The organism is Affinirhizobium straminoryzae (assembly GCF_007004135.1).
Lineage (GTDB): Bacteria > Pseudomonadota > Alphaproteobacteria > Rhizobiales > Rhizobiaceae > Neorhizobium > Neorhizobium straminoryzae.
Genome location: NZ_VJMG01000020.1, coordinates 1 through 53,858, shown reverse-complemented (window position 1 = coordinate 53,858; position 53,858 = coordinate 1). Strand labels below are relative to the sequence as shown.

The following is a 53,858-nucleotide window of genomic DNA, read 5'->3' as shown; positions in this document are numbered from 1 at the left end:
GCATCAGCGACGGTTGGTATTAGCTGCCCGAAACTCAGCCTCCTTCCGCAGAGACTCGTTCAGGTTCTTCTCCGGATAAACGAAGCGAATGCCGAATACCTTTTTCCCTGCTTCCGGTGCATAGTCGTTGAGCTCAAGGAAGTAGATCCTCTTTGAGGTCACCACGTTCATATTTGTGGAAACGTCCTTGGCTATCGGCTTGACGAAAAGGATGTTGCCCTTTTCGGACGGGGCAACCTGCCAACTGTCGGTGTCACCAAGCGAGATCGTCTCAAACTTCTCATCTTCGTCAAAGATGATCATCGTTGAGATGCCGTAGGTCGCAGATACCTTCACGACGTTGTTCGGCTGATAGACGACACTGGTCACACGCGCATCCAGACTGCCAGGGCGGGGCTGTTGCGCCGCATAGGCTTGGACCATCGTGAGAGCGGCGATCGACGCCGCCAGTGGCAAGCCATATTTCACTGCTGGCCTCCCGAGGTCACCGTTTCCTGATCACGGCGATAGTCATACACCTGGAAGCCCAACGGGTTTTCGAAGCGCCATTCGTTGCGCTCAGGCGTATCGGTGTAGCGATAGCGAACGATCGAGATGAAGTGGCGCGTGATGACGTCTGAATCAGAGCGCTCATGCGTCGAGAACCGGACGAGCGCCGTTGTCGTGTTGGGGAAGGTGACAGACTTTATGTCGACGGTGATCGACTTGTTTTTGCCGAGCCGGCGAGCTGGATTATCAGGGTTCGCGGCACTCCATTGGGCCTGGAGGTCGCGTGCTGCGTCGCCGGTGGAGAGCAAAGCTGCAATTCCAAAGTTCTGCTCGATGGCAAAAGGATCATAGCCCTCGCGGGATCGAATGTAACGGACGACGTTCGCCTGAGTTACCGCCTGCTGATCGGTGATGTTCGATGTTCGGGTCAGCCCTGTCTTGACCTCAATATAGCCAGTGTTCTTGTCGACCTCGACAATGTACGGCTCGAAGCTCTTGAGGGGCACGAGCATCACCAATGCGGAGAGCGACAGGATCGTGATGCCGCCGAAGATCAGCGTAATCAGCCAAGCGAACGCCTTGGACCGTTTGGCCTTTTTGACGATCTCTTGTTCCCAACGGTCTCCATCCTGAAAATAGCTCCGGAGAGCATCGTTATTCTCTGCCATGTATCCTAGCCCTTAATTCCCGCCACCAGCTGCCTAGTTGGGCAGACTGTTGTTGGTAATTCTGTTTTGCATCGCTTCTGCTGCACCGGCGTTTTGGATGTTTTCCCTCATGCCGGCATGGGTTCTGGCGCGTGCGGCCATTCCTAATTCTCCAGCCCTCCCGGCTACAGAACGTGTCGCGGTCAAAGCTCGTGCTGGCAGCGCAACACCGGTAGCGTAGCCAACCGATCGAGCGATCTGCCCAACGCCCGTTGCGACGCCCCCGGTGATTCCCTGGGCGAGAGTTTGAATGTTGAAGAGGACAAAAGCGCCAGCCGCACAGATCAGGACGAAAGCCGAGATATCGTCTAGCTGGATCTCGTTCGCGGATGCTGCCGCTGCGACCTTCTGCAGTTCAGCGTCCATGGTCGTGATGAGAAAGGCGGCGACGACGTAAACGAAGAGCGGAATGATCGCGTACGTCAAAACCTGCTGGAACCAAGCCATCCCGTACTGGCGTGTGGAATCAAACAATAAGCAGGCGATAAAGATCGGTGCAGTGCCAAGCAGCACCCACATCATCACTTTTGCAAGCACGAGGATGGCAAGCGCAACGGCAATGAACAGCCCAACTGCCAGCATGATCAGGAACCCTACGAGGCCCGGTAGAATGGCGAAGTAGCCTGACTGCTCCGCGAATGCTGCTGCTGCCTCATTCGCCGTCTCCCAAATCATGGAGAGGCCGTCTGTCGGCTCAGTTATCCCGGTACTGCTAGCCGTCAGGAGCGCTCGCCCCACGTCTTCCGGCGTGTTGTTCAGCCAGTCGTAAAAGAAGAGTTGGAAGTTGCCCCACTGATCAATGAAGGCGACAATAAGCATCATCCGCACGACCCGGCCGACGATCTCGCCGACGCTCACTCGCGCGGTCCCCATGACGAGTTGAAGTCCGTAATAGGCGACGTAGGCAATAAGCATGATCGTCAGCAAGGGCATGATCTCGTCGCCAACGACCTCATAAGCCCGTTGGGAGAAATTCCGCCCTGCATCTTCAAGAGCCTCAAGCAGGCCGCCTAGAAAGTTCATGGGGTCATTGCTCTCCGCTTGCAGCGAAAGCGTCGATCGCCGCCAGCGCTTCCGATGGGTTGCCATTCACGCTGGTCATTGGGCCACATTCCTGTCGCGGATCCTCGGCGTAGGATGTGAGGTTTGCCGGCCTCTTGCATGGTGCAGTCTTCTCTTTCGGAGCACCGGCGCAGCCAGTTACTCCGGCAGCAACCAGAACGGAGAGGAGCACAAAACCTTTCACTCGAAATGTCTTAGTCACCGTAGGTCAGCGCCTTCTTGGTATTGGAGATGTCGACAAGGCGGCGCTGGTTTTGGGCCTGCAGGGAGCCGACCGCTCCGTTCATCACGCCAATCATTTCGTTGATCGTCAGGCCGGTTTGAACCTGCAGCTGCGTGTTCTGATCAATGGACCCTTTGATGTCTTGGGCTTGGCCGATCTGCTGACCTGCCTGCTGGAATGCCTGTGTTCGCGACTGAACGGCCTGTTGCGAGCCGGTGACTAGGGCAGCAACTCCAAGGACGGTCTTCATCATCTCTTCGTAGGACTTGTCGCCGGAGAACGTGCTGTCCGCCTTGCCAGACAAGTTCTTTACCAGCTGAAGACCGTTGATGAAGGTGGTGGCAATCTGGCCGATGTCACCGCCCATGCTGCCGAAGTTGGGGACTCCGCCCTGCATGAGGCTGTCGAGTGACGGCATCTGAGAAACGCTGAACCCTTGACCAACGGCGAGGTTCTGCATGGGATTTGAAACGCTCCCGCGATCCCCCGTGACGGCTTTAAGCGTCTCTTCTACCGTCGTCAGAACTTGCCTGTTCGTATCCAGGATCTGATCGGTCGTCTGAGAGGTTTCCGTTGCAATCTTCAGGTTGGCGCTGTCGATCACGGGAACCTGTGCATGCGCGGTAGACGCCATCGCTAGCGAAAACGCAGTCAGAAATGCTCTTTTCATGGCCGTTCTCCTTGTCATTCGGCGCTCAACATCAGCTTCATGTCAGCCTCTGGTTCGAGTTTTCGAACGCAGGCCTGTTCCTCCGGATTCCACTCAAGCTGCAGTTCCTTGTCGCAGAGGTCAGCTACCTCGCGATCGTCTTCCTTCTCGTCTCGCTTGTAGTCGCTGGACCGCGAAGACCCCGAGAGCCCGCCCAGATCGAGTGCATTTTGAGAATTCATAAGCTCGGTAAACGTTGTTCCGAGGCGGATGACCTGGTTCATCATCTCGAGGTTCGCATTGCGTGCGCCGGAATTGTGGTCCCAGCTGTCTTGGATCGTGCCGCTTTCCATCTGGCCGAGTTGCTGAAGCCATGACGCGACGTTCCCGCTGTTTTCGGTAATCGACTGGCTGGTTGCCATTGAGTTGATCGTTGCGTCTCTCGCACCTGAAAAGCCCGACGTACCTCCGCCGAAGTTTTCGGGGATGTTCGACACATCGGAGCCTCCAAACTGAGGCATCCACTTGCCTTTGATCGCGGCTACATAGCCCTGCGTCTCCTTGAACGGAGGAATGCCGCCATACTTGCGGACGTTGCCTGGTCCCGCGTTGTACGCGGCAAGCGCAAGGTTGGTATTGCCGTTGAAGGTGCGGAGCTGCTGCTTCAGGTAGCGTGCGCCGCCGCGAAGGTTATGCTCGATATCGTGAGGATTCACGCCAAGATCCCTGGCTGTGCCCGGCATCAGCTGTGACAAGCCCATGGCGCCGACAGGCGACTTTGCGCAGGGATTGAACCGGCTCTCCTGGTAGACGAGAGACATGAAGAGGGTTTCGTCTACCCCTTCCTCACGCGCCACTCGCTTCACGAGCCCGACAATCTCCGGATTGGCTTGTGCTGCCGAGGGGGCGTCACCTCCGCGCCCCGGCCGGTACATCGAGCAGGTGACGCTCTTGCTCACGGAGTGCCGGCGACTGTCCGTTTCCTCGATCTGCTTCGTCGTTTCATTGCGCGCTGCATCTGTTGAAGTGAGGGCGCCATCAGTAACAGGAACCTGAGAGGAGGCGGGGGGCGCTGTTCCCCAAGCCAAGGCTGCAACCAGCAGCGTTAGAGTCCGACTGTCCCTCATTCGGCCTTCTCCCATCCGCAGAATTTCGCCAACCAGTTTTCGGGTTCGTCTCCGTACTGCTCGCGAAGTGCCGCGCACTCCTCGATCGTCTCCTTGCGTCCTGAAAGCACCTTCACGAGATCCGGCATTGTCGACAGATCGAGACGCGCAATGACAGAGTCGTTGCCATGCTTAATCAGGAAGGTTCTCTTTTCAGGAGGCGTGTTCTTGATGAACTTGAACTCCTTCACCGTCAGGCCGAAGCGCTTGATGTAGCTCTCTTCGTCAGCCCGTGGGTTCGGGAAGTGGATGTTGGTCGCCGATTGCTCAATGAGCGTGTGCGACGCTTTGGATTTGGTAATGTCAGCGGCCGACTGCGTACCAAAGCCCACGATGCCGTTGAGCTTTCGGATCGTCTTCATCTTGTCGACGATGAAGGCGCTGAAAGTGTCATCCATCAGAAGCTGCCAGCCTTCATCCATGAAGAACATGACGGGGTTACCGTCCAGCAGCTCGTCCAGCCGATGGTAAAGATACATCAGCGCAGGGGTTCTTAGCTCCTCGTTTCCGAGGATGTTGGTCATATCAAAGCCAAAGACGCTGTGACCCGAGAAGGACAGGACGTCATGGGGCGCGTTGAACAGCCAGGCTCTTTCGCCTTCGATCCAAGGGCGAAGCCGCGAGTATAGATCGTTGGCATCGGCCTTGGACCGCCCCATCAAGAGGCCGGCAAGATTCGGGAGGTTCCGCTGAGCTGCCGGCTCCTGCATGATCCGGACGATTGCCTTTTCCAGCGTGTCCTCGTCCTCTTGCGTGAAGTCGGTGCGACGATCGCCGCGCAGCATGGCCTTGAGCAGACGGACCAGAAATTCCCGGTTCTCGCCGGTGTTTTCCAGTTGCAGCGGGTTAAAGCCCGTGGGTGTTCCTGGAGACAGAACCTCGTAGGCTCCGCCAATCGCCCTGACGAAGATCTCAGCCCCCCGGTCCTTGTCGAAGAACACGGCGCGAGGCGTGGGTGAAACCCGCATCGCCTGAGCCAGCAGGAAGGTCAAACCTACGGTTTTGCCGGATCCTGTCGGACCAGTCACCGTGAAGTGCCCGATATCGCGACGGTGGAAGTTGAACCAGTAGGGGGTTTGTGAGGTCGTTTCCAGAATGGTGATCGGCAGGCCCCAATGGGTGCGATCCGCCTGTCCAGTCGCGAAATTATGCATCGAGGAAAGGCCGGAGAAGTTGGCGCTCGACAGCATGGCGATGCGGGAGATGTAGGAGCGGTTTCCCGGCAGCTGCGCCCAGAACGCCGCTTCAAGATTAAGATCCTCCCGGAGCCAGTTGATGTTCATGTCGGTGAGGCAAGCACCAAGTTCCGACACGCAACGGCTCAATCCGTCGAGGTCCCGCGAAATGCACAGAAGCGAAAAATGATGGAAGCCGAATACAGCCTCCTGATTGAGGAGGCTGTTCAATGCATAGTCGATGTCGGATTCGACCGAGCTACCCGCTTCGTCGGAGGCCTTGATTTGGCGTTGAAGGCGGCTGATCCGCTCTTGTGCGATCGGCTTGTCTGCAAGGGTGAAAGACTGGGTCAGGATGAACTCGTGGTTCACCTGCAGCAACCCATCCAACATGCCGGGACCAGTGAATGGAGGATATTCTTTGATCGAGAGTAGAGCGGCATAGCGGCTATCTTCTTCCACCGCCGCTTGTGCCTGCATCGTCCGCTTTGAAAAGTGAAGCCGTGAAGTGCCGACGTAGTTGCGGATTCCCATGCGCGGAAGCCGCATCTTTCGCGGCACACCGCAGGTCAGGATCGTGTTGAAGAACTCGCAGGGCTCCGAATACGGATCGCCCTTAGCCTCTTCCCCATCGATGTCCTTCTTCGCGGTATCGTCCGATTTCTTGCGATGCGTGATGCCAAGCGGCTTTGCGCCGTACTTGTGCAACTCTTTCACGATGTTCCCAACCAGCTCTTCAAGGTCGGTCACGTCCTCACGGGTCGCTTGGGCCCTGGCCTCCTTGTTCGAGCGTTCAAAGATCCGCTTTAGCGAGTCGCCGAGGCCAAGCGCCCCTTTCATGCCCGAACGCACGATCGTCAGGTAGATTTCGTTCGTGAACATCCGCTTCTTGCGAAGTTGGTCCATATAGCGATCGTTCAGGATCTCGCAGAAAGAGGAATCGAACGAACCGCCGATTTCGGTCTCGACCTCACGACGGATTACGGTCGACCACAGAGAATAGCGGCTCGAACCTAGAGCTCGGATCATGGTGTTCTGCACAACAGAACGCATGTTCAATTCGGCCTGGTCCTCCGTCTGGAAGAACAGTCCATCGAGCTTGATGACGCTGATCAGGGTTCCATTCTCGAGCCCGATGACCGTGTCAGACACATGCCGCATGTAGGGGATGTGAACGGACATAGGCCGCTCGTTGCCGGCGACCTTCCCAAACCCAAGCTCTTCCTTGACGACTTTCAGCATCACTATGGTCCGTATGAGTTGGTGCCCCAAAAGCGCTTGTTGGGGGTCCTTGGCGTCTTGCGGGACGTGACCTGCAGGACGTCGAGAATCTTGCTGTCCCAGGCACAAAGCGAGAAAAGGACAAGGTAGGCGGCTGGCGCGATCAGCAGTGCCGCCAGATGGTTCGTCACCAGCCACCCAATGATTGTCACGCCGATGATCAGGACGATCGCCATGTAGGGCACGCCCCATAGCGTCGGAGAACGGGTCAAGCCGATCACCAACGGCGTCAAAGCTGGCTTCTCGTCCTGAAAATCGCTCATCAGCCGCCGCCTACCGACGAAATCATCTGGTCAACGATGGCAGGGGCGCCGAACACGAGACCGATGCCTATGACGACGGCTCCGGCCGTGAACCACGAAAGCCTGCCGGCAAAGGCAAGGAAGCCGAGGCCAATCACGGCGATGATTGCCATCAGACGTCCAAAGGGGCCGGTGATGAAGTCAACGATCATCTGCACGGCTGTCTGAAGGGGGGCGAATGCACCGCCGCCGCCACCGCTAGCCTGTGCAAGCGCTTGATCAGCGCCAGCAACTTGCAGGGCTGCCACCAAGCCAACGACGGCTACTGCCTTCAATGCCCCGGAATGCCGGGAAACGACGTTCTTCATAGTTCTCTCCTTAAAAATGCATCACGCCGCCGACGAACTTGCCGGTCTTCTCCACAGCGATGACTCCGGCATCGCTGGTGTTCTTTGCCGCCATGTCTCGGACGATCCCGCTCGCCTTCCGCTTGCCGGTTGGCATCGGTAGGCCAAGCTGGAAATTCACGACCTTTGCGACATAGCCGACGGTTTCTTGGAATGGCGGAACGCCGCCATATTCGTAGATGCGACCCTCCCCGCTGTTGTAAGCGGCTGCGACCAGAAGCGGGTTCTGAAACTCATCGAGCAGGAAGCGCAGGTACTTCATCCCGCCCTCGATGTTTTGAGCGGGATCGCAAATGTCCTGAACACCGAAGCGAGCCGCCGTTTCGGGGATAAGCTGCATCGGACCGCGTGCGCCTTTCGGTGAATTGCGGATCTCATCGAAGCGGCTTTCGGCCCAGGCAATCGCAACCGCGAAGCCCTCATCGACGCTGTATCGGCGCGCAGTGGATGCAACCAGAACTTTAATCTCGTCAGGTGATAGGGGCGGCGGCCCGCACTCTTCAACGGGAGTTCCTGCCGCTAGATTTTCGGGGGTATCACTAGATGTCGTATCTAGAGTGGGAGTTTGGACAGGCTCTATGCGGCCGGTGGCGCGCTCCGAGACATCAAAATATGCGCTGACAGACGCATCAATGTGATGCCATTTGGTGCCCGCGTCTTTCGACGCCGTTGCGCCCAATACTTCAGCTCCGCCCTTCGTGACAACACCGTTTGCACCAAGGACAAATTCCTTCTCTGATGTCTCGACACCGCTCCAGCGATCTTCGAAGTTCGTGACCAGAGATTCCTCGTTGATTGTCACAGAACCGTTGTAATCGCTGGAAATACGCCCTGTTGTGGCTAGGTCTTGTGACGCAGCAGTATTGGCCGCGAGCAGCACGGATAATGCTGTGCTAGTCAGGGTTCGCGGGCCTAGATACCCTGCATAGACAGTGTTTTTATCCATTGCACCCGCCCGTCAAACGGTGTTGTGATCGCCACGAAAACCGACTAGAGTTAATGCACGCATGATACCGATTTGATGCACTCTTACAAGTTTTCTGATCGGTGTTAAACCCTATTTTGCAGGGTCAACAATCGCACTACGGATGGTTAGGGCTAGAATATGAAACAGGCCATCATTCCCGCGCTTCTAAGTTGCGCATTGGCAACACAAGCGCTTGCCGCTCCTGCGGTGAACAAGGACTACATCAGGTCACTTGCGGCGCCGGGCAAGACGGTTCTTGTCGTCGAGTATTACGACGGGACCGGCAAAGTCGCTGATCGCAAGGGTTACGCCACGGCCAATGGCTTCAAGGCTATTTCGGCGACTGAGTTTCGCGTCGATGAATCGACAACGTTGCATCTGTATGGCGTTCAGCCCTGCAACGGCGATCTGGTCAATCGCGCGGAGGACTATTCCGGGACTTGCGAGGAGTTTGGTACGCAGCAGCTCCAAGCGATGCTGCAAAGCCCCAAGGTGCTGTTCTGCAGGGCGTTCATCAGCGAGCAGGCCGCCCCAGTCCAGGATGTCACTTGCTACGGCTACTATAACTATCCCGGCGCAATGGACACGGTTGATAATCTTGAGGAGCAGCTTCTGTCGTTGGGAGCGGTTCGCCTGACTAAGAAAGCCGACGGTTCATTTGAGCGTCCCGATCTCACAGAAGCTCAGGAAATCGGCCAGAAGGGTTCCTACGGCATGTGGGCAGATCCTCGGGTGAAGGCGCAATGAAGCTTGCTGCTGCACTCGTCGCGACCCTGTTGCCGTTCGCGGCCAATGCCGCACCTGAAGGGTATTTCGATCTTGCGCCCGGCATCACTCTGGAAACGGGCGATACCTGGATCTCGAACGGAGACAGGTTTCGTCTCTATGGCATCCAGTCCTGCTTGCGCGGCACTACCTACACGGATGGTCAGGGCAACAGACAAGATTGCGGCGAGGCATCGCTTGCGATGTTGGCTGCCTACATCAAGGACACTAAACCGATCTGTGCCCCCGTGGCGAAGCTTAACGGCATCTCATATGTCGTTTGTTACGCCACGGTTGGCAGTCAAAGGCTCGACCTCGCGCAGATCATGGTGACAAGCGGCTATGCATTCGCCGCCTTGAAGACCGATGGTCTCCCTTATCATGCCCCCTACGCCATAGCCGAGCAGCTTGCTCAGCAAAAGAAGGCCGGCCTTTGGCAATTCTCCGACGTTCAGCATCCTTCCATCCTGCTTAGTCGTGAGGCGAACCAGCGATCGAGGAGCGCCCAGCCATGAGAAGCCGCCTTTTCCTTTTTATCGCCGCAAGCTCTTTGGCCCAGCCGGCGTTTGCCGCCGATCCGATCTATCAGAACTGGCACGCCCTACGCGGTCAGGCTGCGCCTCCCGTTGCTGCCGCTGTTCGGTTGCCGACGTTCAAAGGCCCGGTAACCGTTCTTGACGGCCGCACGCTATGGTTCGGCACGCTTGGCAATGGCTATAAAGTGAGGTTGGCTGGCATCGACACCTGTGAGCTTCCTCAATGGGCTTTGAACCCAAAGTGGACCAACCGGGACAAGCAACCGGCCCCTACCCCCGTTCCATGCGGTCCCTTCGCCAAGGCCTGGCTGAAAAGGACTGTCGGAAACAGACCCACGACTTGCGTCGGTCTGGCCTACGCGAACGATGGGATACCTGTCGCACAATGCACGACTGACGGTGTGGATCTCGCCGCCGAAATGCTGCGCGTCGGTTGGGCTCGTCTCGATTCCCCTTACCTTAACTCCCAATATTACGCTTATCAGACCAACGCGATGGCCGCCCGGTATGGGATGTGGGGAACCTACGTGTTGGACATGAACGAATGGCGCCGGAAAGCCGTCGACAAGACGCTAGATCGGCATCCGATCGCCGACTTCAATCTATTGGCCGAGAGGAAAAGCGAGATCTCTCCTCCTTTTGCTGATGCGCGAAACAAGCCGAAGAGGACAGACCGATAGTTGCCAGACCTCGCACATATTGCGACCTCTCTCGCAACGGATCCCTTGGCTGGCTTGCTGCTTGCCATCTCCCTCTCGATCGCCCTCATAATCCCGGCGCAGAGACTCTGGTGGATCCACGCGCTACTAGCGGCCTTCCTTCTCATCCTGTCGCTGGCTTTCCACGACAAGCGTCACTTGTCCTTCGACAGCTACCTGGTCGGGCTCCTAGCCTTCGCCGCGGTTTCTCGGGACATTCCCAATCAGCCACTGCTCTATCGCATCGGCATTTCCTGGTTTGCGTGCTTCGCACTGATCTCGGCCGTCATCTCCGCTGCAGGCGAACGCATCAAGCACAGGACTCCGCTCGAAAGGTCTCTTTCCGAGCCGGCAATTTCAGCAGCATTGTTCAAGAGGGACACCTGATATGAAACCAGTGTTTTTTGCCACAGCCGGTCTCGCGGCTCTTGCCATCTCTCCAGCATCTGCCAAGGCCGAGGATGCCTCATGGGGTTGCCAGATCCTCTTGTGCGCAGCCTCACAAAGCCCGTCATGGCATGGCGTCCCCTACTGCGTTCCCCCGATGAAAAGGCTCATATCAGCTATGGCGAAGCCCGGCTTCTCCTGGCCGATCTGCCATGAAGCAAAAGCCGGAAAACCGGGCTATGAACCTTACGAGGAATGCCCTGCCGGCATGACCGCCGTTTCCTCCCGCACCGATGGGGATCGGCCGCTCTTGGGCCGTGACGACAAGGATCAGTGCACGAAGACCGTCAACCAGTGCAGCAACCGTGCCGCCTTCCGTACCCAATTTGGTGACGCCCGAGAAAACGAGCGCAAGGGTGTCACGATCCGGCAGATCAACCAGAACAACGACAATGATGTTTTCAACCGAGACAATGGCTGCATGGTGCAGATCACTCAGCCCCGCCCTCGCCGCGCGGAACCTTATTATTTCGACATTCCAAACGACAAGGGCGTCAAGCAGCGCGCTTGGTTCAACCTGAATGACTGAGTGGACGACATGAACAGCAACATTCTCATCGTAGCAGCCGCAGGTATCGGCGTTCTCGCCGGTGCTGGAGGCACTTATCTCATCATGCCGGAGCCAGAGCCGGTTGTTCGGCCCCCTACTGATGCGGAGATCGCGGCCCTTATCGCAGCCAATCCCTCCCTAATTCCCGAACCTCCCGCCCCTGTGCTTGAAATACCGACAGAAGAGGAAGCCCTAGCCGCATACCGCAAGGCTTATGCCCGCAATCCTCTGAGGACTGGTCGCGGTGACGCCGATGTAACCCTTGCCTTGGGAGAGTGTGACGAGAACGCCAGCGGTCCAGGCGTATCATGCGTTGCGGCCATCAAGAGGAATCCAAACGCAGCTCCTCTCGATCGTGTCATTGGATTTGCCAAGTCTGCATCCGGCAAGTGGGTTGCCACCAACTTCTGATCTCAGGGCCAGATGCCCGTTGATCATCAATGCCCCGATAGTGAGATGGAGCCTGAAAGAAGAAGCTCCATTTCCTCAGGGTTTAGTCTCCCCTTGCAGGCAATTAGATACCCCGATACGTAAAGTAGCTTCTGATCTCTCTCATCCTGATCTGACGGCGCGTGCCTGATGATTTCCATACGTGCATTCGCTCCCTGATCCATGTCAGCGCCGCCCTCGCCGTTGACGGCTGCCAGGTACACGGCCCGGTGACGTTCGACCTTCACGGACAATGGCTCGTTGGGTTGCAGATCAAGCTTTTCTGTCATCTTTCCCTCTCCACAAGCGCAAGCGATCACTCCTTGACCTCCCGAAATCGAAGGGAAGGCAGGAGCCCCGCTCCTGCTCCCGAGCTCGTGCGGAACAGCTGGAGAGAGGGGGACAAGCGCTAAACCGGAGGGGGATCACGCACCCGGAGGGCCGAGACGGATTTCATGAAAATGCGGCCGGTGCTGCAGGCCACAGGCCGAAGCATGGGGATACCGGTTTGGTGCTTGTGGGGGAGAGAGGGCAGAGCGCCTTTCTCCCCCCCCCTCAGTGAGTTGCATTAGGGCGCCGATCGTCAACACCGCAGCCAACAATAGACCCTGACGGGAGGGCGGACCGTTTTCCTCGTCGATTGAAAATTTTCTCGCGGATGGTGGTGTGGATAGAAAGGCGTCTTGTGCCATCAAATCAAAGCGGCTTAGATAAATCGATAACCCGGGCCGGAAACTCCAATCCTCAAGCGCCCGAAACGTCTCAAATAATTCGACGACGGACACGGCTATGCCCAGGATGTCCGGGATACATTCATCGGCGCTGGATAGGGGAAATTGAATTGTACGTGCCACCATGGACGATTTTCGCTGGACTCGGGGCGTTCGATCGTCGTGAGCTCTGCAATCTCATCGCCAGCTTCGAGGCAACGACCCTGCTCTCTATGTCTGTGGATCGAGTATCTGACATGGTTGCCCGATTCCAGAAAAACGCACGGGATACAGATACGAACGCATTCGCCCGCCGCCTGGGTGAGGCCGCTGACGCTTTGTTTCTTTCCACTTCGTCGGATCGAGCGCTTCGCGTCCGACTATGGACGAGAATCGCTGATGCCCTCGGTCTCGACACGGTCCTCCCATTATCCACTAGGAAGGCTAGCGCGATTGGCGCGGGTGCGGCTATTAAGACAGCGGCGATCATGGCCCTGCCTGTCGCAGACGATACAGAAATCGGCCAACAACCCACTCTCCACCGAGCGTGGAAAGTCTTCAAGGCGATCCGAGGCCGACGGCATAAGGATTTCTCGGCTCTCGTCACTGGCCAGGCGGAGACGGTTGCAAGGGCGCTTGCCGAGGCGGCAAAGTCTGGCGAGATGTCCGAGGGACTGCAAAGCGCACTCGACGAGCGCATCCGCGATTACATCAGGAGCCTACCACCAGAGCTTCGTGATGAAGCAATGCAGAAGGCCCTCACATCGGCGGACAAGGCGACACTTGCTCTGCTGGCGACAGGCACAACTGCGTTTTCCATTGGTGTCGGCGTGAATCTGGCGGGCTTCAGCGCCTACATCCTCGCCGCTCAGGCGTCGGCATTCATCCCTTTTGTGAGCGGGCATGCAGTCGTTTCGACGCTATTCATGCTCGCAAACCCGCTGTTCAGCATCCCCGCCGTCGCGGGCATCGGATATCTCGCCAACCGCCATGTGACCGGCGGGCAGGCCGCAAAGCTGGCGGCGGTCGTCGCGATCCAGTTGGCACTGCGCGGCCTTTCATCCGAGCGGGAAGGGCTCGCAACTGCCCTCAATGATTTCAGGACAGTGACAGCAGCCGACTTGGTTTCGCTTCCGTCCACTCTAGCGACGGCGGCTCTGTCGCGAAACCAAGCAGTGGCGAAGGCAATGGGTGGAGGCCTGCCCAATGCTTTTGGCGACCTCATGGTTTGCCATTTTGCGGCAGACCGTCGCGGCATCTTCCTCGACGGTGTTCTGTCCAGAAGTAAGGGTGACGTAGCGGAAGTCGCCACCGTTGCCGCTCTATCCGCTGGCGACATCATCTACAACGCCGCTTCTATTGATCCGATGGTAATTTCAGCCTCTGACTTCTCCCGCACGGAAGATATCGGGACAATCTTCCAGTTCGGAGCTTTTGCCGATCGTGTCAGCTCCATGTCGGCGACAGCGGCTTCAGGAGCTGAAAACAATCTCAGGGGATACGTGTCGGAGCAGATTGTCGCGTCTCGCCTCGTCGAAAGCGGTCACGTCGTCTCGTTTCCCGAGGCAGCGAATAATCCTGGGTTCGATCTCCTCGTGGACGGTATGCCGTTTCAGGTGAAATGCCTGCTGAATGTGGATGGACTGCGGAGGCACTTTGAGAAATACCCTGACGTGCCAGTCTATGCCAATGCCGAACTTGCCGAGGCCGTCATGGAGATCGGCGCTCCTTGGGCGAAATTGGTTTTCTACGTGGATGGGTTCGACCGCGAAATCGCCGACCTGATCATGACGACCTCGATGGAAGCCGGAGAGGCTCTTGGCGATTTGAACGTCCCGTATTTCGCCGTCGCTGCGTCATCGGCCCGAAACCTCTATCGCGTCTGGCGCGGTCGTGTGCCGATGTCCGACCTTCCGCTTTCAGTTGCAATGGATGCGTCCGTTAAAGGCGGACTATCCGCGATCGGCGGCCTGTCGGGGAAGTTCATCGGTCTCGTGGCTTTCGGGCCTGCCGGGGCGCTTGTGCTTGGCGGCGTCGGTGGAGTCGGTGCCTTGGCGGGCGTTGGCTGGGCTCGTGAACAGGCAAGTAGGCTTCTATCGTCGGAATGGCTTGCAGACCTCGATACTTCGGCGGAGCGCTTTCGTAATGTGATGCTGACGGCGATCCAGACAAAGATCGAGATGCTCGAAGGCAAACGCTCCCAAGTCGCTGATACAGTCCCTACGGTTAGATGCTGGCTTGATGCCCGTTTCGCTGATGACATCGTATTCCTTCGGGAAATCGCATATGATCTCGAGATCGTCCTGCCACATCTTCGCCAGCCAGAGCGCGCGCGGGCGTACCTCGCCGCCATGGATGCCGCCAAAGTTCACCCTCTCGCCATCCAGGCCGAGTTGGATGACCTGTTGGTGGCAATGTCATCCGAGCCGTCCAAGACGAAATCCGCTGGGAAGAAAGCGGAACAGGCGTGGACTTCGATAAAGGCGAAGCTACCCTTCGGCGCTTAGAAGTCATGAAAGATTCTATAGACGCTCTCGGTCGAAAGTTATCTAGCCGCTTGCCCAAGTGAATTCCGCTAATGACCCAATGCCGGCGTTCACGTTCCGGACTGAGCTCCATGAGAACGATCGGTTCTTACTCAGTCTCTGGAGAGATCCGACTATGACGTTCACGCCCTGGTGGTCTCCCATTTGACAACATAGAGCGCTGCTTGCTGGATTATTGCGACTCCACTTGATGCTTATCAAGCGACAAACGTCCTTTTGCGGTTACCGTGCCGGCTATGGAGGACAAGATGACCTGCTCCCCTGGAATGTCCTCGGTTTGAGGTTAGTCTGTTGTCCGGATGACGTGCTCCCCGATTTTGGGCCACCGGGAGCTGGAATTTTCCGGGGTTATGGCTCAGGTCAGCGGTGGTGCCGATGAGCCCTTCATTAGCGAAATCGGCACCTTGTTGCCGATGGCGCTGTGTGGCCGGAATTCGTTATAGTCTCTGCGCCAATCCTCCATTTTTACCCGCGCGTCGTCAAGGTTCATGAACCAGTGGGCATTCAGGCACTCCGCCCTGAACTTGCCGTTGAAGCTTTCGATGAAGCTGTTGTCCGTCGGCTTGCCAGGCCGGGAAAAGTCGAGCACAACGCCTTTGTGATAGGCCCACAGATCGAGATCGCGAGAGATGAACTCGCTGCCGTTATCGACACGAATGACCGCCGGATAGCCAATCTGGCGGCATGTGCGTTCCAGGGTCTGGACGACATCTTCCCCCTTATAGCTGAACCGTGCATCGACAACCGGCGAGAAGCGGGAGAAGGTATCGACGACCGTCAGGACCCTGATCTTGCGGCCGGTAGCCAACTGGTCATGCACAAAGTCCATGGCCCAGACATAGTTGGACCGGGTCGCTGCGGTCCGGTCTGACCGCAGCTTTGCCTTCACCCGCCGCTTTGGCACCTTGTTGCGCAGTTGAAGGTCCATCTCCTTGTAAAGACGATAGATTCGCTTCGGATTGACCGGCCATCCGTCACGCTTAAGCAGTATATGCACGCGCCGGTATCCATACCGGACACGTGTCTGGCAAATGTCTCTGATCCTCAGCTTCAATTCAGCCTGCTCGCCGCGTTTCGACTTGTAGACATAGAGTGACCGGTCGATATTGAGGACCGCACAGGCCCGGCGGGTGGATATCTTCCAGTCGGATCGGACCTTGTCGACGAGTGAACGCTTGCGGGCAGGCTTCAGAGCTTTTTTGACAGAACATCCTGTAGCATAGCTTTATCCAGCGAAAGGTCGGCGACGATCCGCTTCAGCTTGGCGTTCTCCTCCTCAAGCTGACGCAACCGCTTCATCTCGGACGGCATCAGGCCCGCATACTTCTTGCGCCAATTGTAGAACGTCGCATCGGAAATGCCAGCCTTTCGACAGACCTCCCCGATCGGCGTGCCGTCCTCCGCCTGCTTCAAAACAAACGCGATCTGCGCCTCGCTAAACTTCGATGCCTTCATCGGAATTCTCCTCTCTCCCCGCAGGGATGATAAATGGAAAATTCCAGTTCCAAATGGCCCAATTTATTGGGAGCACGTCAGGACAGGCGAAGAGACGGCAGAGGCACATGAGGCGCTGCAGGCCTACTGTCGTTCCTTGCGGAAGCTCGTTGGGCTTCTCTGTGAGCAGGTAGAATAGGTGTAGATGAAACATCGAGAAGAATTGAAGGCCGTTCTGCCACGATTGTACTGATTTTATGCAAAATTAAAATTCAGATCAAAAATTTATATAAGAAAAGATTCTAAATCGTGTCATGAATTGTAATTTACATTTCATGATTATGATTAAAATATATTCGAATTAATGATCTTTTCTCACATTTTGTATATAGTTACATTCTATAAAATGCATAGGCTTTGATGTAATAATTAATTAAATAATTAATGCTAAATTTGGCTTTGAAGAAATCTAACGCTGGAACCGAGCATGAAACGACCTTCACTTCGCATGGCTCTGATCGGAATGCTTGGCTTTATCGCCCTGGCTGTCGCAGCTCTTTCTATTACGAGTGTTTCAAGCATCTCTTCCATGCGGTCTGAAACCGCTGATATTGGCGATTACTGGATGGAGCGTTTGCTCACCGCTCGCGACATCAAGGGTGAGTTTGCGAATATCCGGCTCGCTCTGGCTCGACACGCCATGGTGACTGACAAGGCCGGGCTAGATGCAGAGCAGCAAACTTTGAGAGGCTTTGAGGCAGCACTCCGTGATGCAATGGCACGCTATGAGGCGAAGGTCCGGACAGAAACGGGTCGCAAGCTTATCAATGATCTCAAGCCACTTGTTGCGGGATACGATAACGCAGCAAAGTGGTATGTCGATCAAGTCGCGGCAGGAAATATTCCGAAAGCGATCGAGTATTTCAAGGTCGAAATGAAGCCACGCGCCGACGCGGTAAACGCAAAGATCAACGAACTGGTCGATGCGATCATTGCAAATTCCAAAAGTGTCGTTACCGATGCCGAAAGCGCTGCAGGCAATTCATTCGCGACCGTCATCTCACTTTCGATCGCAACTTTGACGATCTGCTCCGCCGGCATGTATTTCGCTGTTGTCGGCATCGCGCGGCCCATCAATGCGATAACCGAGGCCATGCGCCGTCTGGCCGGCGGTGATGACCAGAGCAGAATTCCGTTCGAGGGCCGCTCGGACGAGGTCGGAGCCATGGCTTCTGCTGTTGAAGTCTTCCGGCAGAATTCGCTGTCCAACAAGCGGCTCGAACAGGAAGCGTTGGCCAATCGCTCGGAGGCCGAAAAGCAGCGTGAGGCGGAACAACAGCGCACTGCCCGTGAGGCTGAACAGCTTCGTATCGCAAGCTCCGCCCTCGGCGCGGGTCTGAAACGGCTTGCCGGTGGCGACCTTGCCTGTCGCATCCAGACGCAGTTTGCGCCGGAATACGAGCCTCTGCGCCAGGATTTCAACGCGACTGTCGAACAACTCAGCCAGACGGTCAGCGCGGTTATCACTGCGGTTGGCAACATGGATTCCGGAACACGCGAAATAGCCTCCGGTGCGAATGATCTGTCCAAACGCACTGAGCAGCAGGCAGCAGCCCTTGAGGAAACAGCCGCGGCGCTCGATCAGATCACGGCAAACGTTTCCAGCTCCTCCAAAATGACTGAGGAAGCAAGATCGGTGGCCCAGGCTGCAACGCACAGTGCCACGCAGTCAGCAAATGTCGTGGCTCATGCCGAAGAAGCAATGCAGCGTATCGAAAGCAGCTCACAGCAGATCTCCAACATCATCGGGGTCATTGACGAGATTGCATTCCAGACGAACCTGCTGGCACTCAACGCAGGTGTCGAGGCGGCACGTGCCGGGGAGGCCGGAAAGGGTTTCGCGGTTGTCGCGCAGGAAGTTCGTGAACTTGCCCAACGCTCAGCTCAGGCCGCCAAGGAGATCAAGGGCCTCATCCAGAATTCGACCGGCGAAGTTGAAGGCGGCGTAAAGCTTGTCCGCCAGACTGGCGAAGCGCTCAAGACGATCGGTGATCACATCACTCGGATCAACAGCTTTATGGAGTCGATTGCGACCTCGTCGCGTGAACAGTCCACAGGACTGACCGAGGTCAATGTTGCGGTCAACCAGATGGATCAAACGACGCAGCAGAACGCAGCAATGGTCGAGCAATCAACAGCTGCAGCCGCTTCACTTTCGCAGGAAGCAGGCAAACTGCGGGAACTGGTTTCCATGTTCCAACTGGAGGCCTCTGCGGTTTCGCATTCCTCTGCCTTGCGACAGGTCGCACAGACAATGGCCCAGCCTGCGCCGGCGTCCGCCCCAGCACGGCCGCGCGTCGCCCGCGCACTCCCTCAAACGCAAGGCAATCTGGCACATAAGGCCGATGACTGGCAGGAGTTCTGAGGATTAAGCCTAGGAGCTGATTGAAATGGCCCGACATGACTCGGGCCAATTTTCTAAAATATCTAATGTAGTTTGGGACCGCCGGCTCTCTGATACCGCCTGATGAAATTAATCCTCAGCTCAGAAGACCCAAGACCCTTAGGAAACCATTTGAGGGTCTCCGGACTTGGTCAGCGCCTCTTCAATTAAATGACGTTACAGCCTTTCAATGCTTAGACTAAAAAAGAGCCGTAAACACGAGTGATCCGGCCGTGATTGCCAGATAGTAGCAGGCAAAACAGGCAGCCACCAGGACCACCATCGCCAGCAGGATCATAAGTCCGTCCTGTTCAGCCAGCGAAATGGCGATGAGGACAATCGAGATTGCGGGGAGGGTGTTCCCAAACGGTATCGGCAGTGCGATCAGCAAGGCGAGAAGCAGGACGGGGATCGCCAGAAGAACCCGCGCGCCTCGCCCCGTCAAGCGTGCGAGCCTTCCTGGCTGAAGCATGGCTTCGATTCTGAGGATCGTCGGTCTCGTACCGTTGACCGCCGCCGCGACCACCTTTATCGGCAACATTCGTCGTCCGACGAATTCGGGAAGCCAGAGGTTCTGACGTCCGAACAGCATTTGCACTGCGACGAAAGCCAGACAGGTGCCAAAAACCGGCCCTAATGGGTTGGGTATCGGTACAACAGCGGGAATTGCAAGCATCAGCAAGGCAATCGCCACGCCAAGACGTCCCTCCCGCAACAAGATCGTTCTTATATGCAGACCGTCGTTGCGCTTTGCGGTCTCAAGCAATTCCAGGAGATAGTCCGATCCCTTCATTGCTATACTCCCATCAGTCATCGACGTTCCTCAAAACGAAAACACACAGGCCGACCGGGGGTCAGGTCTGCTGTTTCGAACCAGTTCTCCAGAGCGAATAGACAACGCCCGCTCCCAGAATGACGAAGGTAATACTCAGCGACCACTCTGGCGGAAACTTTTCCCAGCCCATGGCCCAGGCGATGAAAATCTTCGAGCCAATGAACACCAGAAGAACGGACAAAGCATATTTCAAATAGGCGAAACGATGCAGAATTGCGTCGAGTGCAAAGTAAAGTGCTCGCAGGCCGAGAATGGCAAATATGTTCGAGGTATAGACGATATACGGGTCGGTCGTGATGGTGAAGACCGCCGGTACCGAATCGACAGCGAAGACCAGATCAGCAATCTCGATCATGATCAATGCAAGCAGAAGCGGAGTGGCGTAGCGCCTCAATTTCCCGGTTGAGGGATCCTGTTTCCTGATCACGAACCGGTTGCCGTGAAGCTCATTCGTGACGTTCAAGTGGCGCTTCAGAAAACGGATTAGACCGTTCTCTTCGATTTTTTGTTCCTTGTCGGCCATGAACAACATTTTGATGCCGGTCAGGATCAGGAATACTGCAAAGATGTAGAGCACCCAATTGTACTGCTCCACGATCGTTGCACCTAGGCCGATCATGATGCCGCGAAGAATGATGACGCCAAGGATGCCCCAGAACAGGACGCGGTGCTGATACTCGCGCGGAATGGAAAAGAACGCGAAAATCATGGCGATGAGGAAGATGTTATCCATCGCCAACGTCTTTTCCACCACGAAGGCGGTCAGGTACTGAGCAGTCGCTTCAGAATCCATCTGCCAGTAGATGAAGCCGGCAAACAAAAAACCGAGAGACAGGTACATGACTGAAAGCTTCAGGCTCTCGGCAACACCGATCTCGTGGTCATCCTTATGCAGAACACCGAGATCAAATGCGAGGAGAGTCACAACCAGGCCCATGAAGACGAGCCACATCCAGAGCGGCTTCTCAAGGAAGAGGAAAGATAGAATTTCCAATTACGCGACTCCAGTTATATCTACTGCTTACGAGGAACTATTCGAAGTTGCATTCATGAATAGAGCTTCGAATAGATACATTTGTGAATTCAGCTTGTTTTACTGCCAAGGCAGGCATTTATAATTACCAATCCAAACCAATCGGATATATTGCCTATTATATGTATTGATACAAGGGTCTGACTTTGGGATTGGCATTCGCAGGTTCGAAAATTCAGCCAAAGACCTGATTCGATTGAATGATTTCTCACTCCCAGCGGATTTGGAAAGAATCTACTTAAATGCGGTTTTACGTTCGTAAGGCACGGACGCCTGCAATGGCTACCTTTTATCGATCAGGGCTGGCTCGGTTCGTCGGAACGGTTAAAAGGGGGGCTGTCGCAATTTTTTGGGTTTAACGGGATATTCACAAGGCTTCGGGAATACCGCTTCCGACGTAGTTGAGGATAGCTAAGTTTTTGATCACAAGTGCCGAAAAGCTGAAGCGCCAGCCGAAAGATGATTCCAAAGCGCGACATCTCGAGCCATGACTGATCCTACAGGCGGTGACCTGGCACCTGCGCTATCCACTGAGCTGTCGCGACCTTGAGGAAATTTTCGGCGAGCCTTGCCTCTAGGTGGACCACAGTACGCTTAGCCGATTTCTTGTCTCATGCGCCTGTCATCGCGAAAAGGTTGCGCCAGTTTCGCAGACCCGTCGTGGCTCAGCCAGGGTTGACGAGATCAACGTCAAAATTTGCGACAAGTGGCGATATCTGTACCGCGCCATGGGTAAGCACGGAAACCCCATTTACTTCCTGCTCATCGCAAAGTGCGATCTCGATACTTTAGAGCGTTCTCTCCGAAAGATCCTCGAGGACGAGCCCCTGTTGGCACCAGTAAAGATCGCCACAGACGGCGCCAACACCTTTCCGTCGGTAGTCATGATGTCAGTCGATGATGGGCAATTGCATCCGGAGCCGGTTCACTATGTTAACAAGCATCTGAAGCAACGGATCGAGAGCGACCATTTCCAAGTCAAGAAGAATTTGTCGAAAATAGGCGCATTCCAATCCTTCAAAGCCGCGCGTCCAACAATCGCCCGGTTAGAAGCAATGCCGTGGCTGCGGAAGAGCGTGACAATGCAACCGTGTGCTGGGTAGTCTCAGCCTTACAAGAGGCCGGCATCAAGCCCGTTCAAACGCTACCGCTATATCAGATGACGCACCTCACATAGGCAGTTTATATTAACTGTAAACGGAATCCTAAATCGCTCTTGAGAGCGGGAGATCCCGTCTCCTCCGGCCAAAGACCCACCACCATCGGATCTGCGTTACCAGAAGCGCAGTTTTACGCGATAGCAATTTATAAAAACAAACTTGACTGTTTGTTTTTTGCATGCAAACCATTGTGGCAATCAAAGCGGCATCGGGGGGTGCTGACTAAAAAAATGGCATCAAAAGCCGAGGGGATATCGTGAATTCAGACAAGAAGCGACCCGTCGGGACGCAACGCAAGCGCACGCAAAGTGAACGTTCAGGCGAAACGCGTCAGGCATTGTTCGATGCGACCATCAATCTCCTGTACGAGCAGGGTTTCAACAAGACGTCCACGCCGGAAATTGCACGCAAGGCCCGGGTCTCCCGGGGCGCGCTGACCCATCACTTTGCCGCCAAGGAAGATCTGGTGATCAGCGCCGTTGCCGATCATCTGACACAGGTCAACACCAAGCTTGCAGCCTTTGCCGATACCTACGGTCGCCGGGGTGGCTCGACCGACGAGATCGTCGACTATCTCTGGCAGATCATGTTCGACCGGCTGTTCTACGTCACCCTCGAATACCTGCCCGAGGCGCGCCACAACAAGGGCTTCCGTGACGGATTGATCCCGGTCGTTCACGAATTTCATGATCGTCTCGATGCGATCTGGACGGCGCTTGCCGACCATCGGCAGGCCGATCCCGTCAGCGTGCGTATCGTGATGAACGCGACCATGTGCCTGATCCGCGGAATGATTGCCCAGACCGTGCTGCGACCGGCGGATTCGACCTACTACGAAACGTTGCTGACATTCTGGAAACAGCAGGTCAGGGCCTATTTCGCGACAATTTCCAGGAATTCGGAGCCGCAGTCATGAAGCCACTCCTTCAGGTAAGGGACCTGCGGCGCAGCTTCTACGGCGTAAAGGTTCTAACCGGCGTCGACCTCGATGTCGTCGACGGTACCATCACGGGACTTATCGGTCCGAACGGGGCCGGCAAGTCGACCTTGTTCAACTGCATTTCCGGGCTCTACATGCCGGATAGCGGTTCGGTGATGTTTGATGGTGCCGACGTCACCCGCGCCAGAACGCAGGATCGCGTCGCGGCCGGTCTTGTCCGGACGTTCCAGCTCGCGCGCGGCTTCCCCAAGCTGACCGTGTTCCAGCATTTCATGCTGTATGGCCAAAACCATCCGGGTGAGGGCCTGTTGGCCAGCCTGACCGGCAGTGAGGCCGGACGACGCCACGAGGAACAGCTGGCAGAGGAGGCCCTGGCGATCGCTCGGCGGTTGCGGCTCACCCATGTGATCGACAATCCGGTGACCGCATTGTCTGGTGGCCAGAAGAAACTTGTCGAGATCGGCCGTGCGTTGATGGCCAAGCCGCGGCTGATCCTGCTCGACGAACCCATGGCCGGTGTCAACCCGACCCTGACCGCGGAAATCGCCGAGCATCTGAAATCGCTCAACGCAGACGGTGTGACGATCTGCCTGATCGAGCACGACATGAAACTGATCGGCAGCCTCTGCGATCCGGTCATCGTCATGGCCGAGGGCCGCAAGCTCACCCAAGGCAGCTTCGCCGAGGTCGTCGCCGACGGACGGGTGCAGGAAGCCTATCTCGGAGGAAGGCACTGATCATGTTGAAGGCTGAAGGTCTTGTGGCCGGTTATGGCGCCGCCGAGGAAATCCTGAAAGGCGCTTGGATCGACGTGGAAGCCGGTGAGATCGTCACGATCATCGGCCCGAATGGTGCAGGCAAATCGACCCTCCTCAAGGCGATTGCCGGTCTGGTGCCGCTGAAGGGCGGAACGGTCAAAATGAATGGCGCCGATGTAACCCGCCAGGATGCGCTGGGCCGTTCCAAGGCCGGTCTGGCTTTCGTCATGCAGGAAAAGAACGTGTTCGGCACGATGTCGGTGGCCGAAAACCTCGACATCGCCAGCTTCGGAAATTCTTCGGGCATGGCGGCCCGGCGTGAGGCGATCTATGCCCGCTACCCCGTTCTGGCCGAGAAACGCAAGGCGATGGCGCGCACGCTCTCCGGCGGCCAGCGACAACTTCTCGCCATGGGGATGGGCCTGATGACGGAACCGAAGCTGTTGCTGCTCGATGAGCCGACGGCGGGTCTGTCGCCGAAGGCGGCCGAGGAGCTTTTCATGGCGATCATAGAACTCAATCAGTCGGGTCTGCCTGTCCTCATGGTCGAACAGCACGCGCTCGAGGCGCTGGAAATTTCCACCCGCGGCTACGTCATCGTCACCGGTCGCAACGCGGCCACCGGCGGCGGCAAGGAACTGGCCGCCGACCCTGAGGTTCGCCGCCTGTTTCTGGGTGGTTGAGAATAAGGTCAGCAATCAATCAAAGAAGAGGGAACAACGCATGAGCAGCTTCACATTCAGTCGCCGCGGTTTCATGGGCGGCGTGGCCGGCCTCGCCGCAACTGGTCTGGTTCCGCACACCGTCATGGCGCAGGACAGCCCCATAAAGATCGGCGCCTTGACGCCGCTGACCGGTTCTGGCGGCCCCTATGGGCCCGTGATGGTCAAGGCCATCAAAGCGGTTGCCGGCGAGGTCAACAAGGCCGGCGGTGTTCTGGGACGCCAGATCGAGATCATCTCTGAAGACGACCAGACGAACCCGGAAGCCGGCGTCCGCGCCGCTCGCAAGCTGGTTGATGTCGACCGCGTATCCGCCATTCTCGGCACCTGGGCCTCGTCTGTCACGACTGCGGTCGCACCGATCTGCTGGGAATCCGGGACACTGCTGGCCACCGTTTCCGGTGCCGATGCCATCACGGCGCTGCCGCATCAGGGCTACATCATCCGGACCCAGCCGACGACCATCCTTCAGGGCCGCAAGTTCGGCGAATTCGCGGTCGAGCAGGGCGTCAAGAAGCTGTTTTTCTTCTCGCCGCAGACTCCGTTTGCAGAAAGCCAGTTCTCCAATATCACGAAGGCGGTGAAGGCTGCCGGCGGCGAAACGAAATCGCTGATTTACGACGACAAAAAGCCGTCCTATCGCAGCGAAGTCGATGAGATGCTCGCCTATGGTCCGGATGTCATCGTGCTGGGCGGCTATGCGACGGATACCGCGGTCCTGCTCAAGGATATCTTCCGTTCAGGATACGAAGGCAAAAAGATCGCCTTTGCCTATTCCGTCAATCAGAAGCTCATCGACAGCGTTCCCGCGGAGATCGTCGAAGGCATCTTCACGATTGCGCCGTCGCCCGCCGAATCCTCCAGCGCCTACAAGCGCCTGGTTTCGCTCATCGACGTCCAGAACCCCGACCCCTACACCACACAGGTCTACGATCAGGTCAATCTTGTGATCATGGCCATTGCCAAGGCCGGTGCCGCCGACGGCAAGTCGATCCGCGACGCGATCCGTTCGGTCTCTCAAGCCGAGGGCGGTGCCGTTGTCGACAATGCCGTCGAGGGTCTGAAGCTGATCGCCGCGGGCAAGCCGGTCAACTATCAGGGCGCGTCCGGTCCATGCGATTTCACGGCCTCCGGCGACATCTCCGACAGTCAGTTCCGGTACGAACAGGTCAACGGCGGCAAGCTCAAGCTCCTGAAGATCGCGTGAGGCATTGATGACGATCGTGGCGCAGGCAATACTGAACGGAATCATGACGGGAATGCTGATCGCCATTCCCGCCCTTGGCCTCACGGCGATCTTCGCCGTGCTGCGCTATGTCAATTTTGCCATAGGGGCCTATGCCACGGTCGGCGCTTTCGCAGCCTGGTATGTCAATACGAGGTTCGGGCTTGGGGTATTTCCGGCCGCGCTGGTCGCGTTTGTTGCCGGCGGCGTGGTCGGGCTGATTGCGGAGCAGACGGCGCTTGCCCGTCTGCGTCCATCCGGCGCGCTTGCCGTCGCGATCGCCTCGATCGCCGTGAATCTCATTCTCGAGAATGTGATACGGTTTATCTTCGGGAATGATCTTCAGGGTTTCGATTTGCCGATCGCCCGGGACTGGCGGTTTGCAGGCCTCCGGTTCGGGCCGCAACAACTGCAGACGGCAACGCTTGCTATCGTCATCATGGCGGTGGTCTTTCTGTTCCTCCGCTTTACCCGGTTTGGCAAGGCCATGCGGGCCGTTGCCGACAATCCCGATCTCGGCAGGCTTTTCGGCATGGATCCGGCCCGTATCGCGATGATCACCGTGGTGCTCGGGGCGGGTCTTGCGGGGGTTGGCGGCGTGCTGCTCGGACTCGATACCGCCATCGACCCGATGACCGGCTCACGCCTGTTGCTGTCGATTTTTGCAGCAGCGGTGCTGGGTGGGCTCGGTTCCATCCCCGGCGCCGTGCTTGGCGCGGTGATGATCGGCGTCGGCGAGGAACTGGCGGTGCTGGTTCTACCGGCCACCTACCGCTCGGCGGTTGGTTTTGCCACTATTCTCCTCATCCTGTCACTGCGTCCCGCGGGCATTCTGGGTGAAAGGAATACCTGATGCTGTCCTATCTTATCTTCACCCTGACACTCGGGGGCATCTACGCGCTCTTGGCGCTCAGCCTTAATCTGATCTGGGGCGGCGTCGGAATGGTCAATCTCGGCCTTGCCGGTTTCTTTGCCGTCGGTGCCTATGCCTCGGCGCTGGTGGCGCTGGCCGGCGTTCCGTTGCCGATTGCCATGCTGCTCGCCTGCCTGATCGGTGCCGCTGCAGGTCTCCTGGCCACGTTTGCGACCATTCGCCTGCGCGGTGACTATCTCGCCATCGTCACCCTCGGCTTTGCCGAGGTGGTGCGCATGGTGGCGCTCAATGAGCGATGGCTTACCCGCGGTTCGGATGGCGTATCGGGGATACCCGCGCCTTTTCGTGCCGAGCTTGGCGTGGACGGTTTCAACCTGCTCTACCTTGCGCTGGTCAGCGTCATAGTCCTCGGCGTGTTCCTGACGTTGCGCCGTCTCGATCTGTCGCCATTCGGGCGCGTGCTGAAGGCGATCCGCGAAGACCAGGAGCTCGCCACCTTCGCCGGCAAGTCGGTAACCCGCTTCAAGATGCAGACCTTTGCGCTGTCGGCCGCGATTGCCGGTCTGGCGGGCGCTCTTTACGGTCATTTCCAGACGTATATTTCGCCGGATCATTTCCAGCCGCTGATCACCATCTATATCTTCCTCGCGGTGACCGCGGGCGGCGTGGGCCGGCCCGTCGGGGCACTTGCCGGTGCCTATCTCGTCGTGTTCTTCCTGGAGGCGACCCGTTTTCTGGGTGAGCTCTTCACCGTGCTCGAGCCGGGGCAGGTGGCCGCAATCCGCGAAGTTCTCGTCGGTCTCGCGCTGCTCTGTGTTCTGCATCTGCGCCCGCAGGGCATCCTGCCCGAACGTATCGCCCCCGCACCGAAACCGGAGACCTCAGTGTGAAGGAACTTCTGTCGACGCTGAGCGCGACCGGCCAGCCCGCGACGCTCTATAAGGCACTCGAACAGGCCCTGTCGAAGGACATTGGCTTTGGCCTCTTCACCCTGCTTTATCGCGATGGGGATGAGGTGGCCCGCGTCTATTCCAGCAACGAGACCGCCTACCCGGTGTTCGGCCGTAAACGAATGGGGCCGACCCCGTGGGGCGAGAGGGTCATTGACCGGCAGGAAGCCTTTCTCGGGCCGGACCCGGCAGCCATTGTCTGGGCCTTCTACGATCACGAGCTGATTTTCAGCCTCGGACTCGGGGCCGTCATCAACATTCCCGTCGTCTATGATGGCGAGACCATCGGCACGATGAACCTGCTCGACAAAAGCGGCGCCTATACCGAGGTGCATCTTGCCAAGGCGGCTGCCTACGCGCCTTTGCTCATCCCTGCCTATCTTGAGGCGCGCCGCGCCTGAACACATTCCCAGGACACATTTTATGACAAACATTCTCTTCGAGAACGCCCGTATCGTTGACGGCACCGCCGATCGCCCGAGTGATCCAGTCAACGTGCTGATCGAGGGCAACACTATCCGTGATGTCGGCGCCTCGCTCTCCAGCGTCTCCGCCGAGCGCATCGATCTCTCCGGCAAGATCCTGATGCCGGGCCTGATTGACGCCCATGTCCATGTGGTCGCCTCGACGGCCGATCTTGGCCGCAACGGCCAGCTTCCGGATCCGCTCGTCACGGTGCGCGCCTTCAAGCTGATGGGGGAGATGCTCCATCGCGGCTTCACCACGGTTCGCGATGTCGGCGGTGCAACTTCCGGACTGGTTGCCGCTGCACTGGAAGCCTCCTGGCCGACGCCGCGTCTCAACATTTCCGGCAAGGCTTTGGCTCAGACAGGCGGCCATTGTGATTATCGCGGTCCCTACAACGACGATCCGGTGCGGCTCCGCAACTTACCGCTCGGCGCTCTGGGCCGTATCGTCGATGGTGTTCCGGATGTTCGCCGCGCCGCCCGTGAGGAGATCAAAAGCGGTGCCAACTTTATCAAGATCATGGCGAACGGCGGCGTATCCTCGCCGACCGACCCGATCCATTTTCTCGGCTTTTCCCGAGAGGAACTGCTGGCCGTTGTCGAGGAAGCGGAAAATGCCGGCACCTATGTCTCCGCGCATCTCTACACTGACCAGGCCATTCGCCGCGCGGTCGAATGCGGTGTGCATTCGCTCGAGCATTGCAACCTGATCGGCCCCGACACCGCGAAGCTTGCCGCAGCGAGGGGAGCTTTCGCCGTTCCAACGCTGGTCACCTATGACAAGCTTTCGAGCGAAGGGGAGGCCATGGGGCTACCCGCCGCATCGGTTGCCAAGGTTGATGATGTGCGCCTTGCGGGCATGGAATCGCTATCGATCATGCGAGAAGCCGGCCTGCAGATGGCGTATGGTAGTGACCTCTTGGGCGGCATGCATGTGCACCAGTCGGAAGAATTCGTTATCCGCGGCCGGGTTCTACCAGCCATGGAGGTAATCGCTTCCGCAACCTACGTCGCGGCGCGCCTGCTTAGGATGGAAGGCAAGATCGGCACGATCACCGCCGGTGCTTTCGCCGACCTGATCGTGATCGACGGCAATCCTCTAGAGGATCTGACGCTTCTTACACGTCAGGGCATGCACATGCCGATGATTATGAAAGACGGTGCCTTCATCAAACGCTGATCATCGGTCTTCATCATCAGTCCAGAATTGCGTCCCGCCTCTTGCCGGACGTGACAGGTTGGGTTCTGTAGTGTTGCCTCAGCACGACAGAACCATTCTTTCTACCCATTCTGTTGGTTGGTGGACCCGCGAGAGCAAATGCTCTTGCGTATGATCGGTGGAACAGCAGACACAAGGGCTGCCTTGGCAATACAGACGGTAGACTGTCAGTGCCTGAACACATACCTACTTGCCGCGGTAGGACACACATTCATTTTCCGATAGTATCCAACCCTTGCGCAGCATCTCCATCGATGATCAAGCCGTTGACTATCCCGCTGCGTAACAAGGCTCGAGCTGCGATTGCCTTTTCTTCACCGGCTATAAGAAGCACGACTTTTATCTTTCTAAGTTCGGCCATTCCGACTGCAATCGTTCGCTCACTCAAACTGTGACTGACCTCCTGGCCATTCGCATCGAAGAAAATCCCGTTGGTATCTCCAATCGCTCCGGCCTCCCGCAGGCTCTCAAGCTCTGCCTTGCTGATCATGCCTTGCAGCCTCAGCAGTGACCGTTCGGTCAACTCTCCAGCACTGATGAAGCAGACCGAAGCAGAATGAGCGATTTCCATAGCCCTCATCACCGAGCGCTGCGACATGAGTACCTTTCGGTCCTCGATACTGTCTGCAATGAAGGGAACGGGTAGAAAAAAACCTTCCCCGCCGGTGCGCCGTGCAAGGCTATGAACCACTTCGAACGGGTTGTAGGCATTGTTCGCCGTCAGTGAACCCATCATGGAGATGAAACGGGCGTGCGGGGCTCTCACACCTCCAAGTTGAAGCGTCATCTGTTCGATTGTACGTCCCCAACCTGTTCCCACGGTTATCTGATCCTGCTCGATCAACAGCTTCTTGAGATAATTGGCAGCAGCCACGCCAACGGCCCGGAACGCGATCTGCTGTCGAACTTCGGAACCAGTGTCTGATCCAGTGAAACCAAAAGCCGGTGTTGTAATGCAGAAATCCAGGCCAAAGCGTCGCTCCAGCTCTGTCTCTAGCGGCATGGTGCCTGCGCGCTGGTGATCGATCGAGATGCTGACCAAGCCCGTCTCCCGCGCCTCGGACAGCATCTTGTTCACACGGGCGCGCGTCAGCCCCAGCCGCGAGGCCGTCATCTCCTGGTTGAGGCCGCCGACATAGTAGTACCAGGCCACGCGCACCATCAGGTCGTCGTCATTCTCGCTCAAAATCCTTCCTCCCTGTGACAAATGTAATTGCAGTTGACAAATGTAACGATGTGAATATCACTAATGCCATTCGCGTAGGGAGCGCGAAAAATTGGGCGGGTCAATCTCATACCCGCGAGGAGGATCAGCAATGTCTATGTTTTTCCGGAGGACGGCATTCGCCGCCGCCGCAGGCCTTCTGTTGAGTTTTGTAAATGCCCAGGCCACCAACATCGCCTGGGTTCATTCCAACGCTGCCGCCCAATCGGAACAGCGGGTAAAGGCTGGCTTTGATGCCTGGCTCAAATCCACATCCAAGGACTGGAAGGTCAGCGTTCTTGATAGCGGTGGCTCTGGCGAGCGCACGGCATCCAACCTGCAGGATGCAGCGTCGCGCGGTGTCGATGCCATCATCATCACCATGGCTGATCTGCGCGCCTCGCGCGCGGCCATCGATGCAGCAGTCAAGGCGAAGATCCCGATCATTACGGTCGATAGCGGCTATGTGACCGGCGTTCTGGCCGATATCACCACCAACAACTGGGCCATGTCTGCCGACGTTTCGCCCTATCTGCTGAACGAGCTGGGCGGCAAGGGCAACATCATCTTCCTGCGCATGGCCGAACACCATGGCACCCGCAAGCGCGGTGATGTAATGGCGACGATCCTGAAGGAATATCCCGATGTGAAGGTGCTGGCCGAGCACAACATCAAGTACACGGCCTTCTTCGAAGATACGACGACAACCATGCAGGACTATGCATCGCGCTTCGGCGACAAGATCGATGCCGTCTGGGCCCCGTGGGATGAGCCGGCACAGGCTTCCATCAATGCGTTGAAGGCCGCTGGTCTCACCAAGGTCAAGGTCATCGGCATTGACGGACACCCGCAGGCCATTGCCGAAGTCTGCAAGCCGGATGGCATGTTGATTGCGACCGTTTCCCAGCCCTTCGAAAAGATGGGCGCGCAGGCGGGGCAGTGGATCGAGGATATCGTCGTCAAGAAGCAGGACGCAGCCAAGGTCATTCCTTCCAAGACAGTTTATCTGGATGCGCCGCTGGTGACCAAGCAGAACTGCAAAGACTTCCTGCCCAAGTAACACCTACGTCGTAACCAGGCGACCGGCTGGCCCGGCCGGTCGCACCCCTTTTGCCTCGTGTGCTTCATGCCGCTTGGCCCCGTTGAAACGGAGAAGATGGGATGTCGGTCAGGCTCTCCGGAATTACCATGCAATATCCCGGTACGCGGGCGCTGGATCATGTGGATGCCGATTTCACCTTTCATGAGGTGCACGGCCTGATCGGTGAAAACGGTGCGGGTAAAACCACCCTTGTCAGCATTCTCGGCGGCAGCAAGCAGCCGACGGAAGGCACGCTTTACATCAACGACGCAAAGGCAGAACTGACAAGCGCTGGCGATGCGCTTCGCAAGGGCATTGCGCATGTTTCCCAGGAAGGCAGCCTCGTCGCCAGCCTTTCCGGTGCACAAAACATTCTGCTGGGCGACGAGCCCCGCAACCGGCTCGGCATCATCGACAAGCGCCGTCTGGAAAAGCGGGCGGCGGACCTCATGGCCCACTGGTTTCCAGACGTATCTATCAATCTGTCCGAGCCGGTGGAATATCTGCCGATGGCGGACCAGAAGGTGATCGAGATTGTTCGTGCGCTGCGCGGCGACATCAAGCTTTTGATCCTTGATGAGCCAACGGCGACGCTTCCGGCCCGCGAAAAGGAAAACCTCTGGCGCATCATCCGCTCTCTGCCGAAGCGCGGCGTCGGTGTTGTGCTAATCAGTCACTTTCTCTCGGAAGTGAAAGCGCTGAGCGATCGCATCACCGTGCTGCGCGATGGGCGTCACATTACAACGCTTCCGGCACCAGAGGTTACAGAGGCGCAGCTGGTAGACCTGATGTTGCAGCGAAGCGGTCAGGCAACAAGCCAGCAGGCCATTCATGAACAGCGCCCTTTCGGCCCCGTGGTCCTGCAACTTTCCAGCTGGAAAGTTGGTGGTGTCGAGGTTGACGGTCTAATCCTTCGGGAAGGCGAAATCCTTGGCCTGATCGGGCTGACGGGAGCAGGGCATTTCGGATTTGCACGCTCACTCTACACGGGCGAAGGGTTCATTTCCGGCACAACGCTGTTTCGAGGCAAATCGGTTCCAAATCTCAGCGCGCGCATCATGAAGGCCAATGGCGTTGCCTTCATTCCCGACCAGCGCATGGAAAACTCGCTGATTGGCGATTGGGATGTGCGGGAAAACCTTGCCATGGTGCATCCGGCCCGCGGTGCGCTGGGTAAAACCGGCATTCTGTCTCCTGTCCGCGAAGAGACGCATGCCCGCAATGCCATGTCGCTCTTCAATGTGAAGGCGCATTCCTCCGCCCAGAAGATCAGGGATCTCAGCGGCGGCAACAAGCAGAAGGTTTCCATCGGCAAGTGGCTCTACGGCACGCCGGATCGCTACAACCTGATGATCTTCGTCGAGCCGACTGAAGGGGTGGATATCGGGGCGAAGCGCGAAATCCACCGCCATCTCAAACGAATGGCGTCAGAAGGGGCGGCTATCATCGTTGCCTCGTCGGATCTCATGGAAATCGCCGAGATTTCCGATCGTGTGATCCCCTTCGTTTCCAGCAGGGCAGGCCCCGAAATCGAAAGAGCCGCCTTCTCCGAATCCCGATTCATCGCAGCCATGGCAGGAGTGACATTATGAGCGCGCAGGCACGCCCAGCGGCAGAAATTCGTCCGCACGCTACAGACAAGGGCAAAAGCCAGTGGTTGCTGAAATACAGCACATTGATTGCCTTGGTCATCCTGTTCCTTGGCTTTGCCCTGACAGTGGACCGGTTTCTCACCACCTCCAACCTGCTGAACATCGTGCAGCAGATTTCCATGCTGACCATTGTCGGCGCTGGCCTGACCTTCGGCTTCGGCGCGAAGGAGATGGATCTCTCGGTCGGCTATACGGTGGGTTTGACTGGCATTCTGGTGCCACTGATGCTGATTTCCGGTGTGCCGCTGCCGCTGGCGCTTCTGGGTGGCACTGCCGCAGGCTTTGCCGTCGGTGCGGTCAATTCCATGCTGGTCACCTTGATCGGCATCCCATCGCTCATCGCGACACTTGCCACCGGCTCCATTCTTTACGGGCTGAACTTCATGACAACGGGTGGCCGCGCCATCTATGGCGGTCTGCCGGATACCTATCTCTGGCTCGGCCAGGGGCAGTTCCTCGGCATTCCGGTTCTTGCCTATGCCATGGTGCTGTTCGTGCTCCTGGCCTGGTTCCTGATGGAGCGCACCATTTTTGGCCGCTACATCTATGCGGTTGGCGGCAACCTGAAGGCTGCTGAACTTTCCGGGGTCAATGGCCGCTTTTACCGCTCGGCAGCGCTTGTGGTGTGCAGCCTGTTTGCCGCCGTTGCGGGCATGCTTCTCGCTGCACGTCTCGGCTCCGGCCAGCCGAACGCGGGCGAACGTTATCTGCTTGATGGGCTGGCCACCGTCTTCATCGGCATGACGATGATCCGGCCCGGAACTGCTACCGTCATCGGCACCTTCTTCGGCGCGCTGTTCATCGGCGTCATCAACAACGGCCTCAACCTCATCGGCATGGATACCTACATCCAGAGCATCGTGAAGGGCCTGATCATTCTCGTGGCCGTCGCCATCGTTTCCAGAACCACCAAGCTTCGGCTTCTGTGATCGCGATCCGGCCCAGTTTCTCTCGGAGTGCCCCCATGAACCTTCAACCCAATACCAATCTCAGCAGTCTCTACCGCACAATGCGGCGCATCCGCACCTTTGAGGAGCGCGTTGGCGAACTGTTTATTCGTGGCCAATCGGCTGGCTCCATGCTGCACCTCTCTATCGGCGAGGAATCGAGCGCGGCAGGCGTTTGCGCCGTCATGAAGCCGCAGGATACGTTCACCACCCACCATCGCGGCCATGGCATTTTCCTGGCGCGCGGCGCAGACCCCAAGCGCATGATGGCGGAAATCGGGGGCAAGGAAACCGGTTACTGCCATGGCAAAGGTGGCTCCATGCACATTGCCGATATGGCGCTCGGCCATCTGGGTGCCAACGCCATTGTCGGTGGCGGTATCCCCGCCGTGGTGGGCGCGGGGCTTTCCAGCAAACACCTGAAGCAGGATTCCGTATCCGTCGCCTTTTTCGGCGATGGGGCCATGCAGCAGGGCATTCTCTATGAGAGCATGAACATGGCAGCGCTGTGGGGCCTGCCGGTGCTCTTCGTGTGCATCAATAACCAGTATGGCATGGGAACGCGCATCGATCAGGCCACACGCAACACTGCGTTCGATCAGCGTGCCAAGGCGTTCGGCCTCAATGGCACCGTCGTCAACGGTCTGGATGTCGAGGAGGTGCAGGCCGCCGCCCGCTGGCTGATGGATGAGGCGCGCAATGGCAAGCCCGGCTTCCTGTCCGTGGAAGTCTACCGCTTCTTCGGTCACGCCCGCATGGACAAGAGCCCCTACCGCGAAGAGGCGGAGGAGATCGAGGGCCGCAAAAAGGATCCGGTTCTTTTTGCCCGCAAAAAGCTGATCGATACCGGTTTGGAAACTGAACCGGCGCTGGACGAGACGGACCGTGCGATTGCCGCTGAAATGGATGCCACGATCGACTTCACGGTCGAGTCCAAGGCGCCACAACTCAACACCATGTTCCGCGATGTCTATGCCGTGGGGGAACCGGAGCCGGAGCCCGTTCGCACTCGCATTGACCGCGTTCTAGCCAGGGAAGACATATAATGGCCGCGATGACCTACAGAGACGCCCTGCGTCAGGCGCTGGACGATGCCATGAACGAGGATCAAAGCATCGTCGTCATGGGTGAGGAAGTGGGGCGCTATGGCGGTGCCTATGGCGTTACCAAGGACCTGATCAAAACCCACGGGCCGGAGCGGCTGATCGATACGCCGATTTCCGAACCGGCCATTATCGGCGCAGCTGTCGGCGCTGCCATGACGGGTTTGAGGCCGGTTGCCGAACTCATGTATATCGACTTTCTCGGCATGACCATGGATCAGCTCGCCAATCAGGCGGCCAAGATCCGCTACATGTTCGGCGGACAGATCGGCGTTCCCATGGTGCTGAGGACGCAAGGCGGAACCGGACGCTCAGCCGGGGCGCAGCATTCGCAAAGTCTTGAAGGCTGGGTCATGCACACGCCGGGGCTTCGCCTTGCCATGCCTGCCACCGTGCAGGATGCCTATCACCTTCTGCGCCAGAGCCTGACCAAGCCGGACCCGGTGGTCTTCATCGAGCACAAGGCGCTTTATACCCGCAAGGAAGAGGTGGATCTGACCGCCGAACCGCTGCCCTGGGGCAAGGCTGCCGTTCGCCGCGAAGGCGGGGATCTGGTCATCGTGACCTATTCGAGGCAGGTGATCTATGCGCTGGAAGCGGCGGAAAAGCTGGCGGCCAAGGGTATTCAGGCCACTGTCATCGATCTGCGCACGCTGAACCCGCTGGATTTCGACACAGTGCGCCAGCATGTGGAGCGCGTCGGTAAGGCCATGGTGGTCAGCGAAGGGGTTATGACCTCAGGCGTGGCGGCAGAGCTTGCGGCGCGCATTTCCGAAGAATGCTTCGACTTTCTGGAGCAGCCGGTGGTGCGGGTGGCGGGCGAGGACATTCCGATCTCCGTTTCGCAGGAGCTGGAATCCGGCAGTGTGCCTTCCACATCGCTGATTGCAGAGGTTGCGGAGAAGATGCTGTCATGAGCGAGCGACTTCTCAAGATGCCGCGTCTTGGGGAAACCATGGACGAGGGCAAGATCGTCGGCTGGTTGATCAAGCCGGGAGACAGTTTCAGCCGTGGCGATCCGATTATCGAGATCGAGACAGACAAGACCGTGGCAGAATTTCCCGCACTGGGAAATGGCAAGCTGACGGAAATTCTGGTGGATCTGGATCAGACGATTGAAGTTGGAACGCCCATTGCCCGCGTGGAACTGGGCGAGGGGCCGGACTGGACCCGGGAAGAGGGCGATGAGCCCGCGCCGGAGCCAGTCGCTGCTGCCGGTGTGGAGGTGGATCTGCCCATGCCGCGCCTCGGTGAAACCATGGAGGAGGGGCGTCTTTCCAAATGGTTGAAGCAACCGGGAGAGCGCTTCACGCGTGGCGAGGCCATCGTTGAAATCGAGACGGACAAGACGCTGGCCGAATTTCCAGCCTTGAACGATGGCGTGCTGGTTAGCGTTTTGCGCCACGAAGAAGAGATGGTGACGGTGGGCGAACCGATTGCCCGCATTCTTGTGCGAGAGGCCGATGCGCAGGGCGAAACAGCGGAAGCCAAACCCGCCCCGCAAGCTGCTTCGTCGCAGCCCGCGACAGCCACACCTGCCCCACCGCGCAACACATCTGGCTCTGAGAAACCGAGGGCAACGCCGCTGGCGCGCCGTCTCGCCCGCCAGCGTGGAATCGATTTGCAAGGCATCACCGGCACGGGCAGGCGCGGGCGCATCGAGAAGCATGATGTACTTGGGTTGGAGCGAAATGCGCAGGTTGCCCCAATCGCAGCGTCAGCCAGGGAGGGCGTGCAGTTTCTTTCGCTGAAATCCGGGCGTCTTGCCTATTTGGATGGTGGCGGACAGGACGAAACCTATGTTCTGCTGCACGGCTTTTCTGGAGACAGAACCACCTGGGCGGCAACCATTTCCGCCCTGCAAAGGGCAGGTAGGCGCGTGATTGCGGTGGATCTGCCGGGTCATGGCCTGACGGAAATCGAGGCGAAGTCTGCCGAAGACCTGTCTCGCGATCTGCCGGAATTTATACAGGCGCTGCAAGTCAAGCGGCTTCATCTTGTTGCGCATTCTCTGGGAGCCGTGGCTGCGGTTGATCTGGCGCTGTCAAAGCCGGAAAGCATTGCTTCCCTGACCCTTATCGCACCTGCGGGTCTGGGCAGCGAGATCGATGGTGATTTCATCCGCGGCATGGCGGCTGTCGGTTCCAAGGGGGAGCTATCGCATCTTCTGCGCAGGCTCTCGGTCAATGATGTTGCGTTGTCGGATGCCGCCTTGGAAACCTTGAACCAGCAACTCGGTCAAGGGCGTCTCAAGGCTCTCGCTGAGGCTATCAACGGTGCGTCCGGCCAGCGTGTGGATATCATCGGCGCCCTGCAAAAGCTTGCAACTTCAATCCCCGTCAAAGTCATTTTCGGTCTTGAGGATCGCATCACCCCGTGGAGCCAGGTCAAGGCGCTACCGCCGCGTGTCGCCATCCATCTTCTCTCGCGTTCAGGCCATATGCCACAGTGGGATCAGCCGCGTGACGTTCAGGACATCCTGCTTTCGTCCACAAGGACAGGAGGTGGATTGTGACGCGGTAAGCGCAAGGCGCATAGCAAATTTCAGACTTGGCACCCGGGAGGAACAAGGGTGCGGGAGGAGATGATGGGTTACTTTCTGACTGCTGACGGCGGCACCGAAAGCCTGCGGGCGCGTGTCTATGATTTGACGGGCACCTGCCTTGGCAGCGTCGCCGTGCCCTACGAAACCAGATTTTCGGCCGGAGCCCGGGCCGAGCAGGACCCGGAAGACTGGTGGAAGGCTTTCGTGCAGGCTTCCAAGGGTGCGATTGCTGAGGCGCGGGTTTCACCTTCCGACATTGAGGCCATTACGCTGGCGACAACCAGCTGCACCGTCGTGGCGTTGGATGAAAACGGAAAGGCATTGCGCCCCGCCATCATCTGGATGGATGTGCGGGCCAACCGCGAAGCCGATGCGGTTCTGGCAACCGGCGATCCGGCGCTGATCCTGAATGGCGGCGGGCGTGGTCCGGTTTCCGCGGAATGGATGATCCCCAAGGCGTTATGGATTGCCCGCAACGAACCGGAAATCTTCGAAAAGGCCCATACGATCTGTGAATATCAGGACTTCATGACCCTGAGGCTGACGGGTGAGCGGGCCGCCAGCCTGAATAATGTGACGCTGCGCTGGCATTATCAGGTGGAACACGGCGGCTGGGCGAAGTCGCTGGTGGAAAGCCTTGGACTTTCGGCGTTGCTGGAAAAATGGCCGCAGCGCGTGGTGCCGCCGGGCGGTGTGATTGCCAATCTGAGCGCCAAGGCTGCGCAGGAACTCGGCCTTTCCCCCTCCGTCAAAGTGGTGCAGGGCGGGGCGGATGCCTTGATCGGCATGATCGGACTTGGCGTGGCAAAGCCGGGGCAGCTGGCATTGATCACCGGCTCGTCTCACCTTCAGTTCGGCGTGACGGAACAGGCGGTGTATGCTCCCGGTATCTGGGGCACTTATCGCGATTGCGTCTATCCCAACCGCCATATCGTGGAGGGCGGACAGACCTCGACCGGTTCCATCATCGCCTGGCTCGGTCGTTTGATGAACGGCACCATGGATCTGGCGGAACTCAACCGAAAGGCCGCCGAACTGGAGCCGGGATGCGATGGCCTGATCGTGCAGGATCATTTTCAGGGCAATCGCACGCCCTATACAGATCCGCTGTCACGCGGTGCCATTATCGGGCTGACGCTTGCGCATGAGCCGCACCACATTTTTCGTGCCATCATGGAGGGCATCGGTTTCGGCACCCGCGCCATTTTGGACGCCATGGCAACTGCCGGTTATCGCGGCACGGAAATCACGGTTGGCGGCGGTGCGGGCGCATCGGATCTCTGGCTGCAAATCCACGCGGATACGGCGGGTCTGCCGGTTTGCGTTCCCGCTTCGCGCGATGCGCCCTCCGTCGGGGCGGCGGTTCTTGCCGCGCATGGAGCGGGGCACTTCAGCTCCATTGATGACGGCATTGCGACGATGGTTCGTCCGGGAAGACGCATCGAGCCACGCACCCGCGAGATGGCGCTCTATAACGACATCTACCAGCGTTATCTGGCACTCTATCCCGCACTGAAGAGCGTCGCGACTGCGGGAGCGCAAGCATGAGCGACGCGGATTTCCGGCTGGATGGCAAGACGGCGCTGATAACGGGAGCGGCGAGGGGCATAGGCCTTGCTGTTGCCCGGCGGCTTGCCGAGGCGGGAGCTGCGGTCATTCTGGCCGATCGTGATACGAGTGAAGGCAAAGGCGCTGCGGGCGAGCTTCGCGAACGAGGCTTCTCCGCGCCTTTCATGACCCTTGATGTCACCCAACGGGTGAGTGTCGAGACGGTGGCAGGTCAGCTGGAAAGCGAGGGCATTGCCCTTGATGTTCTCGTCAACAATGCAGGCATCGTTCGCAATGCGCCCGCTTCGGACATGAGCGTCGAGGACTGGCAGCAGGTGATCGATATCGATCTCACCGGCGTGTTCCATTGCGCGCAGGTGTTTGGCCGACGCATGGTTCAGGCAGGCAGAGGATCAATCATCAACATCACGTCGATGTGCGGCGAAATCGTCGTGCAGCCGCAGCCGCAGATTTCCTACAATGCGGCCAAGGCGGGTGCCAACCTTCTGACGAAATCGCTGGCGGTGGAATGGGCAAGATCGGGCGTGCGCGTCAATGCCGTGGCCCCCGGTTATACCGCGACAGAACTCACCTTGCGTGGTCGCAGCAATCCGGAATGGTTTGCCGCCTGGATGGCGGGCACGCCCATGGGGCGGCTGGGCGAGCCAAGCGAAATTGCCAATGCCGTTCTCTTCCTTGCCTCACCTGCTTCGAGCTTCATCACCGGCACTGTGTTGACGGTGGATGGTGGCTATACCGCACTCTAAATCAGGATCATCACGATGACAGCAACCAGCAGAACCGTTCTGGTGACAGGCGCAAGCCGTGGCATCGGGCGTGCAATCGCCCTTGGGTTTGCCAAGCGCGGCTATGACGTTGCGCTGAACGATATCGAGCGTCAAAGCGAAGCGCTAGGGGATGTCGCCAGAGAGATCAAAGCGCTTGGCCAGCGTGCCGTCATCGCGCTGGCCGATGTCAGCGGCAAGGCGGATGTGCAAGCCATGGTCGCCAAGGTGGAAACCGCCTTCGGGCATATCGATGCCATCGTCAACAATGCGGGCATCCTGATTTCCGGCAGTGTTGAGGCGCTGAAGGAAGAATATTGGGATAGCGTTCTTGATGTAAACGCCAAGGGCACTTTCCTTGTCATTCAGGCAGCCTTGCCCGGAATGAAGGCGCGTGGCTATGGCCGCATCGTCAACATTGCCTCCATCGGCGGCAAACACGGCGCGCCGGAACAGGCGCATTACTCCGCCTCCAAGGCAGCCGTCATGGGCTTCACTCGCGTGCTGGCGCAGGAAGTCGGCGTGGATGGCATCACTGCCAACTGCGTGTGCCCCGGCATCATCCTCACCGATATGGGCCGTGTGAACCTTGATGATCCCGAGATCCGCAAGTCCTGGCAGGACAAGACAGCGCTCCGGCGTATCGGTGACCCCGAAGATGTCGTTGGCGCGGTAGCGTTTCTGGCCTCGGATGAAGCAGCGTTCATCACTGGACAGACACTCAATGTGGATGGCGGCATTGTCCTCAGCTAAGCGACTAGAAATCGGCTCCGATCTGATTTCTTTTCAAAAGCGATAGGCTAGAGACGGCTCAGTCCTGAACAGCATCGCTCTGGATTGAGACGCTCGATGTGATTGGACACATTCGATTTTGCATCGCCTTTGGTTCTGTGAGCCTTGTGAGCTGTCCCTATTGCCTCGAGTAGCGAGAAGACGCTTCAATCGCGTGGCTACCGCAGATACTGCAGGCATCCGCACGCAGCAGCTTAGTTCCGACGAAGGGGAGGTATGGGACTAAAACATGTTCATCAATCACAATGGAGATTTGACTGACCTAAGATATCTCCAATGTTTGGGGCGGCGAGACGAAAAACTGCTCCCTGTCTAGTACTATAATGACGGAAGCGATCGCGAAAGTTACATCGCAGCCTCAATAATCGCCTTGCATACCTGACCCTTCAACCAGCCGATCTACAAGGTCTGATAGTCAATCTCTTCAATTGAGCTTTGTCGATAGCTTCCGCAGCACCCTCACGAGGCAAGTCAGATCAATCCAACATCCGCGATGCCCTGCCACTGCGGCGTTGGGCATGGTTGTAATATTCCGAGGCCTGCTGTACTGAGCGGTGTCTTGACTGCTCCATGGCCTCTGGCAGCGGAATACCGCGATTGGCCGCCTCTGTGAGATAGCCGGAGCGCAAGCCGTGTGCGGAAAACTCAGTGGGGTCCAGCCCGGCCATTGCAGCGCGTTGCTTGACGATATCGCTGATCGCCTTTGGATCCAGTGCGCGGTTGGAGACATTGCCCCAGCGATCGATCGCCCGGAACACACTGCCGCTTTCGATCCTGCCGGCCTCGAGCCAGGCATTCAGCGCATCGACGGGCCGGCCGGTGAGGTAGACAACCTCTTCGTTGTCGGCGCCGCTGGTCTTGGTGCGGCCGAGTTGAATGGACAGCGAGGGCAGGGGAAGGCCACCGTCGACAGAGATCGGTGGCTCGCGAACAAGCTGCTCCTTACGCAGCCCCGCCACTTCGCTGCGGCGCCTCCCACCGGAGGCAAAGGCAACCATCAGGATCGCCTTGTCCCTGACATCGCGCAGGTTGTTGGTTTGGCAGGTGGCGATCAGCTTGGAGAGCACATCACCCGTGACAGCCTTGGCGCTCTTGCGACGCTTCGGGCGTGGCGTTGCACGCACAGCCAGCCGGATGGCTGCTTTCAGGGCAGGGGAGGTGAACGAACCCTGCAGCCCACGCCATTTCGTGAGCGTCGACCAGGTTGCCAGCCGTCGGCGCACGGTATCGGGGGCATGGGGGCCGAATGATCGGAGAAACCCCTGGAGGCGAAGCTTGTCCTCGACCTCCGCCGGCATGCCGTGGCCCGGATCTGTCAGGCGTTTCTCAGGATCCCAGAGGTGATGGGCGACAAACTTCAACAGCAGCGCTTCGGGTGACGGCCAGGGCAGAGATCGGCCAGTAGATGCCAGCGACCAGGCCTGCAGATACGCGAGATCAGAGGTGAGCGCGCGCAGTGTATTGCCACCCATTCCCTCGTTGACGAGGTGGCGAAGGGTCTCGACATCCTGATCGGTCAGAAGCTCGGCGAGTTCGTCGCGCCGCTCCATTGGCAGGACGGCGGCGATCGTGTCCAATTCTTCCAGGCGCCGCGACACCAACTCGTTCGTCGACAGTGATACCGGTGGCTTTCGCATCATGGTGTGCTCCGCGGGCAATCCGCAGGTTTGCAAAAGTTCCGGAAAGCCCGTATATTCCGGAACAAAGGAGATCTGCCATGACGTCGACTGTGACAGCAGCTGCGGTTTCGAAGAACTTTGGCGCCTACCAGGATGCGGCCGTGCGAGAGCCGGTCATTATCACCAAGAACGGCCGGCCGCGCACGGTGCTCATGGCCTATGAGGATTACCTTCGTCTCGCCAAGCGGGACCGTCGGGTCGATCTGACGGTTGCGATCAGTGACGACGAGCTTGCCGCGATCGAGGCTTCGACGATGTAGCCTGGTTTTGATCATCTCAATGCTGAACTCCTGATGGACAAGAATGCTGCCGACTGAACCGAAGGTCGGCTGGGTCTTTCGCTATTCCTATCTCTGGCATTGGCAGCATCTGGACGGACGGGAAGAGGGTGACAAGGACCGCCCCGCTCTGGTGCTGGCCATTGTTGCGACGCTTGAGGACGGGACGCCGGCAGTCCGTGTCCTGCCAATCACGCACTCCCCACCGTCCGATCCCAGCGAAGCAATCGAAATCCCGGCTGCCACCAAGCGTCGCCTTGGTCTCGGTGACGAGCGATCCTGGATCGTGCTCACTGAAAGCAACCGCTTCGTATGGCCCGGGCCTGACATGCGCCCTGTTGACAGCGAGAGCGGATATCACGGGCCGCTGCCTCCAGCTTTGTTCGAGGAGGTGAAGTAGCGCTTTGTCGACGTGGCAATGAGCCAGCGGCACAAGGCGACCATCCGCAGCGATTGAGAAGATCCTCATCCGATTCTTGGCCCCAAGTTGGGCGCGTCCAACAGCTGTTCCCTCCGTGATTTGCCCTGATTCTAAGCCTTCAAAGGCGCCAAAGCAATCACTTACGATAAGGGTTACTTATCGATGGTTATAACCTCATCCCGCAATCATACCATGTGAGGAATCTTAATATACAAATAGCATTCGTATAACAAATCATTTACCATGATTTCAATGACTTATGATCTCGGGAAAATCAGCATAACAGCCCTGATGCGACCGGCTTTCGACGCCGGTGTCGCTCTCGCGCGTCTGGACGAGCGCATCGCCCGTTCGCCGGTCGGCGCCGGCTGGATCGAGCGCATGCATTTCGTCGACGCCTGCGCCTCGCTGTGGATCGATGGCGAACTCGTCCACCTCGAGGACCTCGTCCTCCACGACGCCACTCGCGACATCCGCACCCCGACCCACGAACTCACCATCGCCCGCGACGTGTTGCGCACCCGTCGGCGCATCGCCGCGCTGTCGCCGGATTGGGCTCTGTCCGCGGAGGGTATCCGAACTTTGCGACAGACGTCGGACATTCTGGCCGGCTCTGATACGTCTGCCCCAATCGACATCAACCGATCCGCGGTCGCCGCCGCTCCAGAAGGGGAGGGGGACAATGGTGATGACGCGGAGAATCTGCCCGGGCTCGACTACGCCGCTATCGATGCGTTGCTGGCCCGATCCGAGGCTGCGATCGCAGAGGCAAAGCGGCCCGGCCGGGCTGATAGCTCCGTACGAGATCCTCTCGTCTATGATCTCGACTGGGACGAGGATGCCCGGCTCGACGAATGGCGCAGTGTGCTGCGCCAGGCCGAATATCTGCCGGCGGTGCTACAGGCGATCGTCGCACTCGATGCCTGGAACGAGCTTTCCGTCCTTCAGTACGCGCCTTGGCTTGGTCGGCTCTTGGCCGCATCGATCCTACGCGAAGCCGGCATCACCACCGGCGCCCACCTCGCCACCATCAATCTTGGCCTCAAAACCATTCCCGTCGATCGGCGCCGGCATCGCGACCGGGAGACGCGGCTGCTTGCCATCGCTCACGGGCTTTTTGCGGCCGCCGAGATCGGGATGAAAGAACATGACCGGCTGACGTTGGCGAAAACGATGTTCGAACGAAAGCTGGGTGGGCGGCGGACGTCTTCAAAGCTGCCGGAGCTGGTCGAGCTTGTCATGGCAAAGCCATTGGTGTCGGCGGGGATGGTGGCGAAAACGCTCGACGTCACGCCGCAGGCGGCGCGGCGGATCGTTTTGGAGCTCGGCCTCAGGGAGATGACGGGGAGGGGGAGGTTTCGTGCGTGGGGAGTGCTGTAGTTTTGAGCGCTGCCCGGCCGAGGATGATCCAGCTATGAGGTTTAAACGCGTCGTGCGGGAGTAGCTCCGCCTTGGTTGCCCTAACAAACGGTTAGCGGGCTATTTCAGCCACAATCGGCATCCGAGTCGGACACCTATTGTGGGAGGCGATCGAGTCGCTGAATCAAACATAGAGCGCGGCCTTAGCTTTAACGCGTACAGCCCGCCGACATCATCTCCTTGATTTAAGGAAACGAGCACCAACATCGTACAGCGACACCAAGCCTGTTGTCACCGGAAGTCCCGCGAAAAGGAAGGTGTCTATTGCGTAAGTCCCGACTGCCTTGCTGGTAATGATTCCGATGTCTGTGTTTCTACTCTCCAGTTCCTCAGAAGCCGTAATGATCCCGGTGATATGTTCTATCCTCTGCTTTTGATCCAAATAGAACGCGACTTGGGAAATACTGACTGGCTCAGGACTGGAAAGCAGCCGCTTTGCCTGCGCCAGTGACCCGCCAAGAGCAAGCTCAGGCTTTTCGTCCGGCTTTGTCGTTGCAAAACTAAGTTGCTGCTCGCGTTTATAATAAGTGTAGTTGTGGGATGAAATACTGTCGCGGAAATTAGGGTGACTGAGAAAAGGCTCGACATTTTCTTCTTTTGCTGCAGCTAACACCAAGCCCAGGCCATGACCAATTCCGTATGGCTCCAATCGCCAGGCCTGATCAGGCCCCAGTGTGGTTTTACCAACGCGCTTGAGATACTTCTCAGTTTCTTCCTTCCCTGCCCGGATATCATATTCTGATGGAGGGCCGAGCATAATCGCCTCGGACAGGTGATTGATCTGGTTCTCCCGCTCCATCTCGACGGCAAGTTGTTCGTATTTGTAGAGGTCTTTGGGAACAACAATTCCTTTGTGAAGAGCCCAGCGCAATATCTTCGGGCCCGTCATATAGTGATTTGGGTCCAATTTCTCATCGAGACGAGGCACGCTTAGCGGATCGGCCTTAAACCTCCCGCTTTCGTCTGGAAGCAATGCAAACTTACTTTCTGTTCCAAAACCTGTGATGAAATCTTTTTCCTTAAAATGATCATAGCGCTGAGACACCCAGACTTCCGAATGTCTTATGTCGACTGACGCCAAGACGGCTATAAGCCGCGCGGGATCGAAAATCGTCGCGGCATCGATCATTATGGGTTTCATGTCTTTGGCTTTTACCTTCAAAATTCTTTCGTTCGGCGTCTAACAGGACTTGGTTAATGTAGTGCCAGTCACTAGCGCTATCTCGCCGCGCTCTCCCCTGTGACGCTATCAGATACTAAACTTCGCACGTAACGGCGCAGAAGAAGCCGTCCAAACTTGCGACTTGGTAGGTTCTCGATTGTGGAGGGCCATCACCGTGACGGGTCACCTCCCGGCAATGATCGCCTGATCGAAATCGCAGTGTACGTGCGATGTTCGCAAGGCCAACGAATAGCGGTCGAAACCCGAACCCATGTCCTTCCTCCCTCGGATACCTAGAGATGCCTTCGGAAAGAGCCAACTCAATCGCCCGACCGTGGTCAGATAACCTCGCGTACTCAGGGTTGGATTTGAGGCTCGAGAGGATGCCCACGCCGCGATCTGCGACAACGAATTCCAGTTTACGAGGCTCGACATGGAAGGCAATGTAACCAGTCTCGGGCCGTTGGCTATGATCCAGAATGTTTCCCATTAGCTCCGCGATGGCGGCTACGAATTTGCCGCTGTGGTCGACGGAGAAACCAGCTTGGACGCTAAGACGCTTTATCCGGTTCGCACCGTCGGTCCAAAGGGTATCGTTTGTGCCGATGGCCGTCATCGGAACAAACCCAAGTTGGGGTCCGTGTTCGAAAAACCAAGCCTGTTCGCGGTTTGCAAAACGGCGAAATTGCAGGCGATCGAGCCAGCTTGGGATTTCGGTCTCTCGGATATATTCCGGAAATAGGTGAGCGAGCTCGAGGAACGCGCCTAGGGATTGCACTTTAGTACGGGGAAGGTCTCCGGCTCCCACGGCACCACTTTGCAACGCTAACGAAATATCTTCGAGCAGATCGAAACTTAAAGTCTCTATGGGTCACCTATCGATCGCTGTAGGCGCTGACCGTAGAAACGTCCCCGTAAAAACAGCGCGCTCTCGCTGATGTTGTGCTCCAACATGTTGTCGACCTGGCTCGGATGGGTGGTTGTGGTTGACACCCAGTCCAGCGCGTTGTTGTTCATGCGTACTGCTCGTTGGCGCTTGATGGTTTTCATGTAGGCGGTGGTATCTATGTAAACAACGTTCCTGAAATACGGCCGCAACTGCGCGACGACATCTGGATCTCCTCTCACAACAATGTCGATAGGCCTATCGGCTGCTTGCGCGATTGCACGAAGACCTTGAATGTGAAATTCGCGTCTATCCTTCCTGCCACCGCCTGTGATGAATTCGTATGAAATCACCTGTATCTCGGGCCTTTCTCTAACGAACGCGGCCCACCGATCGAAATCTCGCAAAGTTCTCGAGTTTACATGTAGCGCGCACGCGATTCCATTTTCTTCAAATTCGCTCCACACAATCGCTATGCGCTTTATTGCATGGAGGTCGTCGGTTCGCGGCTTGTCCAGGACTAAGCTAAAATTTGGAGTTGTCACGAGCAGTATTTGCAGATCGCGAAGTTTCCGGATCAGCGAAATACGCTGCCTGCCGAGGGTCCACCACGGCTCTATATCCTCATCATGATCAACGCCGCTGAGTATGATCAACGCAGAATGATCGATCTTGAAAGCGGCGCACAGTTCTTCGCGTGTCGGATACCGGACAGTCGCGTCCGAAAACCTGACCACATCGCGAAGCCGTAACGCAAATATCTGACCTGTCGCTGCCCTGTTACGGCCCGTGCCATGGTATATTAGCGGCACGACATCGTGAGGTAGGTGCTTATAGTGACCAACTACACGTGAGACGTTGGCAAGGTCGAATCCAAGCACCTCCCGCTTCTGGTCCACATAGCGAGCGGGATTCTTGGCGCAGACGTTGGTGCATTCGTTGGGGCTTCCGCAGCATAGGTCCATGCAGTCGAGAATCGCGTCGCGAACTGAAAGACCACCGCAGAGTTCGATATTCGGACAGCTAGCACATCCAAGAGCCAGCGAGTAGCGGTAGGGGTCATCGGTAAGGGCTCGAAGCAAAACCTCATTGCTGCGGATATCTAGCAAAGCGACACCTCTGCCTTACCTGAAATTTTCATCACGCGGCGAACGACTGCTCCGGCACTGCCACCGGTTTTCGCAAGTGACTCCATTACGTCGGCACTCGGATTGTCATAGTTGCCGACCGCGACGTTATTCCGATGGGCCGTGACCGACGATTTAGTCGATTCTAACACCAGCCGATCACCTATCTCTACAATGGCCCCCTTTTTGAGGGTCAGCATTGCGCAGCGCGGCAAGTCGGCTGGCTGTTGTGTGAATAAATCCGGCGTTGCCAGCTCTACTCGCATACGATCGATATGTTTTGTAATGGTTTTGCGTGTACGAGTAAGAAATTCAATTCCCATGCATGCTCTCCATTAATAGAGGCCGGTAGAATTTAGATCTTCCTTTAGTGAACTCTCGAATGATTCCTCGCGACGCAAGGCTCGCCAGCCGATTGTTCCAAGCCGTAGTACCTTTAGTCTTTTCGCTCTCTCCGAACTGTTCCATCAAAGAGTTGGCATCGACCTCATCGAACTTCAAGACAAGGTCAAAGGTCATCTGTTGCTTTGGATCTAGGTTACCAAGGAGCTCAATATTTGTCGCATCTCCTTCATCCGAAAGCGTGCATGTAACAATCGCATCGTTCTTCGCACCGGCGATCACGGAAAGCTCGTCCCAAACCTCGGGATTCGCGTTAGCGATCACAGGATAAAATGAGGAATTTCTTGATCGCAGATAGGACTTCAGAGCGAAAACCGACTCACGAAGATAGCTAGCGGTGGCAACTTGTATCGAGCCAAAGTCGAGAAACAGAGGCTGGGGCGCGAGGGCCTCGTCCGGGATGGTTTTAATCATCTCTGCGAAAGCCACCTTCCCGTTCATTGCACCCGCAAGGACAGCGTCATCGGAAATCTGTATCAGGGGGATCCTCATTTAACTCATCCTTCTCACGTATTGCACATGAGATATATGAGGCTTCCTTGCTGAAGTCAAGGGTGTGTTTTTGGCAGAGGTCGTCGTCCCATATTAATCATAGAGATCGAAGGTCTCGGGCTCTCCGCTCCACGCAGAATAGAGATTTGAGCCATCCCAGTAGGATATTCTCCCGTCGTCGAGCTTTCGCTTCGCGCGCCACACAAGGTCCCCCTTGAGCCGCGAGATCGTCGAAGGTTCAAATTGAGGCACTTCCGTTCCCCTTTGGCCGTAGCCGTCGTCGGAGACCGTGCGATTGCCCAAGCCCATCAGAAGAGCAGCGTGTTTGGTTTCTTTGATAATAAGTGCGAAGTTGTTCATGGTGACGTTGTGGCCGAAGCTCGCATGCAGCACGCGCGGATCTCTTCGGTGGGCCACCTCCGATATGATCCGACCGACAGCTTCGGGCGAAACCAACGTAGATTTGTCCGCAACAATGCCTTGAGTGGCCTTCGCACACCAGTCCACGACGTTCCTCCGTTCGGCGAGTTCAATCGAGCCTGGAAAGCGAGCTGCGAATCGGCGGGCGACCGGAAGATAACTGGATGTCGTGACGAACATGGATTTGTTCGCGCCCTCGGCGATACCGATGCCGTAGAGAGCCGCGACGTTCGTCAGGTCGATCTTGTTTCCCACGGCGTATCGCTTGGCCTGGACGATCGTGAGAATGTCGCCGATAGGATTTTTCTGCCACAGCCGCAAGTCTATGCCGTTATCGGCAGTGCCAGGTCCAAGCTCGGCAGTAAAACCTTGGTTCTGAAAAATGCGAAATAGTAGCGTTTCGAAATCTCTCCAGTGGAGGCGATTGAGATCATCAGGTCTTCGGGCAAAGTGATCGTAAAGCTCCTGATAGACGTCGGCCGTATCTTCCGTGATGAGGCTGCAAACCCACCGCCAATGAAAGTATCGCGCAAACGCTGAAGATAGTGCTTCGCTCTCGGGATAGATGGCCATTGAGTAGCCATTGATGTTTTCATAGAAATAACCGCGCTGTTCGAGCAGTTCCCGGAAGCCGGGCTCGTTTCCTTCCGGGTCCTCGCCGTCGAGCACCGTGGAGAGGTCGCCACCGCAGATCAGCAAAGTCACCACGGGCGGGTCATGCGGCTCGCCATCTACGTGGTCGAGATAGGCCTTGAACCCACAATCAAACCAGAGTTCCTTCGATTCCGCCCAGGTTCGAATCGCCGTTTGCAGCGCTGCGATCTCTGCTTCTAGCTCGAGGTCGGACCATTGGCACCCGTCGACCAGGCCTTCTCCGACGGTGGAGGTCATGGTCCGGCATCCCTCAGCGAGTCGAGATATCCGTCCGATCCTGAGAAATAGCCCTCGAGGGCCTCCATGACGTCGGCGAGCGCTGACAAGTCCAACTCGTTATGAGCGATCGGAATTGGTTTGCCCTTAGTGTCAACGGGATATCTATAGGAAAATGACTTGGGATCGACTTTCGCGAACTCCGCGACGATCTCGGCAACGATTGGATCGGTTTGATCCGGGTCGTCATGGCCATAGCCGTCAAGTACTGTTGTTAGGGTCTTCCAGAGCTCGCCGAGATCGTGCGTTTTCCAGACTGCGTCGACCCCAACAGTAGGGCCGTAGGTCGCGATCAGATACTTAAGCGACAGCTCAATGAATTGGCGATAGTTGAAAATGATTGGGTAAACCAAAGACGCGCGATCGACTTCGTCGGCGACGGCTCTCTCCACCATAAGATCCGCTGCCTTCTTGTAGCCCGTCATCATCATCACGAGCCGTCCGTGACCATGGGGGTCAATATAGGCGTTGTCTTCCCAGTTCTCTGACTGCGTAAAAGGACGATCGCCAACTTTTGGCCAGCGGAACTCGCCGTTCAAAAGTGATTCAAAGGTCTTCTCCTTCGCCATTCTTGGGTCCTACTCGTAAATCTGGGCACCCGGGATCGCCACGGCCCCATCGTGAACAAAGGCGAGACTGAAACGCGCTCGCGTGGCGCCGACATACATCTTGGCCGCAGACTTCTCGACGTGGCTGATTTGGCCCGTGCTGAGCCACTTTTTGCCGAGACCGTGCGGAAAGATCATCACACGATCGAAGGTCAATCCTTTTGACTCGCCAAAATTCATAGCCGGAAGGTCGCGGCAGGCTGTCTTCTTGTCGAAGCGGAGGACCTGGGGCGCGAAGGTTGCCACGTAGGCATCGACTTGCGTGCTGGCGACGATGAACACGCCGTCATGGCCCGTTACGGCATCATTCAGAGACTTCGTGGTGGGCTCATTGGGAAAGAAGCGATCGCCGAGATCGGCGATGTGTTGGTGGCATCGGTGCGTGTGTTGCTCGTAGGTAAGCGCGGCCAGTCCGGCCTTTTCCCACGCTTTGAATTTATCAATTATTTTGATACCGCCGAAGGCCGAATTCTTTTTCCCTTGATTGGTCTTTAGCGTGGCCTGCCGATGATCGCCGACAAGTGTCAGCTTTATTCCTGCCTTGAGGATGAGTTCCAGGACGTCGATATCGTAGCCGGCCATGTCCTGGATTTCGTCCACGAAAATATGGTCGAAGCGCTGGGCAAGTCGGCGCATCACGGCGCCGCCAGTTTTGCGGTCACATTCGCAGATGAATTTCGAGATTTTGTCGGAATAGATAAGACGGCCGCCGGCGAAGTAATGTGCGGATGTGTTTGTCTCAGGGATATAGGGAACCGATCGACCTTCTTCCCATTGGAGGCCTTCGATGCGCCGGTCGTGCAGCACTCTCCTATAGGGCCGGGCCAGGTCGCGAAGGAGAAAGCTGAACCAGGTCATCACCTCGATGTTGTGTGGGATGGCGGGCCCCAAGCCGTAGAGCTTCCGTTCGATCTCTTTCGCGTTGTTGCGCGTATAGGTGACAAGGAGCGCGCGCTCTGTCCCCCTGACCGCCTCGCCAACGATGCGCGTGGTCTTGCCGCCGCCCGCGGCGCAGATAATGATCCGGTTAGCTGACGGCACTGGCGATGTACCCCGGGACGTTCCAGGCTTCCGCTGTCGTGAAGAACTTCAGCGCGGTATCTGCTTTGTTATCTCTCATGTAGTTCAGCAGGGCAGCGTCGGAGGCGAACGTTTTGCCGAGTACCTTCTCGATTGCCACCTTTCCATTTGCCTTGAGGAGCTGAGGTTCGAGCGTCGGGAATTGTTCGTCGCCATCATAAAGAATGCTGATCTTTGGCTTGCCCACGTAGTCGACGTACTTTGCCGTCAGGGCTGCAATGTTGCCATCATTGTCCGTCACGACCGCAACGGTGCGATCGAGAAGCACGGCGATTTCGAGGAAGCGCTTGAAGGCAAGCGAGTTGACCGAGATTACGTCGACGCCCGCCTCGAGGGGCATTTTGCCATGCTGCTTCACGTAAGCGGCTTGAACGATCAGCTCATCGGATGGCCCTTCGACCAAAATGGCCCGCTTCGCCAAGATGAGGCGCAGCGTATCGTGGCCCGGCAGACGCATGAAGTAGTCCTGCGTCCCAGTGGTCAAGGCGTTGAGCCGTATCGATTTGCCATGGTGAAACAACACAACCGATTCCACCCCGAGCTTATTGAGGACGAAGCTGCTGTGCGTAGTGACAATGAGCTGGCGGCTGCCGCGTCGTTGGGCAATGTGGCCTATAAGTTCATTGAGGTTCGAGAAGGATAGATGGTTCTCGGCCTCCTCGATCAAGATCAAGTGAGAGTCGGCCGACGATTCCATCGCGAGCTTTATCTTGATCGCATTTTGCTCGCCTTTGCCCACGAGCGGCAGAGGTACCTCATCGAGGTGGGGCATGACGCCAGCTTCCCAAGTCGCCCGGGAAGACGTATCGAGCGAAACAGAGAGCGCCTTGTCTGAAATCTCTCCTTTCTTTTTAGCGAGGGCCTCGTTGACGCCCTTGACCTTGGCGTTGTCGAGAAATGCGTCCTTCATCATGCGATAGGAGAGCGCAAGGTCGACCTTCTGTTCTTTGTTGAGACTATCGCGCATAATATCCACGACATAGCGGCTTGCCGCCGCATTGTTTCGAATGGTGCTGGCGTCAATAAAAGCGGGCTTCATAGGGACAGAGCGTGAGGTCACCAGGTCGTTGTCTGCGAACCCACGCCATTTGACGACGTAATATTCAATCGGGAGGGTTCGAATAAGCGTCGGATCGGCGACGTATGACTTGAACTCTTCGGCATATTCCTGATTGAATTCAATCGAGAGTGCGACGCCGGGTGCGTCGATCCCGAGGGTGTTGTTGGTGCCCTTGAGCCTCGAGAGAACCGGATCGTCATGGAAATAGAGTTCGATAAGGATCGCTGGCGGGGCAGCGGGTGCCTTTGCGATTAGTGCTGCAATGTATTCCGTCACCGTCGCTGCGTTAAAAAGGTGCGGATGAAGCTCGGTCTGTATTGGCCTGCCATTAAGCTGACCTGTCAGGGCCAGATGAATTGCCTCCAGCAGTGTTGATTTCCCGCTCTCGTTGTCTCCGACGATAATATTGAGGTCAGGATTTAAGGTGACATCCGCGGTTTTTAGACACCTGTAGTTAGTAATGAGCACTCGCGAAATGTACAACGCATCCTCCCAGTGAATAGCCCCAAAACCACACCGTCGAGGTTGCAGAAAGATTAGTCGAAGATCGCGTTTCGGTCTACTTTGTGTGGAGTGGATCAAGGCTCGCAGAGCATCAAAGTTGTTGAGATCGGAGAAAGCATGCGCGAGCTGCCGCAGTGGGAGTTTGATATCTATGCACTGTCGCTGCCACGGGGCCATGGCTTCGGTGACCGGGAGCCTACGGCCGCATGGATCACTGACGACGGGGGTACATGCGGAATTGTCACGATCGATGGGGAAGATGGACCGTTCAGTTTCTTGGTGATGCGCCGACGCGTTGACTCAGTCTGGGTCACCACAGCCGAGGCGGACGGGTTTCGATCGTTACGAGAGGCAAGGCTCGCGATCGAGCCGATGATGATTGAAGGGCAAGCACCCGAGCCGATGAAGCCGGGCGTCATCATGCGGCCTGGACTTTTTGATCTGCAGGGTCGTGAACCAAGCGATGTCTTCAATGTGCTGGCTCGTCCGTCGCATCATCCTGCTGCCTGGGCGTTAAATCAACTCTATCTTGCTCTTCCCAGACCGGATCGAAATTGGGTCAGTGATTGCCAAACGGTCAACTTCCACACGCGGATATGGGAAGTGGCCTGCTGCCGGTTTCTT

General features: G+C 57.3%; 51 protein-coding genes and 3 pseudogenes. 30 read left to right on the top strand and 24 right to left on the bottom strand.

Going from position 1 to position 53,858, the window contains the following annotated elements; translation table 11 throughout:
• Window positions 1-12: 12 nt before the first annotated feature.
• The 10 genes and pseudogenes from FNA46_RS08950 to FNA46_RS08905 form a co-directional block, all read right to left on the bottom strand.
• A pseudogene (locus tag FNA46_RS08950) lies at window positions 13-423 on the bottom strand (TrbG/VirB9 family P-type conjugative transfer protein); the annotation flags it as partial.
• A gap of 41 nt (window positions 424-464) precedes the next feature.
• Entirely contained in the window at window positions 465-1,157 is a 693-nt protein-coding gene (locus FNA46_RS08945) for a VirB8 family type IV secretion system protein (RefSeq protein ID WP_037093755.1), read from the bottom strand.
• 33 nt (window positions 1,158-1,190) lie between these two features.
• The gene (locus FNA46_RS08940; RefSeq protein WP_037093751.1) at window positions 1,191-2,219 is read right to left on the bottom strand and encodes a TrbL/VirB6 family protein; all 1,029 of its coding nucleotides are present in this window, start codon (window positions 2,217-2,219) and stop codon (window positions 1,191-1,193) included.
• 4 nt (window positions 2,220-2,223) lie between these two features.
• Window positions 2,224-2,460: a hypothetical protein gene (locus FNA46_RS26365; protein ID WP_037093750.1), complete on the bottom strand. Its 237-nt coding sequence runs from the start codon at window positions 2,458-2,460 to the stop codon at window positions 2,224-2,226.
• Window positions 2,453-3,151 (bottom strand): type IV secretion system protein, encoded by a 699-nt coding sequence (locus tag FNA46_RS08930; protein WP_143124846.1) that lies wholly within the window; start codon window positions 3,149-3,151, stop codon window positions 2,453-2,455. The genes FNA46_RS26365 and FNA46_RS08930 overlap by 8 nt, the downstream gene beginning before the upstream one ends.
• A 14-nt stretch (window positions 3,152-3,165) precedes the next feature.
• On the bottom strand, window positions 3,166-4,257 hold the full coding sequence (locus FNA46_RS08925; protein WP_143124845.1) for a lytic transglycosylase domain-containing protein: 1,092 nt from the start codon (window positions 4,255-4,257) through the stop codon (window positions 3,166-3,168).
• Window positions 4,254-6,713, bottom strand: a complete 2,460-nt coding sequence (locus FNA46_RS08920; RefSeq protein WP_143124844.1) for a VirB4 family type IV secretion/conjugal transfer ATPase — start codon at window positions 6,711-6,713, stop codon at window positions 4,254-4,256. Before FNA46_RS08920 ends, FNA46_RS08925 begins: the two co-directional genes overlap by 4 nt.
• A 2-nt stretch (window positions 6,714-6,715) precedes the next feature.
• A complete protein-coding gene (locus FNA46_RS08915; protein ID WP_143124843.1) occupies window positions 6,716-7,015 on the bottom strand; it encodes a VirB3 family type IV secretion system protein in 300 nt (99 codons plus the stop codon).
• The gene (locus FNA46_RS08910) at window positions 7,015-7,362 is read right to left on the bottom strand and encodes a TrbC/VirB2 family type IV secretion system protein (protein WP_143124842.1); all 348 of its coding nucleotides are present in this window, start codon (window positions 7,360-7,362) and stop codon (window positions 7,015-7,017) included. The genes FNA46_RS08915 and FNA46_RS08910 overlap by 1 nt, the downstream gene beginning before the upstream one ends.
• 10 nt (window positions 7,363-7,372) lie before the next feature.
• Window positions 7,373-8,347, bottom strand: a complete 975-nt coding sequence (locus tag FNA46_RS08905) for a lytic transglycosylase domain-containing protein (protein ID WP_143124841.1) — start codon at window positions 8,345-8,347, stop codon at window positions 7,373-7,375.
• A gap of 159 nt (window positions 8,348-8,506) precedes the next feature.
• Between FNA46_RS08905 and FNA46_RS08900 the strand changes: the two genes are divergently transcribed.
• Genes FNA46_RS08900 through FNA46_RS08880 form a run of 6 tightly spaced genes read left to right on the top strand, consistent with a single transcriptional unit; the run spans window position 8,507 to window position 11,775 of the window.
• On the top strand, window positions 8,507-9,115 hold the full coding sequence (locus tag FNA46_RS08900; protein WP_143124840.1) for a hypothetical protein: 609 nt from the start codon (window positions 8,507-8,509) through the stop codon (window positions 9,113-9,115).
• Window positions 9,112-9,648, top strand: a complete 537-nt coding sequence (locus tag FNA46_RS08895; protein WP_143124839.1) for a thermonuclease family protein — start codon at window positions 9,112-9,114, stop codon at window positions 9,646-9,648. Before FNA46_RS08900 ends, FNA46_RS08895 begins: the two co-directional genes overlap by 4 nt.
• Window positions 9,645-10,349, top strand: a complete 705-nt coding sequence (locus FNA46_RS08890) for a thermonuclease family protein (RefSeq protein ID WP_143124838.1) — start codon at window positions 9,645-9,647, stop codon at window positions 10,347-10,349. The genes FNA46_RS08895 and FNA46_RS08890 overlap by 4 nt, the downstream gene beginning before the upstream one ends.
• A 54-nt stretch (window positions 10,350-10,403) precedes the next feature.
• On the top strand, window positions 10,404-10,754 hold the full coding sequence (locus FNA46_RS25985) for a hypothetical protein (protein ID WP_246102969.1): 351 nt from the start codon (window positions 10,404-10,406) through the stop codon (window positions 10,752-10,754).
• Window position 10,755: 1 nt separating this feature from the next.
• Window positions 10,756-11,343, top strand: coding sequence for a hypothetical protein (locus FNA46_RS25980; protein WP_185969781.1), 588 nt, complete (start codon window positions 10,756-10,758; stop codon window positions 11,341-11,343).
• Window positions 11,344-11,352: 9 nt separating this feature from the next.
• Window positions 11,353-11,775: a hypothetical protein gene (locus tag FNA46_RS08880; protein ID WP_143124837.1), complete on the top strand. Its 423-nt coding sequence runs from the start codon at window positions 11,353-11,355 to the stop codon at window positions 11,773-11,775.
• A 26-nt stretch (window positions 11,776-11,801) separates the two neighbouring features.
• Here FNA46_RS08880 and FNA46_RS08875 read toward each other — a convergent pair whose 3' ends face one another.
• Window positions 11,802-12,083, bottom strand: a complete 282-nt coding sequence (locus FNA46_RS08875) for a hypothetical protein (RefSeq protein ID WP_143124836.1) — start codon at window positions 12,081-12,083, stop codon at window positions 11,802-11,804.
• A 908-nt stretch (window positions 12,084-12,991) separates the two neighbouring features.
• On the opposite strand from FNA46_RS08875, the gene FNA46_RS08870 reads away from it, so the two are divergent.
• Window positions 12,992-15,010, top strand: coding sequence for a hypothetical protein (locus FNA46_RS08870; RefSeq protein ID WP_246102967.1), 2,019 nt, complete (start codon window positions 12,992-12,994; stop codon window positions 15,008-15,010).
• Window positions 15,011-15,404: 394 nt separating this feature from the next.
• Here FNA46_RS08870 and FNA46_RS08865 read toward each other — a convergent pair.
• Window positions 15,405-16,504, bottom strand: a protein-coding gene (locus tag FNA46_RS08865; protein WP_143124834.1) for an IS3 family transposase whose coding sequence is annotated in 2 segments (ribosomal slippage) — window positions 15,405-16,252 and window positions 16,252-16,504 — 1,101 coding nt in all. Because the reading frame shifts where the segments join, the coding sequence is not laid out codon by codon here.
• A 466-nt stretch (window positions 16,505-16,970) separates the two neighbouring features.
• On the opposite strand from FNA46_RS08865, the gene FNA46_RS08860 reads away from it, so the two are divergent.
• Window positions 16,971-18,908: a methyl-accepting chemotaxis protein gene (locus FNA46_RS08860; RefSeq protein ID WP_143124833.1), complete on the top strand. Its 1,938-nt coding sequence runs from the start codon at window positions 16,971-16,973 to the stop codon at window positions 18,906-18,908.
• A gap of 217 nt (window positions 18,909-19,125) precedes the next feature.
• Here FNA46_RS08860 and FNA46_RS08855 read toward each other — a convergent pair whose 3' ends face one another.
• Both FNA46_RS08855 and FNA46_RS08850 read right to left on the bottom strand, forming a co-directional pair.
• Window positions 19,126-19,719: an exopolysaccharide biosynthesis protein gene (locus FNA46_RS08855; RefSeq protein ID WP_185969780.1), complete on the bottom strand. Its 594-nt coding sequence runs from the start codon at window positions 19,717-19,719 to the stop codon at window positions 19,126-19,128.
• A 61-nt stretch (window positions 19,720-19,780) separates the two neighbouring features.
• Window positions 19,781-20,713, bottom strand: coding sequence for a TerC family protein (locus FNA46_RS08850; RefSeq protein ID WP_210245867.1), 933 nt, complete (start codon window positions 20,711-20,713; stop codon window positions 19,781-19,783).
• A gap of 500 nt (window positions 20,714-21,213) precedes the next feature.
• On the opposite strand from FNA46_RS08850, the pseudogene FNA46_RS08845 reads away from it, so the two are divergent.
• The 9 genes and pseudogenes from FNA46_RS08845 to FNA46_RS08805 form a co-directional block, all read left to right on the top strand.
• Window positions 21,214-21,867: pseudogene (locus FNA46_RS08845) on the top strand (IS6 family transposase); the annotation flags it as partial.
• Between the two features lie 343 nt (window positions 21,868-22,210).
• Window positions 22,211-22,870 (top strand): TetR/AcrR family transcriptional regulator, encoded by a 660-nt coding sequence (locus FNA46_RS08840; protein ID WP_143124829.1) that lies wholly within the window; start codon window positions 22,211-22,213, stop codon window positions 22,868-22,870.
• A complete protein-coding gene (locus FNA46_RS08835) occupies window positions 22,867-23,631 on the top strand; it encodes an ABC transporter ATP-binding protein (RefSeq protein WP_143124828.1) in 765 nt (254 codons plus the stop codon). The genes FNA46_RS08840 and FNA46_RS08835 overlap by 4 nt, the downstream gene beginning before the upstream one ends.
• A 2-nt stretch (window positions 23,632-23,633) precedes the next feature.
• Window positions 23,634-24,335: an ABC transporter ATP-binding protein gene (locus tag FNA46_RS08830; protein ID WP_143124827.1), complete on the top strand. Its 702-nt coding sequence runs from the start codon at window positions 23,634-23,636 to the stop codon at window positions 24,333-24,335.
• A gap of 40 nt (window positions 24,336-24,375) precedes the next feature.
• Entirely contained in the window at window positions 24,376-25,581 is a 1,206-nt protein-coding gene (locus FNA46_RS08825) for an ABC transporter substrate-binding protein (RefSeq protein ID WP_143124826.1), read from the top strand.
• Between the two features lie 7 nt (window positions 25,582-25,588).
• On the top strand, window positions 25,589-26,452 hold the full coding sequence (locus FNA46_RS08820; protein ID WP_143124825.1) for a branched-chain amino acid ABC transporter permease: 864 nt from the start codon (window positions 25,589-25,591) through the stop codon (window positions 26,450-26,452).
• Complete coding sequence (locus FNA46_RS08815) at window positions 26,452-27,363, top strand: branched-chain amino acid ABC transporter permease (protein ID WP_143124824.1); 912 nt, start codon at window positions 26,452-26,454, stop codon at window positions 27,361-27,363. Before FNA46_RS08820 ends, FNA46_RS08815 begins: the two co-directional genes overlap by 1 nt.
• Complete coding sequence (locus FNA46_RS08810) at window positions 27,360-27,824, top strand: GAF domain-containing protein (RefSeq protein WP_143124823.1); 465 nt, start codon at window positions 27,360-27,362, stop codon at window positions 27,822-27,824. Before FNA46_RS08815 ends, FNA46_RS08810 begins: the two co-directional genes overlap by 4 nt.
• A gap of 22 nt (window positions 27,825-27,846) precedes the next feature.
• Window positions 27,847-29,070, top strand: a complete 1,224-nt coding sequence (locus tag FNA46_RS08805) for a metal-dependent hydrolase family protein (RefSeq protein ID WP_143124822.1) — start codon at window positions 27,847-27,849, stop codon at window positions 29,068-29,070.
• A gap of 250 nt (window positions 29,071-29,320) precedes the next feature.
• On the opposite strand, the gene FNA46_RS08800 is transcribed toward FNA46_RS08805, so the two are convergent.
• Window positions 29,321-30,295 carry a sugar-binding transcriptional regulator gene (locus tag FNA46_RS08800; protein ID WP_143124821.1) on the bottom strand — a complete coding sequence of 325 codons (975 nt, stop codon included), beginning with the start codon at window positions 30,293-30,295 and terminating at the stop codon, window positions 29,321-29,323.
• A 181-nt stretch (window positions 30,296-30,476) separates the two neighbouring features.
• Between FNA46_RS08800 and FNA46_RS08795 the strand changes: the two genes are divergently transcribed.
• The 9 genes from FNA46_RS08795 (at window position 30,477) to FNA46_RS08755 (ending at window position 40,727) form a co-directional block, all read left to right on the top strand.
• On the top strand, window positions 30,477-31,373 hold the full coding sequence (locus FNA46_RS08795) for a sugar ABC transporter substrate-binding protein (RefSeq protein WP_246102965.1): 897 nt from the start codon (window positions 30,477-30,479) through the stop codon (window positions 31,371-31,373).
• 101 nt (window positions 31,374-31,474) lie between these two features.
• The gene (locus FNA46_RS08790) at window positions 31,475-32,986 is read left to right on the top strand and encodes a sugar ABC transporter ATP-binding protein (RefSeq protein WP_143124819.1); all 1,512 of its coding nucleotides are present in this window, start codon (window positions 31,475-31,477) and stop codon (window positions 32,984-32,986) included.
• On the top strand, window positions 32,983-33,975 hold the full coding sequence (locus FNA46_RS08785; protein ID WP_143124818.1) for an ABC transporter permease: 993 nt from the start codon (window positions 32,983-32,985) through the stop codon (window positions 33,973-33,975). Before FNA46_RS08790 ends, FNA46_RS08785 begins: the two co-directional genes overlap by 4 nt.
• A 35-nt stretch (window positions 33,976-34,010) precedes the next feature.
• A complete protein-coding gene (locus FNA46_RS08780) occupies window positions 34,011-35,039 on the top strand; it encodes a thiamine pyrophosphate-dependent dehydrogenase E1 component subunit alpha (RefSeq protein WP_143124817.1) in 1,029 nt (342 codons plus the stop codon).
• Entirely contained in the window at window positions 35,039-36,013 is a 975-nt protein-coding gene (locus FNA46_RS08775; RefSeq protein WP_185969779.1) for an alpha-ketoacid dehydrogenase subunit beta, read from the top strand. Before FNA46_RS08780 ends, FNA46_RS08775 begins: the two co-directional genes overlap by 1 nt.
• The gene (locus FNA46_RS08770; protein WP_143124815.1) at window positions 36,010-37,611 is read left to right on the top strand and encodes an acetoin dehydrogenase dihydrolipoyllysine-residue acetyltransferase subunit; all 1,602 of its coding nucleotides are present in this window, start codon (window positions 36,010-36,012) and stop codon (window positions 37,609-37,611) included. The genes FNA46_RS08775 and FNA46_RS08770 overlap by 4 nt, the downstream gene beginning before the upstream one ends.
• Before the next feature lie 72 nt (window positions 37,612-37,683).
• Window positions 37,684-39,189 (top strand): FGGY-family carbohydrate kinase, encoded by a 1,506-nt coding sequence (locus FNA46_RS08765; RefSeq protein WP_143124814.1) that lies wholly within the window; start codon window positions 37,684-37,686, stop codon window positions 39,187-39,189.
• Window positions 39,186-39,956, top strand: a complete 771-nt coding sequence (locus FNA46_RS08760; protein WP_143124813.1) for an SDR family NAD(P)-dependent oxidoreductase — start codon at window positions 39,186-39,188, stop codon at window positions 39,954-39,956. Before FNA46_RS08765 ends, FNA46_RS08760 begins: the two co-directional genes overlap by 4 nt.
• A 15-nt stretch (window positions 39,957-39,971) precedes the next feature.
• Complete coding sequence (locus FNA46_RS08755) at window positions 39,972-40,727, top strand: SDR family NAD(P)-dependent oxidoreductase (protein ID WP_143124812.1); 756 nt, start codon at window positions 39,972-39,974, stop codon at window positions 40,725-40,727.
• A gap of 515 nt (window positions 40,728-41,242) precedes the next feature.
• Here the strand turns inward: FNA46_RS08755 and FNA46_RS08750 are convergent.
• Window positions 41,243-42,406, bottom strand: a complete 1,164-nt coding sequence (locus FNA46_RS08750; protein ID WP_246102963.1) for a site-specific integrase — start codon at window positions 42,404-42,406, stop codon at window positions 41,243-41,245.
• A 77-nt stretch (window positions 42,407-42,483) separates the two neighbouring features.
• On the opposite strand from FNA46_RS08750, the gene FNA46_RS08745 reads away from it, so the two are divergent.
• The 3 genes from FNA46_RS08745 (at window position 42,484) to FNA46_RS08735 (ending at window position 44,524) form a co-directional block, all read left to right on the top strand.
• The gene (locus tag FNA46_RS08745) at window positions 42,484-42,705 is read left to right on the top strand and encodes a type II toxin-antitoxin system Phd/YefM family antitoxin (protein WP_143124811.1); all 222 of its coding nucleotides are present in this window, start codon (window positions 42,484-42,486) and stop codon (window positions 42,703-42,705) included.
• Between the two features lie 43 nt (window positions 42,706-42,748).
• The gene (locus FNA46_RS08740; protein WP_143124810.1) at window positions 42,749-43,123 is read left to right on the top strand and encodes a plasmid maintenance toxin (PemK-like); all 375 of its coding nucleotides are present in this window, start codon (window positions 42,749-42,751) and stop codon (window positions 43,121-43,123) included.
• Between the two features lie 264 nt (window positions 43,124-43,387).
• Complete coding sequence (locus FNA46_RS08735; RefSeq protein WP_185969778.1) at window positions 43,388-44,524, top strand: RHE_PE00001 family protein; 1,137 nt, start codon at window positions 43,388-43,390, stop codon at window positions 44,522-44,524.
• Window positions 44,525-44,735: 211 nt separating this feature from the next.
• Here FNA46_RS08735 and FNA46_RS08730 read toward each other — a convergent pair whose 3' ends face one another.
• The 8 genes from FNA46_RS08730 to FNA46_RS08695 all read right to left on the bottom strand — a co-directional run bounded on the left by FNA46_RS08730 (window position 44,736) and on the right by FNA46_RS08695 (window position 53,213).
• A complete protein-coding gene (locus FNA46_RS08730) occupies window positions 44,736-45,692 on the bottom strand; it encodes a hypothetical protein (protein WP_143124809.1) in 957 nt (318 codons plus the stop codon).
• A gap of 897 nt (window positions 45,693-46,589) precedes the next feature.
• Window positions 46,590-47,720 (bottom strand): DUF4417 domain-containing protein, encoded by a 1,131-nt coding sequence (locus tag FNA46_RS08725; protein WP_143124808.1) that lies wholly within the window; start codon window positions 47,718-47,720, stop codon window positions 46,590-46,592.
• Window positions 47,714-48,061, bottom strand: coding sequence for a hypothetical protein (locus tag FNA46_RS08720; RefSeq protein ID WP_143124807.1), 348 nt, complete (start codon window positions 48,059-48,061; stop codon window positions 47,714-47,716). Before FNA46_RS08720 ends, FNA46_RS08725 begins: the two co-directional genes overlap by 7 nt.
• Window positions 48,051-48,632, bottom strand: a complete 582-nt coding sequence (locus FNA46_RS08715; protein WP_143124806.1) for a hypothetical protein — start codon at window positions 48,630-48,632, stop codon at window positions 48,051-48,053. The genes FNA46_RS08720 and FNA46_RS08715 overlap by 11 nt, the downstream gene beginning before the upstream one ends.
• Before the next feature lie 93 nt (window positions 48,633-48,725).
• The gene (locus tag FNA46_RS08710) at window positions 48,726-49,943 is read right to left on the bottom strand and encodes a restriction endonuclease (RefSeq protein WP_143124805.1); all 1,218 of its coding nucleotides are present in this window, start codon (window positions 49,941-49,943) and stop codon (window positions 48,726-48,728) included.
• Window positions 49,940-50,551, bottom strand: a complete 612-nt coding sequence (locus tag FNA46_RS08705; protein ID WP_143124804.1) for a hypothetical protein — start codon at window positions 50,549-50,551, stop codon at window positions 49,940-49,942. The genes FNA46_RS08710 and FNA46_RS08705 overlap by 4 nt, the downstream gene beginning before the upstream one ends.
• A gap of 9 nt (window positions 50,552-50,560) precedes the next feature.
• Window positions 50,561-51,631: a UvrD-helicase domain-containing protein gene (locus tag FNA46_RS08700; RefSeq protein WP_143124803.1), complete on the bottom strand. Its 1,071-nt coding sequence runs from the start codon at window positions 51,629-51,631 to the stop codon at window positions 50,561-50,563.
• Window positions 51,618-53,213 (bottom strand): ATP-dependent nuclease, encoded by a 1,596-nt coding sequence (locus FNA46_RS08695; RefSeq protein WP_143124802.1) that lies wholly within the window; start codon window positions 53,211-53,213, stop codon window positions 51,618-51,620. Before FNA46_RS08695 ends, FNA46_RS08700 begins: the two co-directional genes overlap by 14 nt.
• Before the next feature lie 138 nt (window positions 53,214-53,351).
• Here FNA46_RS08695 and FNA46_RS08690 point away from each other — a divergent pair.
• A pseudogene (locus tag FNA46_RS08690) lies at window positions 53,352-53,858 on the top strand (hypothetical protein); the annotation flags it as partial.

What these genes read in the sequence shown, in the direction of transcription:
- FNA46_RS08945 (WP_037093755.1), bottom strand. Translation starts at nt 1,157, where the DNA reads ATGGCAGAGAATAACGATGCTCTCCGGAGCTATTTTCAGGATGGAGAC.
- FNA46_RS08940 (WP_037093751.1), bottom strand. Translation starts at nt 2,219, where the DNA reads ATGAACTTTCTAGGCGGCCTGCTTGAGGCTCTTGAAGATGCAGGGCGG.
- FNA46_RS08930 (WP_143124846.1), bottom strand. Translation starts at nt 3,151, where the DNA reads ATGAAAAGAGCATTTCTGACTGCGTTTTCGCTAGCGATGGCGTCTACC.
- FNA46_RS08925 (WP_143124845.1), bottom strand. Translation starts at nt 4,257, where the DNA reads ATGAGGGACAGTCGGACTCTAACGCTGCTGGTTGCAGCCTTGGCTTGG.
- FNA46_RS08920 (WP_143124844.1), bottom strand. Translation starts at nt 6,713, where the DNA reads ATGCTGAAAGTCGTCAAGGAAGAGCTTGGGTTTGGGAAGGTCGCCGGC.
- FNA46_RS08915 (WP_143124843.1), bottom strand. Translation starts at nt 7,015, where the DNA reads ATGAGCGATTTTCAGGACGAGAAGCCAGCTTTGACGCCGTTGGTGATC.
- FNA46_RS08910 (WP_143124842.1), bottom strand. Translation starts at nt 7,362, where the DNA reads ATGAAGAACGTCGTTTCCCGGCATTCCGGGGCATTGAAGGCAGTAGCC.
- FNA46_RS08905 (WP_143124841.1), bottom strand. Translation starts at nt 8,347, where the DNA reads ATGGATAAAAACACTGTCTATGCAGGGTATCTAGGCCCGCGAACCCTG.
- FNA46_RS08900 (WP_143124840.1), top strand. Translation starts at nt 8,507, where the DNA reads ATGAAACAGGCCATCATTCCCGCGCTTCTAAGTTGCGCATTGGCAACA.
- FNA46_RS08895 (WP_143124839.1), top strand. Translation starts at nt 9,112, where the DNA reads ATGAAGCTTGCTGCTGCACTCGTCGCGACCCTGTTGCCGTTCGCGGCC.
- FNA46_RS08890 (WP_143124838.1), top strand. Translation starts at nt 9,645, where the DNA reads ATGAGAAGCCGCCTTTTCCTTTTTATCGCCGCAAGCTCTTTGGCCCAG.
- FNA46_RS25980 (WP_185969781.1), top strand. Translation starts at nt 10,756, where the DNA reads ATGAAACCAGTGTTTTTTGCCACAGCCGGTCTCGCGGCTCTTGCCATC.
- FNA46_RS08880 (WP_143124837.1), top strand. Translation starts at nt 11,353, where the DNA reads ATGAACAGCAACATTCTCATCGTAGCAGCCGCAGGTATCGGCGTTCTC.
- FNA46_RS08875 (WP_143124836.1), bottom strand. Translation starts at nt 12,083, where the DNA reads ATGACAGAAAAGCTTGATCTGCAACCCAACGAGCCATTGTCCGTGAAG.
- FNA46_RS08870 (WP_246102967.1), top strand. Translation starts at nt 12,992, where the DNA reads ATGGCCCTGCCTGTCGCAGACGATACAGAAATCGGCCAACAACCCACT.
- FNA46_RS08860 (WP_143124833.1), top strand. Translation starts at nt 16,971, where the DNA reads ATGAAACGACCTTCACTTCGCATGGCTCTGATCGGAATGCTTGGCTTT.
- FNA46_RS08855 (WP_185969780.1), bottom strand. Translation starts at nt 19,719, where the DNA reads ATGAAGGGATCGGACTATCTCCTGGAATTGCTTGAGACCGCAAAGCGC.
- FNA46_RS08850 (WP_210245867.1), bottom strand. Translation starts at nt 20,713, where the DNA reads ATGTGGCTCGTCTTCATGGGCCTGGTTGTGACTCTCCTCGCATTTGAT.
- FNA46_RS08835 (WP_143124828.1), top strand. Translation starts at nt 22,867, where the DNA reads ATGAAGCCACTCCTTCAGGTAAGGGACCTGCGGCGCAGCTTCTACGGC.
- FNA46_RS08830 (WP_143124827.1), top strand. Translation starts at nt 23,634, where the DNA reads ATGTTGAAGGCTGAAGGTCTTGTGGCCGGTTATGGCGCCGCCGAGGAA.
- FNA46_RS08825 (WP_143124826.1), top strand. Translation starts at nt 24,376, where the DNA reads ATGAGCAGCTTCACATTCAGTCGCCGCGGTTTCATGGGCGGCGTGGCC.
- FNA46_RS08820 (WP_143124825.1), top strand. Translation starts at nt 25,589, where the DNA reads ATGACGATCGTGGCGCAGGCAATACTGAACGGAATCATGACGGGAATG.
- FNA46_RS08815 (WP_143124824.1), top strand. Translation starts at nt 26,452, where the DNA reads ATGCTGTCCTATCTTATCTTCACCCTGACACTCGGGGGCATCTACGCG.
- FNA46_RS08805 (WP_143124822.1), top strand. Translation starts at nt 27,847, where the DNA reads ATGACAAACATTCTCTTCGAGAACGCCCGTATCGTTGACGGCACCGCC.
- FNA46_RS08790 (WP_143124819.1), top strand. Translation starts at nt 31,475, where the DNA reads ATGTCGGTCAGGCTCTCCGGAATTACCATGCAATATCCCGGTACGCGG.
- FNA46_RS08785 (WP_143124818.1), top strand. Translation starts at nt 32,983, where the DNA reads ATGAGCGCGCAGGCACGCCCAGCGGCAGAAATTCGTCCGCACGCTACA.
- FNA46_RS08780 (WP_143124817.1), top strand. Translation starts at nt 34,011, where the DNA reads ATGAACCTTCAACCCAATACCAATCTCAGCAGTCTCTACCGCACAATG.
- FNA46_RS08775 (WP_185969779.1), top strand. Translation starts at nt 35,039, where the DNA reads ATGGCCGCGATGACCTACAGAGACGCCCTGCGTCAGGCGCTGGACGAT.
- FNA46_RS08770 (WP_143124815.1), top strand. Translation starts at nt 36,010, where the DNA reads ATGAGCGAGCGACTTCTCAAGATGCCGCGTCTTGGGGAAACCATGGAC.
- FNA46_RS08765 (WP_143124814.1), top strand. Translation starts at nt 37,684, where the DNA reads ATGGGTTACTTTCTGACTGCTGACGGCGGCACCGAAAGCCTGCGGGCG.
- FNA46_RS08760 (WP_143124813.1), top strand. Translation starts at nt 39,186, where the DNA reads ATGAGCGACGCGGATTTCCGGCTGGATGGCAAGACGGCGCTGATAACG.
- FNA46_RS08755 (WP_143124812.1), top strand. Translation starts at nt 39,972, where the DNA reads ATGACAGCAACCAGCAGAACCGTTCTGGTGACAGGCGCAAGCCGTGGC.
- FNA46_RS08750 (WP_246102963.1), bottom strand. Translation starts at nt 42,406, where the DNA reads ATGATGCGAAAGCCACCGGTATCACTGTCGACGAACGAGTTGGTGTCG.
- FNA46_RS08745 (WP_143124811.1), top strand. Translation starts at nt 42,484, where the DNA reads ATGACGTCGACTGTGACAGCAGCTGCGGTTTCGAAGAACTTTGGCGCC.
- FNA46_RS08740 (WP_143124810.1), top strand. Translation starts at nt 42,749, where the DNA reads ATGCTGCCGACTGAACCGAAGGTCGGCTGGGTCTTTCGCTATTCCTAT.
- FNA46_RS08735 (WP_185969778.1), top strand. Translation starts at nt 43,388, where the DNA reads ATGATTTCAATGACTTATGATCTCGGGAAAATCAGCATAACAGCCCTG.
- FNA46_RS08730 (WP_143124809.1), bottom strand. Translation starts at nt 45,692, where the DNA reads ATGATCGATGCCGCGACGATTTTCGATCCCGCGCGGCTTATAGCCGTC.
- FNA46_RS08720 (WP_143124807.1), bottom strand. Translation starts at nt 48,061, where the DNA reads ATGGGAATTGAATTTCTTACTCGTACACGCAAAACCATTACAAAACAT.
- FNA46_RS08715 (WP_143124806.1), bottom strand. Translation starts at nt 48,632, where the DNA reads ATGAGGATCCCCCTGATACAGATTTCCGATGACGCTGTCCTTGCGGGT.
- FNA46_RS08710 (WP_143124805.1), bottom strand. Translation starts at nt 49,943, where the DNA reads ATGACCTCCACCGTCGGAGAAGGCCTGGTCGACGGGTGCCAATGGTCC.
- FNA46_RS08705 (WP_143124804.1), bottom strand. Translation starts at nt 50,551, where the DNA reads ATGGCGAAGGAGAAGACCTTTGAATCACTTTTGAACGGCGAGTTCCGC.